General features: G+C 41.9%; 56 protein-coding genes (2 of these 56 only partly in view). 35 read left to right on the top strand and 21 right to left on the bottom strand.

Going from position 1 to position 57,671, the window contains the following annotated elements; all coding sequences use genetic code 11:
- From MKY63_RS25330 to MKY63_RS25210, 25 genes are all read left to right on the top strand, one after another.
- On the top strand, positions 1-2,086 hold the final stretch of the coding sequence (locus tag MKY63_RS25330) for a stalk domain-containing protein (protein WP_036677052.1). The gene continues 4,712 nt to the left of window position 1, outside the view; only the last 2,086 of its 6,798 coding nucleotides appear in the window; its start codon lies beyond the left edge, outside the window; it ends in the stop codon at positions 2,084-2,086.
- A gap of 200 nt (positions 2,087-2,286) precedes the next feature.
- On the top strand, positions 2,287-2,964 hold the full coding sequence (locus tag MKY63_RS25325; protein WP_036677049.1) for a response regulator transcription factor: 678 nt from the start codon (positions 2,287-2,289) through the stop codon (positions 2,962-2,964).
- A complete protein-coding gene (locus tag MKY63_RS25320) occupies positions 2,961-3,977 on the top strand; it encodes a HAMP domain-containing sensor histidine kinase (protein WP_036677047.1) in 1,017 nt (338 codons plus the stop codon). Before MKY63_RS25325 ends, MKY63_RS25320 begins: the two co-directional genes overlap by 4 nt.
- A gap of 87 nt (positions 3,978-4,064) precedes the next feature.
- A complete protein-coding gene (locus tag MKY63_RS25315) occupies positions 4,065-4,778 on the top strand; it encodes an ATP-binding cassette domain-containing protein (protein WP_036677045.1) in 714 nt (237 codons plus the stop codon).
- Positions 4,775-5,548 carry an ABC transporter permease gene (locus tag MKY63_RS25310; protein WP_036677043.1) on the top strand — a complete coding sequence of 258 codons (774 nt, stop codon included), beginning with the start codon at positions 4,775-4,777 and terminating at the stop codon, positions 5,546-5,548. The genes MKY63_RS25315 and MKY63_RS25310 overlap by 4 nt, the downstream gene beginning before the upstream one ends.
- Positions 5,545-6,303 (top strand): ABC transporter permease, encoded by a 759-nt coding sequence (locus tag MKY63_RS25305; protein WP_036677041.1) that lies wholly within the window; start codon positions 5,545-5,547, stop codon positions 6,301-6,303. Before MKY63_RS25310 ends, MKY63_RS25305 begins: the two co-directional genes overlap by 4 nt.
- A gap of 295 nt (positions 6,304-6,598) precedes the next feature.
- Complete coding sequence (locus MKY63_RS25300) at positions 6,599-7,183, top strand: TetR/AcrR family transcriptional regulator (RefSeq protein ID WP_232061372.1); 585 nt, start codon at positions 6,599-6,601, stop codon at positions 7,181-7,183.
- Positions 7,184-7,340: 157 nt separating this feature from the next.
- Entirely contained in the window at positions 7,341-8,210 is an 870-nt protein-coding gene (locus tag MKY63_RS25295; protein ID WP_036677038.1) for an NAD(P)-dependent oxidoreductase, read from the top strand.
- A gap of 64 nt (positions 8,211-8,274) precedes the next feature.
- Entirely contained in the window at positions 8,275-9,327 is a 1,053-nt protein-coding gene (locus MKY63_RS25290) for an LLM class flavin-dependent oxidoreductase (RefSeq protein WP_036677037.1), read from the top strand.
- A gap of 60 nt (positions 9,328-9,387) precedes the next feature.
- Complete coding sequence (locus MKY63_RS25285; RefSeq protein ID WP_036677034.1) at positions 9,388-10,329, top strand: alpha/beta hydrolase; 942 nt, start codon at positions 9,388-9,390, stop codon at positions 10,327-10,329.
- A gap of 304 nt (positions 10,330-10,633) precedes the next feature.
- Positions 10,634-11,560, top strand: coding sequence for an ADP-ribosylglycohydrolase family protein (locus MKY63_RS25280; protein ID WP_036677031.1), 927 nt, complete (start codon positions 10,634-10,636; stop codon positions 11,558-11,560).
- 44 nt (positions 11,561-11,604) lie between these two features.
- The gene (locus MKY63_RS25275) at positions 11,605-13,257 is read left to right on the top strand and encodes a DUF6138 family protein (protein ID WP_036677029.1); all 1,653 of its coding nucleotides are present in this window, start codon (positions 11,605-11,607) and stop codon (positions 13,255-13,257) included.
- Positions 13,258-13,319: 62 nt separating this feature from the next.
- Positions 13,320-13,628, top strand: a complete 309-nt coding sequence (locus MKY63_RS25270) for a hypothetical protein (protein ID WP_036677026.1) — start codon at positions 13,320-13,322, stop codon at positions 13,626-13,628.
- 81 nt (positions 13,629-13,709) lie between these two features.
- On the top strand, positions 13,710-14,114 hold the full coding sequence (locus MKY63_RS25265; protein ID WP_051490973.1) for an NUDIX domain-containing protein: 405 nt from the start codon (positions 13,710-13,712) through the stop codon (positions 14,112-14,114).
- Positions 14,115-14,499: 385 nt separating this feature from the next.
- Positions 14,500-15,180, top strand: coding sequence for a nicotinamide riboside transporter PnuC (gene pnuC / locus MKY63_RS25260; RefSeq protein ID WP_076213808.1), 681 nt, complete (start codon positions 14,500-14,502; stop codon positions 15,178-15,180).
- On the top strand, positions 15,177-16,385 hold the full coding sequence (locus tag MKY63_RS25255) for an AAA family ATPase (protein ID WP_339810198.1): 1,209 nt from the start codon (positions 15,177-15,179) through the stop codon (positions 16,383-16,385). The genes pnuC and MKY63_RS25255 overlap by 4 nt, the downstream gene beginning before the upstream one ends.
- A gap of 26 nt (positions 16,386-16,411) precedes the next feature.
- On the top strand, positions 16,412-17,299 hold the full coding sequence (locus MKY63_RS25250; RefSeq protein WP_076106699.1) for an NUDIX domain-containing protein: 888 nt from the start codon (positions 16,412-16,414) through the stop codon (positions 17,297-17,299).
- Between the two features lie 2 nt (positions 17,300-17,301).
- Positions 17,302-17,877, top strand: coding sequence for an NADAR family protein (locus tag MKY63_RS25245; RefSeq protein WP_076143617.1), 576 nt, complete (start codon positions 17,302-17,304; stop codon positions 17,875-17,877).
- A gap of 35 nt (positions 17,878-17,912) precedes the next feature.
- Entirely contained in the window at positions 17,913-18,188 is a 276-nt protein-coding gene (locus tag MKY63_RS25240; RefSeq protein WP_036677015.1) for a hypothetical protein, read from the top strand.
- Positions 18,189-18,600: 412 nt separating this feature from the next.
- Positions 18,601-20,571 carry an AraC family transcriptional regulator gene (locus MKY63_RS25235; protein ID WP_339810196.1) on the top strand — a complete coding sequence of 657 codons (1,971 nt, stop codon included), beginning with the start codon at positions 18,601-18,603 and terminating at the stop codon, positions 20,569-20,571.
- Between the two features lie 194 nt (positions 20,572-20,765).
- On the top strand, positions 20,766-21,671 hold the full coding sequence (locus MKY63_RS25230) for an iron ABC transporter permease (protein WP_339810193.1): 906 nt from the start codon (positions 20,766-20,768) through the stop codon (positions 21,669-21,671).
- Complete coding sequence (locus MKY63_RS25225; RefSeq protein ID WP_076143611.1) at positions 21,668-22,681, top strand: iron ABC transporter permease; 1,014 nt, start codon at positions 21,668-21,670, stop codon at positions 22,679-22,681. Before MKY63_RS25230 ends, MKY63_RS25225 begins: the two co-directional genes overlap by 4 nt.
- A 9-nt stretch (positions 22,682-22,690) precedes the next feature.
- Positions 22,691-23,548: an ABC transporter ATP-binding protein gene (locus MKY63_RS25220; RefSeq protein WP_038571345.1), complete on the top strand. Its 858-nt coding sequence runs from the start codon at positions 22,691-22,693 to the stop codon at positions 23,546-23,548.
- Between the two features lie 768 nt (positions 23,549-24,316).
- Entirely contained in the window at positions 24,317-25,810 is a 1,494-nt protein-coding gene (locus tag MKY63_RS25215; RefSeq protein WP_076274563.1) for an SMI1/KNR4 family protein, read from the top strand.
- Positions 25,811-26,185: 375 nt separating this feature from the next.
- Complete coding sequence (locus MKY63_RS25210; RefSeq protein WP_339810189.1) at positions 26,186-27,664, top strand: serine hydrolase domain-containing protein; 1,479 nt, start codon at positions 26,186-26,188, stop codon at positions 27,662-27,664.
- 211 nt (positions 27,665-27,875) lie between these two features.
- Here the strand turns inward: MKY63_RS25210 and MKY63_RS25205 are convergent, their stop codons facing one another.
- From MKY63_RS25205 to MKY63_RS25195, 3 genes are all read right to left on the bottom strand, one after another.
- Positions 27,876-28,226 (bottom strand): DUF2178 domain-containing protein, encoded by a 351-nt coding sequence (locus MKY63_RS25205; RefSeq protein ID WP_076274565.1) that lies wholly within the window; start codon positions 28,224-28,226, stop codon positions 27,876-27,878.
- Positions 28,216-28,455 carry a helix-turn-helix transcriptional regulator gene (locus MKY63_RS25200; protein ID WP_036677000.1) on the bottom strand — a complete coding sequence of 80 codons (240 nt, stop codon included), beginning with the start codon at positions 28,453-28,455 and terminating at the stop codon, positions 28,216-28,218. Before MKY63_RS25200 ends, MKY63_RS25205 begins: the two co-directional genes overlap by 11 nt.
- 294 nt (positions 28,456-28,749) lie before the next feature.
- A complete protein-coding gene (locus MKY63_RS25195) occupies positions 28,750-29,928 on the bottom strand; it encodes an MFS transporter (protein ID WP_076274566.1) in 1,179 nt (392 codons plus the stop codon).
- A gap of 143 nt (positions 29,929-30,071) precedes the next feature.
- On the opposite strand from MKY63_RS25195, the gene MKY63_RS25190 reads away from it, so the two are divergent.
- Entirely contained in the window at positions 30,072-30,683 is a 612-nt protein-coding gene (locus tag MKY63_RS25190; protein WP_038571358.1) for a TetR/AcrR family transcriptional regulator, read from the top strand.
- Positions 30,684-31,234: 551 nt separating this feature from the next.
- Here MKY63_RS25190 and MKY63_RS25185 read toward each other — a convergent pair.
- Positions 31,235-32,158, bottom strand: a complete 924-nt coding sequence (locus MKY63_RS25185; RefSeq protein WP_076099107.1) for a 2-dehydropantoate 2-reductase N-terminal domain-containing protein — start codon at positions 32,156-32,158, stop codon at positions 31,235-31,237.
- Positions 32,159-32,306: 148 nt separating this feature from the next.
- Between MKY63_RS25185 and MKY63_RS25180 the strand changes: the two genes are divergently transcribed.
- The 6 genes from MKY63_RS25180 to MKY63_RS25155 all read left to right on the top strand — a co-directional run bounded on the left by MKY63_RS25180 (position 32,307) and on the right by MKY63_RS25155 (position 37,849).
- Positions 32,307-32,858: a TetR/AcrR family transcriptional regulator gene (locus tag MKY63_RS25180; protein ID WP_036676995.1), complete on the top strand. Its 552-nt coding sequence runs from the start codon at positions 32,307-32,309 to the stop codon at positions 32,856-32,858.
- A 413-nt stretch (positions 32,859-33,271) separates the two neighbouring features.
- Positions 33,272-34,198: a DUF2268 domain-containing protein gene (locus MKY63_RS25175; RefSeq protein ID WP_036676993.1), complete on the top strand. Its 927-nt coding sequence runs from the start codon at positions 33,272-33,274 to the stop codon at positions 34,196-34,198.
- Complete coding sequence (locus tag MKY63_RS25170; protein ID WP_036676991.1) at positions 34,173-34,922, top strand: MerR family transcriptional regulator; 750 nt, start codon at positions 34,173-34,175, stop codon at positions 34,920-34,922. Before MKY63_RS25175 ends, MKY63_RS25170 begins: the two co-directional genes overlap by 26 nt.
- A 386-nt stretch (positions 34,923-35,308) precedes the next feature.
- The gene (locus MKY63_RS25165; protein WP_076106729.1) at positions 35,309-35,542 is read left to right on the top strand and encodes a transcriptional regulator; all 234 of its coding nucleotides are present in this window, start codon (positions 35,309-35,311) and stop codon (positions 35,540-35,542) included.
- Between the two features lie 271 nt (positions 35,543-35,813).
- Positions 35,814-37,313: a dienelactone hydrolase gene (locus MKY63_RS25160; RefSeq protein WP_339810184.1), complete on the top strand. Its 1,500-nt coding sequence runs from the start codon at positions 35,814-35,816 to the stop codon at positions 37,311-37,313.
- A gap of 182 nt (positions 37,314-37,495) precedes the next feature.
- Positions 37,496-37,849, top strand: coding sequence for a hypothetical protein (locus tag MKY63_RS25155; protein WP_076213835.1), 354 nt, complete (start codon positions 37,496-37,498; stop codon positions 37,847-37,849).
- A gap of 1,079 nt (positions 37,850-38,928) precedes the next feature.
- Here MKY63_RS25155 and MKY63_RS25150 read toward each other — a convergent pair.
- The 12 genes from MKY63_RS25150 to MKY63_RS25095 form a co-directional block, all read right to left on the bottom strand.
- Positions 38,929-39,456 carry a putative immunity protein gene (locus MKY63_RS25150; protein ID WP_339810182.1) on the bottom strand — a complete coding sequence of 176 codons (528 nt, stop codon included), beginning with the start codon at positions 39,454-39,456 and terminating at the stop codon, positions 38,929-38,931.
- 15 nt (positions 39,457-39,471) lie between these two features.
- Complete coding sequence (gene asnB / locus MKY63_RS25145) at positions 39,472-41,349, bottom strand: asparagine synthase (glutamine-hydrolyzing) (protein ID WP_339810181.1); 1,878 nt, start codon at positions 41,347-41,349, stop codon at positions 39,472-39,474.
- A 147-nt stretch (positions 41,350-41,496) separates the two neighbouring features.
- Positions 41,497-42,435: an alpha/beta hydrolase gene (locus MKY63_RS25140; RefSeq protein WP_339810180.1), complete on the bottom strand. Its 939-nt coding sequence runs from the start codon at positions 42,433-42,435 to the stop codon at positions 41,497-41,499.
- A 279-nt stretch (positions 42,436-42,714) separates the two neighbouring features.
- Positions 42,715-42,927: a DUF896 domain-containing protein gene (locus MKY63_RS25135; protein WP_036676956.1), complete on the bottom strand. Its 213-nt coding sequence runs from the start codon at positions 42,925-42,927 to the stop codon at positions 42,715-42,717.
- A 62-nt stretch (positions 42,928-42,989) separates the two neighbouring features.
- The gene (locus MKY63_RS25130) at positions 42,990-43,406 is read right to left on the bottom strand and encodes a MarR family transcriptional regulator (protein WP_254848917.1); all 417 of its coding nucleotides are present in this window, start codon (positions 43,404-43,406) and stop codon (positions 42,990-42,992) included.
- A gap of 190 nt (positions 43,407-43,596) precedes the next feature.
- Positions 43,597-44,691, bottom strand: a complete 1,095-nt coding sequence (locus MKY63_RS25125; protein ID WP_339810178.1) for a HAMP domain-containing sensor histidine kinase — start codon at positions 44,689-44,691, stop codon at positions 43,597-43,599.
- Between the two features lie 81 nt (positions 44,692-44,772).
- Positions 44,773-45,411, bottom strand: a complete 639-nt coding sequence (locus tag MKY63_RS25120) for an ABC-2 transporter permease (RefSeq protein WP_036676948.1) — start codon at positions 45,409-45,411, stop codon at positions 44,773-44,775.
- Positions 45,412-45,428: 17 nt separating this feature from the next.
- Positions 45,429-46,064: an ABC-2 transporter permease gene (locus MKY63_RS25115; RefSeq protein ID WP_339810175.1), complete on the bottom strand. Its 636-nt coding sequence runs from the start codon at positions 46,062-46,064 to the stop codon at positions 45,429-45,431.
- A complete protein-coding gene (locus MKY63_RS25110; protein ID WP_339810173.1) occupies positions 46,057-46,926 on the bottom strand; it encodes an ABC transporter ATP-binding protein in 870 nt (289 codons plus the stop codon). Before MKY63_RS25110 ends, MKY63_RS25115 begins: the two co-directional genes overlap by 8 nt.
- A complete protein-coding gene (locus MKY63_RS25105) occupies positions 46,923-47,303 on the bottom strand; it encodes a GntR family transcriptional regulator (RefSeq protein WP_042188506.1) in 381 nt (126 codons plus the stop codon). The genes MKY63_RS25110 and MKY63_RS25105 overlap by 4 nt, the downstream gene beginning before the upstream one ends.
- Positions 47,304-47,459: 156 nt before the next feature.
- Positions 47,460-48,137, bottom strand: a complete 678-nt coding sequence (locus MKY63_RS25100) for a succinylglutamate desuccinylase/aspartoacylase family protein (RefSeq protein ID WP_339810171.1) — start codon at positions 48,135-48,137, stop codon at positions 47,460-47,462.
- A 180-nt stretch (positions 48,138-48,317) separates the two neighbouring features.
- The gene (locus MKY63_RS25095) at positions 48,318-49,616 is read right to left on the bottom strand and encodes an alpha-glucosidase/alpha-galactosidase (RefSeq protein ID WP_036676934.1); all 1,299 of its coding nucleotides are present in this window, start codon (positions 49,614-49,616) and stop codon (positions 48,318-48,320) included.
- 257 nt (positions 49,617-49,873) lie between these two features.
- Between MKY63_RS25095 and MKY63_RS25090 the strand changes: the two genes are divergently transcribed.
- Complete coding sequence (locus tag MKY63_RS25090; protein ID WP_339810169.1) at positions 49,874-50,737, top strand: AraC family transcriptional regulator; 864 nt, start codon at positions 49,874-49,876, stop codon at positions 50,735-50,737.
- A 10-nt stretch (positions 50,738-50,747) separates the two neighbouring features.
- Here MKY63_RS25090 and MKY63_RS25085 read toward each other — a convergent pair whose 3' ends face one another.
- Positions 50,748-51,278 (bottom strand): GrpB family protein, encoded by a 531-nt coding sequence (locus tag MKY63_RS25085; protein ID WP_339810167.1) that lies wholly within the window; start codon positions 51,276-51,278, stop codon positions 50,748-50,750.
- Positions 51,279-51,317: 39 nt separating this feature from the next.
- A complete protein-coding gene (locus MKY63_RS25080) occupies positions 51,318-52,538 on the bottom strand; it encodes an MFS transporter (RefSeq protein ID WP_339810165.1) in 1,221 nt (406 codons plus the stop codon).
- A 188-nt stretch (positions 52,539-52,726) separates the two neighbouring features.
- Between MKY63_RS25080 and MKY63_RS25075 the strand changes: the two genes are divergently transcribed.
- Both MKY63_RS25075 and MKY63_RS25070 read left to right on the top strand, forming a co-directional pair.
- Complete coding sequence (locus tag MKY63_RS25075) at positions 52,727-53,506, top strand: GNAT family N-acetyltransferase (RefSeq protein ID WP_076316472.1); 780 nt, start codon at positions 52,727-52,729, stop codon at positions 53,504-53,506.
- 24 nt (positions 53,507-53,530) lie between these two features.
- Positions 53,531-53,839: a DUF4190 domain-containing protein gene (locus tag MKY63_RS25070; RefSeq protein WP_036676925.1), complete on the top strand. Its 309-nt coding sequence runs from the start codon at positions 53,531-53,533 to the stop codon at positions 53,837-53,839.
- Between the two features lie 76 nt (positions 53,840-53,915).
- On the opposite strand, the gene MKY63_RS25065 is transcribed toward MKY63_RS25070, so the two are convergent.
- The 3 genes in view from MKY63_RS25065 to MKY63_RS25055 are tightly spaced (at most 37 nt apart) and all read right to left on the bottom strand, a layout consistent with a single transcriptional unit that may run on beyond the window.
- Positions 53,916-55,106 carry a Ger(x)C family spore germination protein gene (locus MKY63_RS25065; RefSeq protein ID WP_076273240.1) on the bottom strand — a complete coding sequence of 397 codons (1,191 nt, stop codon included), beginning with the start codon at positions 55,104-55,106 and terminating at the stop codon, positions 53,916-53,918.
- Positions 55,099-56,202 (bottom strand): GerAB/ArcD/ProY family transporter, encoded by a 1,104-nt coding sequence (locus tag MKY63_RS25060; protein ID WP_076106749.1) that lies wholly within the window; start codon positions 56,200-56,202, stop codon positions 55,099-55,101. Before MKY63_RS25060 ends, MKY63_RS25065 begins: the two co-directional genes overlap by 8 nt.
- A 37-nt stretch (positions 56,203-56,239) precedes the next feature.
- Positions 56,240-57,671, bottom strand: the 3' portion of a protein-coding gene (locus MKY63_RS25055; protein WP_036677387.1) for a spore germination protein. It continues 239 nt past the right edge of the window; 1,432 of the gene's 1,671 nt are visible here — the last part of the coding sequence; the start codon falls outside the window, past its right edge; it ends in the stop codon at positions 56,240-56,242.

Below are 57,671 nucleotides of genomic sequence, written 5' to 3'. Positions count from 1 at the left end.
TGCTGAGATTGTAAGCCCATATGTGGATCGCGCGAACGCTCTGCCTCATATGACGGAGAGAACAGACTTCTTTGGCAATCCACTTAGCGGCAGAACGCCTTCCATCGGCGCACACAACCCTTATGCGGTAACTTTTGATTCCAATGGTGGCAGCGAAGTTGCGATGAAGTTCGCTGATCTGGGCGAGACAATTACCGAGCCAACAGCGCCGACAAAAGAAGAAACTGTTTTCGGCGGTTGGTATCAAGATGCAGGATTAAACGATGCCTGGGATTTCGTTGCTGATCCTGTTACAAGGGATATTGGATTATATGCGAAATGGGTTGAAGACGCAGGTACGGCACCAACGATTACGACGAATTCGCTTGCGGATGGCAAGGTCGGACAACCTTATTCGGCAGTTCTTACGACTGAAGGCGATAAGCCTATCAAATGGGCCGTTGTAGAGGGACAATTACCATCAGGATTGAGCTTGGATGAAGGTGCAGGTGTTATCTCTGGTACACCGGATCAGTGGGGTCAATTTACGTTCAAAGTTCAAGCAAATAATGACGCAGGCAGTGACACAAAACCGTTCAATATAGTGATCACTAAAGATGTCTCAGTTGACACAGCTCCGGGGATTATCACTAAGAATTTGCCAAGCGGAAAAGTTGGACAACCGTATACGGTAACACTAGCGGTATATGGCAGCGAACCGATTACTTGGAAGGTCCAGGGAGGAGATTTGCCAGTAGATTTGAACCTAGATGAAGCAACAGGCGTTATTTCGGGTACACCTCAAGAGACAGGATATTACGAATTCACGGTTGCAGCAACGAATGACTTTGGTATAGATGAGCGAGTATTGAGCATCGAGATTAAAGAGGATAAGCCAGTTGTTACAGCTCCGGAGATTATCACTAAGAATTTGCCAAACGGCAAAGTTGGACAACCGTATACGGTAACATTAGCAGTATACGGCGACGAACCGATTACTTGGACAGTAAGCGATAATTATTTACCTTTTGGGTTGAATTTAGAAGGAGCTACGGGTGTTATTTCAGGCGTGCCTACTGAAGCGGGAACTTACAAATTCAATATTACGGCTTCCAATCATGCTGGCATGGATACGATAGAGTTAACTATTGTAATTACTACAAATGACAGTGGTGGCAATAATGGCAATAACAATGGCGGCAATTCAAATGGCCACAGCAGTACGCCGACTCCTTCGCCAGAGTTATCAGTAGCGGAGCGTATTGATGCTACAATCAAAGAGAAGCTGAAGAAGGGCAATTCCATTGAATTGACGATGTCAGCCGGAAAAGATGAGCTTGAGATTCAAAGCGATACGATCGGTGCGATTATTAAAGCTGACAAACCGCTAATCGTTACGAATGACACCTTATCTGTTGAATTGTCCGCTGAATTGTTGAAGCAATTGAATACAGGAAAGCGGATGAAGGTTGTTATTAAACCTGTAGATGAAAGAGACGGAGCTATAGGGCGGGGATATGAATTGAAGATCTTCGCGGATGGCCGGGAAGTAACGGATTATACAGGGCTTATACCCGTAATCTTCGATCTGTCAAAAGAGAAGTTGTCGACAAACGATCTTAGCATGTTATGCGGTGTCATGCTTCGATTGAACGGTAATATGGAACGTTTAGGCGGCAACTATGACCATGAGACAGGTAAATTTACCTTCAAGGCAAAAGGACTAGGCTATATCTTCGTTACAACCAAGCCTGAACCTGTGAAATTGGAATTCACTTTAGGGAAGACAGGGTATAAATTAAACGGAATCGAAATGAGTATGGATGTTGCTTCGATGGTAGTTAAAGGCAGAACGTTAGTGCCACTGCGCTTCGTTGCTGAGAGCTTAGGAGCAAATGTAAGCTGGGATAACGTTACGAAAACCGTAATGATTACCTTGAAAGGTCAGACTTTGTCGATTAAGATCGGTGAACTTGCACCAGGAATGGATGTAGCAGCTGAACTTGTAAACGGTCGTACTATGCTCCCATTACGTTTCATTGCTGAGTATTTTGGTGCAAATATATTCTTCGATAATACTTCGAAATCTATTAGTATCATGAAGTAGTATTCCTAAAATTAGCAGCTACGCACGAAACCCTCTAACATGCACTGTATGTTAGAGGGTTTTCTAGTGTGCGCCAGGCATGGACGATAACTTGAAAGTGAAAGTCCGCACGAACTATATAATTGTCTTAACTGGAAACAATTCTTTAGATTGTGTTAATCTGTCTAATAGTGAACTCGATTTAGAGAGAGGGAAGTTACTTGAAAAGAAACGTGTTATATATTGAAGATAATGAGAAGATAGGCAGTTGGGTAAAGGAAGAATTGGAACAACGAGGATTTTCAGTACAATGGCTACTTTCTGGTGAAGGAGCTGAAAAAGAAGTGAATCAGCATGAAATCGTTATTTTGGATATCATGTTACCCGGTTTAGATGGATTTACTGTGGGAAAACGATTAAAAAAGGCAGCTCCTGTTGTTCCAATTTTGTTGTTAACTGCTCGAACATCGATAGATGATAAGGTAGAAGGGTTACAATTTGCTGATGACTATTTAACGAAACCATTCCATACGGATGAATTAGTTGCTAGATTAGAAGTATTAATCCGTCGAAAGGGCGGAACACATTCCGAACGTATTTCATTAGGGAAATATATTGAAGTAGATCCAGAAGTTCAAATGGTATTTGACAAACACACAGGAGAAGAAATTATATTGACAGGGAAACAACATCATATTTTAATGTACTTCTTACGCCATCCTAATCAAGTTTTACCAAAAGAACAAATCTATGAAGCCATCTGGGAAGAAGCTTATATAACAGGTGATAAAACATTAATGGTACATATCCATCGACTGCGTCAAAAGCTGGAACGTCATCCAGACTCCCCAGAGATTATTGAAACGTTGAAGGGAATAGGCTATCGGGTGAAACTATGAAACAGACTAAATCATTATTTCGTCGTTTTCTAAAAGGACATTTTCTATTTATCTTTTTACCTCCGATCATACTTATTTTCTTATCTGCGTTCATTGAGTCTCCTTTTAATGAAGAAGAGCTGAATAAGTTAAATTATTTTTACGTTGTACTTCTTTTGTTTGGTTTTATTATTGTCGCATTTGTGGTAATCTCTTGGATTTTCTTCTTGAGACTTCGTAAACGTCTTAACCGCTTACAGGATGTCATGTCATTTTCCGCTAATCATAATTCATTTCCTAAACCAATAGTTGTTCAAAGTGATCGTATGGATGAAATAGACCAGTTAGGCAGTTCTTTTAATTGGATGATTCAACAGCTTGAAGACAGTCGCAAGCGAGAACATGAAGAGGAATTGTTACGACATCGACTCATCGCGAATTTATCTCACGACTTACGAACACCGCTTACCATTTTGAGAGGACATGTCACCCGATTAAATAAAGAATCATTGAGTCTAGAAGGACAAAACTCATTATCAGAGATGAACCATACGATTACTAGAGTCGGAGATCTAATGGATGATTTACTTTCCTATACATTGCTTACATCAGGAAAACATCCTTTTGAGCCCATTTCAACAGATATTGGACGTTTAGTAAGAGCATCTGTTGCTGCGTGGTATCCTGTATTTGAAGAAAAAGAAATCCAGATCGAGGTTGATTTACCGACAGAGGCGACTTTTTATTGGGAAGTAGATCCTAAATGGATGACACGGGTTCTTGATAATTTATTTCAGAATATTCTTCGACATGCAGCAGAGGGGAAATATGTAAGCATTGGGGTTGATGTAGAAAAAGAACAGATCATTGTTGCAGACAGAGGTCCAGGTATGGATAACTCTTCCTATGAGCGTGGGGCGGGGATTGGTTTATCGACTTCAAATTATATGTTAAAAAAAATGAAACTGAAAGCTGACTTTACATCAAATGAAGATGGCACAAGAGTAGCTATTGGTAGAGAGAGCTTAACCTAAAGTTAACCCAGAAGTAAATAGCAGGATAACCGAGATGTAACTTTGCTTCTTTATAATTAGAACCATAACAGAAGGGAAGTGTTATGGTTGCTTACAATTAATAACTTAGTCAAACATCGCGGAACTGTGGAAATCTTATCAGGTATCAGTTTTAAAGCTAGACCTGGTAGAGTAACTGGTTTTTTAGGTCCAAATGGGGCAGGTAAAAGCTCTACGCTTCGTATCCTGCTTGGGTTAGATCGTGCCACCTCAGGGAGTGCCCTAATCAATGGAAAGCCATTCGCAGAACTACATAATCCTCTAGCAACAGTAGGTGCTGCACTTGATGGATTTGGAGCTCATCGTATGCGAACAGGACGGGCACACTTGCGTTGGATTGCTCGTGCCGCAGGATTGTCTAACTCACGTGTCGAGGAAGTTTTGGAAATAGTAGGTCTTACTAATGCCGCTGGAAAAAGAGTTGGGAAGTATTCTCTTGGTATGGGGAGAAGACTTGGAATTGCAGCTGCGCTGCTTGGTGATCCAAAAATATTGATTTTAGATGAGCCTGTAAACGGGCTCGACCCAGAAGGAATTCGTTGGATTCGGACATTTTTACGTGAACGTGCTAAGTCTGGAAATACGGTGTTATTATCCAGTCATCTAATGGGAGAGCTTGCAGAGACCGTTGATGATGTGGTGATTATTAAGCATGGAACCATCGTTGCAGATGGAACTTTGGAAGAAGTAATAGGTAACTATTCCACGCTGGAGGAAGCCTTTTTTGCCCTGACATCTGAAAATGCAGGTGATGTTGTATGAGGGCATTCAACGCGGAACTATCTAAATTGATCTCCCTGCCAGGCATTTGGCTAGCCTTACTTATTGGAGCATTTGCTCCGGCGGCCATTGCTGCTTTGGACAGCATAGCACAAAAAGAGGAGATTATAGCTGGAGTTAGCACACGGCTATCGGAAGTTGGCTATATCGGGTTAGCTCTTGGTGTGCAAGGTGTTATTATTCTTGGTGTGCTAGCTGTTAGCAGTGAGTATTTGACAGAGAGCAGTGAATCTGGTGGAGGACAACAGATTACAACGAGTTTAACTGTTGTTTCATCCCGAATTCATTTTTTGCTGGCAAAAGCAGGTGCTGTGACTGTGATCAGCATACTGCTTTGTATTGCTGCTATTATGACAACTGTGTCAGCAACGCATCTTATTCTTGGTGAATATGCCCCTGCATTTGAATGGTCCAGACTTATCGGTGCAGTTTGTTACTGGACATTTACTGCTCTTCTAGCACTTGGGATTACTTTTCTAACTAAGAATGGCATCATCCCGCTTGCTGTGCTCATAATAAATTCATCCGTTGTATCATTTAGTGTCCTGTTGTATAGGGTTACAAAGTTGGCGTTTTACTTACCAGATAGGGCTGGCGCTGAAATGTTTATGTTTACGGACAACACGTCCACAGGCAGTTTATTCGACGGGTTTCACACCCCCTTCACAGGCGGTTTAGTCATGTTTGCCTGGGTAGTCGTTGTTTTCATTGTTGCAGCTATTGTATTCCATAGGAGGGACGTTGCAGCATGAGTGTCTCATCTAGTAGAAAGATAACACAAATCCTTGGTGCTGAACTGGATAAATTAGTTACATTACCATTGATAGGGCTCACTCTTATGGTTACATTCATACTTAATTTAGGTTTAGCCGCAGCTTTTACTTCTGTTGATCTACAAGAGGCAGCAGGAACGCAAAATATACTGAATACAGGACTTTCTTCTATGGGATATCTTCAAGCAGGGTTTATTATTCTTGGTATATTAACTACTTGTTCGGAGTATACAGGGGGACAGATTCGAACTACTTTAACTACGATACCTTGGCGAGGGTTTCAATTATCCACGAAGTATTTGGCCTTGGCCATTATAACCATTCCTGCGGCGTCTATTACTACTGCATCAGGTGTGCTATATACCTTTATCATGATGAAAGACACAGCAGTAGTGATTGAAATAGACGAAATGATAAAATCATTAGCAGGTGCAACAGGCTATCTAACTTTAACCACACTTCTCAGTGCAGCTATAGGTGCTTTATTAAGACGAACTACTCCTGCTTTAGTGGTACTGCTTGGCTATTACTTCATTGTCAGTCCATTGTCGAAAGATTTTCTACACAATACTAAATATTTTTTTCCAGATACAGCAGGTTATTATATGTTTATGCCGCCTTCCTCCGATGAAATAAATGTCCTTACACCAATGGAAGGGACAGGTATTTCCATGTTATGGACACTGGTCTTTATTACAGCAGCCATTGTATTTTACCGTAAACGAGATGCCTAACTCTGAACTAGCTGATATGATCATTTAACTAGATCAATATGCAACAAACATTAATGTTTGAATAAAAGATGTTTTTGAGCAATTCAATGAATAAGTATTTCATCTAAGAACGGACACCAATATGAGTGTCCGTTTATTTTATAAATCAAAAGAATAGTCTGGATTAATGACATTGCCTAGGAGTTTTAATAATAGAAAATAAACGTACAAATATCGCAAAGAATCATGAGCGAAAGTTCTGCTCACTTTTTTCTGGACTGATCAGTTCAGATATGTTATATTTCAATGACGGGAGGTGTTACTTATCGCTAGGACAAAAGAATTTAACAAAGATCAAGCGCTGCATCAAGCCATGCTGTTGTTTTGGAAAAAAGGATACGAAGCGGCTAGCATACCAGATTTACTAGAAGTGATGGGCATTAGCAGATCCAGCCTTTACGATACGTTTTCCGACAAGCAAACCTTGTATACAGATGCCCTTGAGCATTATAAAAAGGGGAATTTCAATAAGCAGGCTATTCTTGAACAGGCATCAAGCGTTAGAGATGGAATTCTTCAATTTTTTGAGTATCACATTGCTTCAGCATACGATACCAGCCTGCCGGGCGGATGTTTTGTTACGAATGTAGCTACAACATTGGAGTCGCCAGATGAAAAAATTAATGAGTTGATAAAGACTAGTTTTTTGGAATTAGAGCAAGCTTTTTGTGACCTTTTAGAAAAGGGCCAGCAACGGGGAGAAATTGATAAAACGACTGATATCAAAGTGTTATCTTATTTATTGCTGAATTTACATCAAAGCATAAATATTATGGCCAAAGCAGATCAGCACCCGGAACGTGCAAAAGAGATGATTAGCTTTGTAATTGCAGGAATCTAATTTTTTTTAATTATTTTGGAACGATCGTTCCGTCATCATGTTTCCCATATTATGAAGGTGATAATTGAAGAGTATATGTTAGACTATATTTTTTTTGATTATTTCGGAACAATCATTCCGTTATTCAGAATTCCATCAAAATAAGGAGAGGTGTCTAATGAAAGTATCGTTTATTGGGCTTGGAAATATGGGGCTCCCAATGGCCCAAAATCTATTGAAAGCGGGTTATGAATTAGTCATCTTTAATCGGACCCCTGAAAAAGTTGAACCCTTAATGAAACAGGGAGCACGATATGCCAAAACACCGCTAGAGGCAGTGAAAGAAAGCAATCTTGTAATTACCATGCTTTCTGATGATGCTGCTTTGAAGGAGGTCGTCGAGGGACCGAATGGTGTACTGAATGGATTATCGGAAAATGGAATTCACATATCTGCCAGTACAATCAGCGTAGATCTGGCTCGAAAATTATCCGTCTCGCATGCGGAGCGAAAGCAACACTTTGTGTCTGCCACGGTGATGGGGCGCCCAGATGCCGCTAAAGAAGCTAAATTGCGTATTATTTTAGCTGGTCCGGAACAAGCAAGACAACGGGTACTTCCCGTTTTAACAGCAATGAGTCAAGAGATAGTAGAGATTGGGGATCACGGCGAAGAAGGGAACGTTGTAAAAATTGGCGTTAACTTTCTAATTGCTTCAATGCTGGAAGCTTTGTCGGAAGTGCAGCTAATGGTAGAAAAGCACGGTATTGATTCGTCCCAATTTATGAATGTTGTAAATGCTCTTTTTCAGTCTCCAATATATCAGAACTATGGAGCGATCATGAGCGAACAGCGCTTTGAACCGGCCGGTTTTAAAATGAAGCTTGGGTTAAAAGATGTTGCATTGGCTATTGAGGCAGCGAAGTCCGTTCAAACTCCTCTACCTTTAGGTCAGCTTATCCACCATCACTTGTCTGAAGGAATTGCCAATGGTTATGGTGAGTTGGATTGGACGGCTTTAATCCGTTGTCTTGAGCATTCTTCTTAAGAAATTGGGTTGTCACCGATGATGTCGGACAAATTGCAAGAGAAAATATAAGGAGAGATTAACTATGGAAATAGGTGTTACTTCGTTCATAGAAACAAAGCCAGATACTGAGACCGGAGTTGTGATGAGTCACGCACAACGATTACGTGAAGTCGTCGAAGAAATCGTCCTTGCGGATCAGGTAGGACTAGATGTGTTTGGCATAGGTGAACATCATCGTGAAGATTATGCAGCTTCATCACCAGCAGTGGTGTTATCTGCTGCGGCCCCCCTAACAAAGCGGATTCGATTGACGAGTGCTGTGACGGTCCTTTCATCAGCTGATCCTGTCCGTGTGTTTCAGGATTTTGCCACGCTGGACGGCTTATCCAATGGACGTGCCGAGATTATAGCGGGCCGGGGTTCCTTTGTTGAATCTTTTCCGCTTTTTGGTTATGACCTGCATGACTATGAGGATTTATTTAATGAAAACATTGAGCTGCTTCTGAAAATACGGGAATCTGAGAAAGTAACATGGAGTGGAGGACATCGATCAGCGATAAATAATCTGGGTGTATACCCGCGCCCTGTTCAGCACTCTTTACCCGTATGGATTGGTAGCGGCGGTACTCAGGAGTCTGCCGTACGTGCAGGACTTCTGGGTCTGCCATTAGTCCTGGCGATTATCGGTGGAAACCCAACCAATTTTGCGCCGCTTGTACAACTGTATAAAAAGGCGGCAGCTCATGCCGGACATGATGTTTCGCGGCTTCAGGTAGGTTCACATTCCATTGGATTTGTTGCAGAAGATACGGAACAGGCGGCAGAACTCTTTTTTCCGTCTACCCAGTACGGTATGAATAAGCTCGGTAAAGAACGGGGGTGGGCGTACTATGATCGTTCCAGCTATGATGCTGCCCGACGCTTTGATGGTGCGCTGTATGTAGGGGATCCGGAAACAGTCGCCCAAAAAATTATCCATCTGCGTAAGCATGTAGGGATTACACGATTCATGATGTATGTTCCCTTAAGTACGATGCCGCATGAGTTGGTTATGCGGGCTATAGAACTGCTCGGTACAGAGGTTGCGCCGCGAGTACGAGAGGAAATTGCCAAGTGGGAAGCTCAAATGGGATAAGGATTATCTATGAATAAAACGTAAACGAACGAATTCATTATTTTATTTGGAGGGATTATCATGAGTAATGAAACACGTATACTACCAGAATTAAGAGAGGTTTATTCACAATTTCCTGGGTTTGAATTGGAGAAGAATTTAGAGTGGAGCAGGAGCTTAGTGTCAGCTGCATCCGTGAAAGGATCAGAGCATGTAAACACAACCAGTCGCAAAATCCCGAGGGATGGAGGCGAGATGCTGGTGAAAATTTATGAACCTGCCGGGCGAACGAATGACTTGTTACCTGCCATGCTATGGATTCACGGGGGCGGATACGTGTTAGGACATCCGGATATGGACGACGAATTATGCGAACGTTTTGTTCAGACAGCTGAATGTATTGTCGTATCGGTTGATTATAGGCTTGCTCCCGAGCATCCTTATCCGGCGGCGATCGAAGATTGTTATGCTGGATTGGTATGGATGACGGAGGAGGCAGCCTTGCTTGGCATTGATGTGAATCGGGTTGCAATTGCCGGTGCTAGCGGTGGCGGCGGACTGACAGCAGCGCTCGCGCTGATGGCGCGTGATAAAGGAGGACCATCTCTTATTTTCCAAATGCCATTATATCCGATGCTTGACAACCGTAACATCACACCGTCCAGTCATGAGATCACAGAAGCAGGCGCAATCTGGAACCGAACAGACAACATAGCAGCTTGGAACATGTACCTGGGCGAGGAGAGCGTTGGCAGAGGAGAATCTACTTATGCAGTACCCTCGAGAGCGGAGAACTTGGCAGGTTTGCCGCCAGCCTATACTTGTATAGGTCAGCTCGATCTATTCCGAGACGAGACAATGGAGTATGTGGCACGACTTGCACAAGCAGGTGTAGATGTTGAATTCCACCTGTATCCTGGTTGTTTTCACCTTTTCGAAATTTTCGCTCCAGAAACAGAAGTGAGTCAGCGCGCTGTTCAGGGCTATATGGATGCGATGGCCCGGGCACTTCACCCTAACTAATTACTGGGACTAAAGTAAATTGCGAATACGCAGAAAAACTTGATTGGTTATTTAAGTAGAGACACGTAATTATTCGGGAAAGATTCATAAAAAAGATGAGGTTGTTGATTTTTAAAAACAGCCTCATCTTTTGTTATGTATTGATTTCAAAATAGGCTTAGATTACTATCGTATTGTTCATTGGAAGCTTATTTTTTCAATTTTTATTTAGATGATGCAAAACAGTTTAAATATTGATAGGGTAGGCTTATATATTTGTAGGCAACTTGATCCAAATTATATCTAGTGATAAGGAGAATACAACATGTGGGATAAAATTAAGGGTGGGCTTTACGGCTTATTGATTGGAGATGCTCTTGGTGTCCCCTATGAATTCAGATCAGCGGAGCAGCTCCCACCTCTGAAGCATATTGAGTTTACTCCTCCTGTGGGCTTTCAGCCCACCTACCGAGATGTCCCTGCAGGCACCTGGTCGGATGATGGTGCGCAGGCACTATGTCTGCTGGAGAGTCTGATCGATAAAGGTACACTGGAGCTAACTGATTTTGCAGACAAATTGGTCGATTGGTATCACGAAGGTAGATGGGCAGTAGCCCAACAAGTTTTTGATATTGGGATACAAACCAGTCGTACGCTGACTACTTATTACCATGGAATGTCCCCTTACGAGAGTGGCAATACGGTTCCTGATGGGAAAGGGAATGGAGCGCTGATGCGCGTGCTACCACTTGCCTTGTGGCATAAAGGAACAGACGAGCAGCTCGTTCAAAACGCACATACTCAATGCCTTGTAACTCATGGACATATCTGTAATCAGGTATGTTGTGCCTTGTATGTGTTAATTGCACGTGAACTGTTGCAAAAGCAAGACTTCAATCTGTGCTACCGAACTGCTCTTAGCAAGCTTCGAAAGATCTACCAGCAGATGCCTGAGCATGAACGGGAGCTTGAAGAGAACATTCAGCCTGATAAAGTATTCTATGGCGAAGGATCTGGTTATGTCGTGGATTCCTTGTTCAGTGCATGTATGATCCTCCAAACCTGCACTTCCTACGAAAATGCCGTCAAACGAGCAGTTGCCTTAGGCAACGACACGGATACAACGGCCTGTATCACAGGCGGTCTTGCCGGAATCCGATATGGCTATGAGCATATCCCTCAGCGCTGGATCAACCAGCTGCGAGAGACAGATCTGGTTGATCAACTGCTGCTCCGTCTTCAATCTGCATGAGGAGTACTAAGTTCTATTAGCATTAACTATGAGGAGGAGTGGGAATGAACGCAGCAGTACAGAGGTTTTTAAACGATGTGTGGAGCGAGATGATGACCATATATAACAAAGAGACTATAAGAATAAATGAATTCATAGGCAATCGTCAGCTTCAGGCTGGGATAAAGGATTATCTCCAAGTAGCTTGGCGTGAAGGAAAAATACATATTGATGTTGAAGAACCGCTTGATTGGACGGACAGCTCTTATGAAATCGAAGCAGGTCCTTATATCGCCGAGCTCACGGATGAATTAATTAGATCTGAACTTTACCCGGCATTATGCAAGAGAGTGGAGGAGCTTTTTTTATCAGATAAACTAGGTCCTCGTTTTTTTGATTACCGATTCCAGATCGTACTTTCCTTTGAAATGGAGGACGAAGACTTAACGCTTTGCGTGCATCTGGTAAACGAAGAGAAGCTGAACGAACTCCGCAAATCATTACAGAAGTTTATAACATCCAAAATCATGTCTGATCTTCCGGTATTGCCGAGTGTTGATGACCAGTTTTTCTTTTCTCATCACTTGATGAATCCTGATCTTTTGAAGCAGGAAGAGAATGCGGTTGGCCCATTAATAGAGCGTTTGTCCGACAAGCTCAGAAGTAATAGGGGACGCTTAGACGAATGGACTGGCCAGTATACTTCGGCTATGGATGATTGGATTCAGAATGTTTTTCTTCCTCGCCATTTTGTGCGTACAGGCAGCTTTAGAATGGATTGGATACCTAAAGAGAATATGGCGCTTATGGATCCGAATGCAGATCAACTTTCCTTTTTTGTATATACCGCTCTGCAAATTGGAAAAACGAAACCGGACATCCGGGAACAATATTTGAAACTTGCTGTCCAGCTTGGTTCAAAACGCGCAGCGGAGTATATTCAGGGGGGAAGCGGGAAATTCACTCCAGTATATAAAGGAACCCGTGTTGAAGTTGATAATAATGATGTAACCCAGAGCATTGAAATCCGGATTTTGACCGAGGAGGAAACAGCTTATGGAGAAGCATTAGATCACATTACCGAATTGCTGCAGCAAGGATTTCCGAAGGAATATTACCTGAAGCTTAAAAGCAAACAAAAGAACTATCTTCCTCTAAAAAAAATGGCTAAATCAGGTCTTCATCAGTTTTTTGCTGGTGCACTCGCATATCCGGCTCTATATCCTAAGCTAGCTGCGTATGCGAATATTGCTATGGAGCCCTTTGCGTGGTACAAGGACACAAATCCGGGTGAAAAGTCGGTCATGCCTGGTACCTATGCTGTACTCGGATTAGGATTGTATAGCAAGGAATATTTTTCACTCATCTCTCGTTATATGGAGATGGTAGATACGGAGCACCAAATGATACAAGACGGCTATGCGGAGGCCTTTATTGATGCGCACGGTGTAGAGGCTGAGCTTATACCAGTCCTAGTAGACATTCTGCTAGCAGGAAATGAGGAAGCAAGATCTGTCAAAAACTTCGTGATCGATCGGGCCGAGCTAGCAGAAGTGTTGCTTCAAGAGGTGTCGCCTAAAGAAATATATGAACGGGAGCAGGTTCTATACCGGATATTCGGAAGTCGAGCAAAGCTGGAAAAAGCCGTGAAGTCAGAGCAGACGGAGCATGAGCTTAGAGTTATTCTATCAGAGCTGCTGACTCTTATAAGTTGCTGATGCTATATAGAGATAAGTGAAGCTAGGATCTGAAATAGATCTTGGCTAAAGGAGGGACACAAATGAGTAACCTAACCTCTCAAAATTGCAATCTAAATATATGGTATTACCTATCAGATGAAGTCTGGGATAAAGTAACTAATATATATGAGAGTATGCCAGGTTGGATAGGATATAAAAATGGAATTCCTTATTGGTTCGGGCAGGAAGATGATGATATTTTTATTGTGGCCTCAGTAGAGCCAAGTGGATTATCATTTTATGCACAGATGAGTAATGGTGATTGGAATTCTTGGATAGAGAGATTTAAATTGGAAGCGACAAAAGTATTAGGATTTGATGTTGGTGAACCCGAAGACGGGTTTATCTGATGTAGTGCACAATTTAATTGTGGAGATGATTTCGTGTTTCAATATAATGTGTGTTTTTTAAAGAGTGACGACCGTATCTTAATGTTGAATCGTGAAAAACCACCAATTATGGGCGTGTGGAACGGTGTTGGCGGTAAAAATGAAGTAGGCGAAAATGCTGATGATGGTGCAAAACGTGAAGTATTAGAAGAAACGGGTATTAAAGTAAGCAAATACTATTCAAAAGGTATCATTACCTGGGATAAAAATGGCGAGGAAAAAGATGGATTGTATCTGTACTTATTCGAAGTAGATAAGAATTTAGGAAATCAGCCCATACAAATAACGAGAGAAGGTATTCTCGATTGGAAACAAATTGATTGGATATTGAACCCAAGTAATTTAGGAATTGCTGAAATGGTAGCTCAATATTTACCTGTTCTCTTAGAAAAAGAGGGTGATTATTTATTTAAGTATAAAGACGGAATAGTAAACCTTATAGAGTGAGAATTATAAAATACATACCTAAAAAAACAGTTCACCTATTGGTACGTTAGTTGAACAAGATTGGAGGAAACCCCTTTTATTAGGGGTTTTCTTTTATTTTCACACAATTAAAGTTAGTTCTGTTGAGAAGCCTTCTGGACTTCCAAACGCATACCTTACTGGCGAGGAGTTCAATTATCCCTAGAGCAAAGGGCTTATGCTTGATCCTATAACGAACCATTACAAATGAATAAGTACCTGTCTGTAGAAATAGGAAGAATTTACTTGCCCTTCGCAGGATTTTCTGTTATTTTTGATAGTAACAATATGTTATTAACAAAATGATACTAAGTAAAACTTATGTTTTTCACTCTATGAATGAGTCGAAAAAGCGGAGGGATGCAAGATGAAAAAGGTGGCGGGTAGCTGGAATCTGTTCGAAATTACGTGGTTGGTACTGTTTACCTCAATCGCTGTCGGGTTTACGGTGATAACAAAGGACTCTTTATTCGGATTTACGGTTTTTATTACTGGGGTGTTATGCGTGGTGCTTGCGGCGAAGGGCAACCTGATGAGCTATGTTTTCGGCATGTACAATACAGTCGGTTACGCTTATTTGGCCTATATTAACGGTTTGTTTGGAGAGGTTATGCTCAATCTGCTATTCTTCGTTCCAATGAATGTCATTGGCTTCTACATGTGGAAAAGTAATCGGCAAGAAGACGGTAGGCTGACCATGAGGCAGATGGATCTTAGAAGACTGCTCCTCGTTGGGATGGTCTGTGTAATCGGCTGCTTGCTCCTCGGATTTGGTCTTTCGTTCATTCCGGGACAGAACTCGCCTTACATCGATGCTACTACGACGGTGCTGTCTGTTGGGGCGACCTTCTTAATGGTTAGAAGATTCAAGGAACAATGGCTGGTCTATATCGTGCTAAATCTCTTTACGGTGCTATTGTGGGTGATTCGTATGCTGGAGGGTAGCGGAGAAGGCCTGCTGATGATCGTGATGTGGAGCGCGTATCTGGTCAACGCAGTATACGGGTACTATATTTGGAATAAAGGGGCTAAGGAGGTGGCGGCATGAAAACGCTTGGACTAACACTGGGGAAGTTTGCCCCGCTGCATAAAGGCCATCAGTTCATGATCGAGACGGCACTACAAGAAGTCGATGAATTGATCTTGGTCATTTACGAAACGACGGTCACCCCGATCCCGCTTCATGTCCGGGCAAATTGGATTCGCAGGCTCTATCCGGAAGTCCGGGTAATCGAGGCTTGGGACGGTCCGGACGGGTATTCGGATGACAGGGAGCATGAGATTCGGGAAGAACAGTATATACTCGGTTTGCTGAATGGAGAGCAAGTAACTGAATTGATCTTGGTCATTTACGAAACGACGGTCACCCCGATCCCGCTTCATGTCCGGGCAAATTGGATTCGCAGGCTCTATCCGGAAGTCCGGGTAATCGAGGCTTGGGACGGTCCGGACGGGTATTCGGATGACAGGGAGCATGAGATTCGGGAAGAACAGTATATACTCGGTTTGCTGAATGGAGAGCAAGTAACGCATTTTTACTCGAGCGAGTTCTACGGCAAACATATGAGTCTCTCTTTGGGTGCAATAGACCGGCGGGTGGATGAAGCCCGAGAGCGGGTTCCGATCTCAGCGACGATGGTCCGTTCCAATCCATATAAGTACAGGGAGTTCGTAAGTGATATCGTGTACCGGGATTTGATCACGAAAGTGGTGTTCGTTGGAGCGATGTCGACGGGGAAGTCGACGATCACCGAAGCGCTGGCACGGCGATATTGCACGACGTTCGCGAACGAATACGGACGCGATTATTGGACCGAACATCAGGTGGACCGCCGAATCGGCTTGGAAGCGTTCGATGAAATCGCGGTGGGTCATATCGAGCGCGAAGAACAGGCAATACTTGAGGCGAACCGGGTTCTGTTCGTCGATACCAATGCGATCACGACGTATATGTTCGCCCTGGATTACCACGGCCGGGCCCCTGAGCTGTTAACCCGGATCGCTCTTGAGAACGCGCAACGTTATGATCTGTTCTTCCTATGCGCTGACGATATTCCTTACGACGATACGTGGGACCGCAGTGGGGATCAGAAGCGGCATGTGTTTCATAAACAGATTATCGCGGATTTGAAGGAGCGGCGGATCCCCTATATTACGCTGCGGGGGAGCCTGGAGGAACGTATTCGCAAGGTTGATGAAGTGTTGGCAAAGTTCGAGCCCTACGGAAACTATTTCGGAGAGCTGAACGGTTAAATCAAATATAAAGGAGGCGTACCCACTTGGATTTGTTGGATAAGGATGGACTTATGGAACGCGAATTTTTGGAGCAATACAGAGCAGGGGATTACGAGCGGCCTTCAGTGACAACGGATATGGTTATTTTCACTGTGACGGAAGAGGATGCTGACAGTTATCGCAAACTGCCGGAAAAAGAGCTACGCGTCCTCCTTATTCGCCGGGGGGCTCACCCCTTCTTGGGCAAATGGGCTCTGCCTGGCGGTTTTGTCCGGCCGAATGAGACGACTGAGCAGGCAGCAGTAAGGGAACTATGCGAGGAAACCGGTGTGGAAGACATTTATCTGGAACAGCTTTATACGTTCAGTGATATCGGGCGCGACCCACGAACCTGGGTGATAAGCTGCAGCTATATGGCTCTGATCAACAGCGACAAGTTGGAGCTTAAGGCAGGAGATGATGCAGCAGACGCCGCCTGGTTCAAGGTATCCTATCGGCCGCTGCGGGAGCAAAAAGAGCTGATTGAGGACGGATACATCAAGACGCTGGAGTACGAACTCAAACTAAGCAGTGAAGAAGAAGAACTTTCGGCGGTCGTGGCAAGGACTATGACAGCGAAGACTACATCGACTGGCACGGATTATGAGATCGTATCGAATGACGGATTAGCCTTCGACCATGCGAAGATCATAGCATGCGCGATTGATCGGTTGCGGGGAAAAGTGAATTATACCGATATTGCACTGCACTTGATGCCGATGCTTTTTACCTTGACGGAACTGCAGCAGGTGTATGAGGTAATTATGGATAAAGAGCTGTTGAAGGCGGCCTTCCGGCGTAAAGTTGCAGATCTTGTAGTGGAGACCGATCATTATACCGAAAATGCGGGGCATAGGCCATCCCGCTTATATCGGAGAAATTTGGAGGGTTAACGATGATTTACAATATCGATGAGTTAAGAAAAGTATATAACGAAGGAAAAAAGTTCAAATTCGTATTTTTTTGGGGACATACACCGCCTAAGGGCGGGAGCGTCGATAAAAGCTGCTTCAGCCAATGGTGGATGTGCCCGTTCACGGTAGAGGGAACGCAGTACTCATGCGCCGAGCAGTTTATGATGGCCGAAAAGGCAAGGTTGTTCGGCGATGACGAAATGCTGGAGTCCATCCTTAAAGCTAAGCACCCAAAAGAGATGAAGGCTTTTGGACGTGCGGTCCAAAACTTTGACAAAGATATTTGGGATAAGGAATGTTACGGTATCGTCAAAAGAGCCAGCTTGGCTAAATTTTCGCAGAATCCGAAGCTTAACGATTATCTTAACTCGACGAAGAACCGCATCCTTGTGGAGGCTAGCCCGCGGGACCGTATTTGGGGGATCGGCATGGGTCAGTCCAATCCAGATGCAGAGAATCCCGTGAAATGGCGGGGTAGAAATCTGCTGGGGTTCGCACTGACGGAAGCGCGGGACGAGTTGCTGCGGAGTTCGATTTATACAAGATTAAGAAAATAGACATGATGAAATCAATGAAAGGATGAGGGAAGACCGTGAGATATACCGATTATATCCGCCTGAAAACAGGTAGATACCAATCTGTAGGAAAGTTTGGTGACAATATTTATGCATATGAGGTCCTAACGGGGGTAACCGACTCCCCGGAGTACCATCAAATATCTATGGCGGAATTCGATTCGTTTGAAACTTGGAGCCAAGAGTACATTTCCGATCTTAAAAAAATGTATGAAATCATTAACCGCCCCGTTATCTGCAGCGGCTACTTGGGGAGAGCGGAGCTTAATACTTCACTGCTTCGTGATATTTAGCTGTAAACTATATCTTCTGCTGAGATTATAGAATCGATTCTTCGGTCAGAGGACAAGAACATAGTCTCAATGGAAGCCGCGCTGGGCGCGGTTTTTTTTATTGGAACAAGTTCTTGTCTTTTGTTCAGGGCAAGAACTTGTGATTGCCGATTCGATGTTCTTCTAAATTTCTCGAAGCGGAAGCCCGCTGAAACGTTCATTTTTACGATATCTGTGTTTAAAGGTGGGGTTGATGCAACGATGACCGTTCATGAAAGCATCCTAGATAAGGATTCTATACATTTATTCGGCCCCTGTCCCCAATGTCACTTAATGATGATATACTTACCTCATGAATTATGATATTGATAATCAATATCAATTGATAGGTGATATATAAAATGGAAAAAGTGAGATGAGGGAGCGCAGATAGATGCAAGACGAAGCAGCAGCAAGCCAGGTATTTACACCGGAGATGATCGATACGATGGCCCACATTTGGACACGTTCGATCATTACATTAATAGACGTGCGTTTTCAGAATGTAGCGTCCCAATACCCGTTGGAGCAGTATAAAATGCCTAGTAGCATGTTTATCTATGCATGTGGAGGAGAAGCACAAATTCAACTGAATGAAACCACATTTGGAATGGAACGCTTTGGTTTAGTTCACGGAGGGAAGGGGAGCCTGCTCAGTATTTCACCTATAGGGGAGAATGTGAAGACCTTTATGGTGTTTTATAAAGCAGAATTACCTCTTTTTTTCAAGAGGCACCTGCAGCAATTACTGGAGGAAGTGAACCCATTTGTTCAACAGTTTGGTTATACACCAAGTAATCCTATCTTGCTACTCGATTGGTTTCAACAGATGATGAATGGCTGGAACCGCGGCAAGGCGATGGATCAGCTGCAGGCCAAAAGTTTTCTATATCAATTGATTCATGGGGTCTACAGAGATTTTGAGAGTGGTGAGATTCGGTATCTCCAGCCAGATCCGGCTTGTTCTGCCAAGATATACCTCGATAAACATTACATGCAGCCGATTATGTTTCAAGAAATTGCCGATATGTTTGGGATCAGTGGCGGGCAATTGACGCGGCTGTTCAAAAAGAAGGAAGGCATGAGCTTACAGGAGTACCTCATTCAGAGAAGGATTGAAGCTGCCTGCCATGACTTGAAGCATACAGAAGCAACCATTAAAGAGATCGCAACAGGATCTGGTTTTGCAGATGAGAAAAATCTGTTTCGGATGTTTAAGAAGTATTACAAGATGACACCAAGTGATTATCGGAATATAAACGCACTATCCATGCAGGTTGATGGTATTGATAATGATTCTCATTTTCTTTACTATGAGAGGGAACTAGCAGGTCTAGTCCAGTCTTATAGAGAAGGGGAATCAACCATGTTTGGAAAAGTTAGAAGTAAAGAAATGATCTTGGCGGCGGCGATGAGCTTGATGCTGTTATTGTCGGCATGTGCGTCGGGAACGCCATCGAATAACGGGGGAACGGTAAATCCAAACCCTGCACAGACACAACAGACGACACAACCGGAAGTATCGGAGACGAAAGCTTCAGAAGCAGTCTCGCAGACGAGAACGATATCCACAGTAAAGGGTGACGTTAAGGTGCCTAACAACCCTCAGCGTGTTGTAGTCGATTACTTAGTGGGTGATGTGGTAGCCCTGGGTGTAACTCCTCTAGGTGTGGCGAGAGCAGCAAGGGACGGGAAAGAGGCTGTTTTTGCTAACCAGATTACAGACTCCATTAAAATAGCTATGGAGCCGGAAGATGTCATGACTCTTGAGCCTGATCTGATCATTTTAGCATGGGGTGATGAAAATTATGAAGATTTATCCAAAATTGCCCCAACAATTTATGTCCCTTATGGTGATATGACTACAGAAGAGCGTATACATTTTATTGGCGATGTTTTGAACAAGCAGGAAGAGGCTAAGGCTGTTTTGAGTGCTTATGCCGGAAAAATCGAAGAAGCGAAGTTAGCCCTTCAGAATGCAGGTCTTTCAGACGTGACGATTACTATGGGGGAATTCAGTGATAAAAGTAACTACATCGCTGGAGCCAAACATGCGGTTGGCGAGCTTGTTTATAATGAACTTAAAATGAAGGCACCATCAAAAGTTCAAACTGATATTATTGACGCAGATAAATATTGGGGAGATATCTCTATGGAGGTATTGGCTGCTTACATAGGGGATTATCTAATCGCTATAGGAGATACGGAAGTTCCTACTAATAATGCGGTCTGGAAATCACTACCTGCTGTGCAACATAACCGGATCATAACGGTGGGTACATCGCTATCTTGGTCCACGGATATAATGACTTCCAGTGCATTGATTGATCATATTATCAAACAATTGCTGGCAATGCCTCAATAAGGGTTTTGACAAGGTATTAAGAAGTACTCCAATTTACAAATATGACTGTCAGTAGGTAAGGAAAGGAAAACGTAATGAAAAACAAGCCTGAACAAAAACGCCGTGGGGCGGTGAACTTCACCATGTACATGGTGGTAGGGCTTGGATTAACGGTTCTCATGTCGGCGGCGTCGATTAGCTTCGGTGCCGCCGACATGAGGTTAGCGACTGCATGGGAGGCTATTTTCCGATTTGATCCAACGCTCACTGAGCATCAAATTATTCAAACCCTACGTCTTCCGCGTACCGTAGCCGATCTGATCGTCGGGTGCAGCCTTGCGGTATGTGGGGCTATTATGCAGGGAACGACGCGCAATCCGCTGGCCGACTCCGGGCTGATGGGGATCAGCTCTGGGGCAGCATTCGCGATTGCTCTTTGCCTGGCCTTTCTGCCGGGTTATTCGTATGGGCAGATGATGCTGTTTGCTTGTCTGGGAGCAGCGCTCGCGACCGGGATCACTTATTTCATCGCGTCACTGGGCAAGCGCGGGATGACGCCTCAGCGGCTGGTACTGGCAGGACTGTCCATCTCCATGCTATTTGGCGCACTCAGTCAGTATTTAGCGATCAATTATAACCTGGGTCGAGCATTGGCATTTTGGACGGCAGGCAGTACAGCGGGGGTCAAGTGGGGGGAATTGCTAATTATCTCACCGCTATTTGTTGGAGGTGTGCTGCTGGCGCTGATGCTATCTCCTTCTGTTACACTGCTCAGTTTGGGGGATGATGTGGCAAGTGGACTCGGTATTCGTAGCGGACTTGTCAAGGGGTTATCGACGATTATCGTGCTCGTGCTGACTGGATTGGCTGTTGTCTTAGTTGGCCCCATCGGTTTTGTTGGTCTGATTACCCCACATATTGTGCGATACATGATCGGTGTCGACTATCGTTACATTATTCCGGCAGCTGCGCTATATGGTGCGTTGCTGACCTTGTCGGCCGATCTGGCTGGACGCTTGATCAATAAGCCGTTCGAAACACCGATTGGCATTATATTTTCTATCATTGGTGTGCCGTACTTTCTCTTCCTGGCTCGCAAGCAAAGGAGGGAAGCTGAATGATCAAGCAGCGTTATACGGTGCAAAGGGGCATAATCGTCAATATAGTGCTTATGGTGCTCATCCTTATGTTTGCTGTCATTAGCATGAATTCTGGCAAAATGAATCTTTCACCGCTAGAAGTTCTGAATGTTCTCCTGGGAAACGGTACAGACAAGCAAAATCTGATCGTGTTCGATTTTCGCCTGCCACGAATCACACTGTCGATCTTGGTAGGTCTGGGAATGGGAGCGTCTGGGGTCGTGATGCAGAGTTTGCTGCGCAATGACATGGCTAGTCCGGGGACGCTGGGGATTAGTTCGGGATCAGGTTTGTTTGTCCTGTTCTTTGTCGTATTCATCGCATCAACAGGAAAGGGCTCCTTTATTGCTCTGCCACTACTGGCCTTTGTTGGCGGATTGTTGGCGGCGGGATTAATCTTCTTATTATCGTATCGCCGTGGGCGAGATATCTCACCAATCGGTTTGATCTTAACCGGGGTCGCACTCGGAAGCGGGTATGAAGCGCTGACCACCTTCCTGACACTCAAGCTGAATGATTCGCAGATGGATTTCATGCTGCACTGGCTGGCAGGAAGCTTATGGGGCGCTGATTGGCGCTATATCTCCGTACTGGGACCATGGGTCTTGATTTTACTCGGCTATATTTTCTACAAGTCTCGCATACTCAACACCCTCCATCTGGGCAATCAGACGGCAGTAGGGCTGGGTCTTGCCGTGAAGCGGCAGTTTTTGGGGTTGTCGATCGCTGCGGTTGCTTTATCCTCTGGCAGTGTGGCCGTGGGTGGAAGCTTCTTTTTCGTTGGCTTGATCGCTCCGCATATGGCAAGAAAACTGGTCGGGCCCGATCACAAATTGCTCGTTCCCGCTGCCAGCCTGACCGGGGGATTAGTCGTGGTACTTGCTGACACGATTACGCGCACGGTTAGCCTGGGGGGAGATGTGCCGACGGGAATTGTCATTACGGTCATCAGTGTTCCGTACTTTCTTTATTTACTATCGAAGGCCAATTAGGAGGACGTCATGGAAAGTATTACAGCGCAACAAATCGATATTGCCTATAATGACACGCTTATCGTACAAGAACTGGACTTGCAGATTCCGCGTGGACAGATTACCTCGATTATTGGTCCCAATGGATGCGGCAAATCAACCGTACTAAAGGCAGTTGGTCGGCTGCTTAAGACGAATAATGGTACGGTTTATCTGAATGGTGCAGATATCCGCACGCTGTCCACCAAGGAAGTGGCCAAGCAGATGGCGATTCTGCCGCAGACGCCGACCGCACCAAGCGGTTTGACGGTCGGTCAATTAGTCGCCTATGGGCGTTTTCCACATCAACGGGGCTTCGGCAAGCTCTCCAAAGAGGATAAGCAAGTAGTAGCCTGGGCCCTATCGGTTACACAGCTTACAGCGTTTGAGCATCGTGAGGTCGATACGCTATCTGGCGGTCAGCGTCAGCGCGTATGGATTGCGATGGCTCTCGCCCAGCAAACCGATCTGATCCTGCTGGATGAACCCACCACCTATCTGGACCTGGCGCATCAGCTTGAAGTGCTGGAACTGCTCTATGAACTGAATCGCAGTCAACAGGTGACGATTGTGATGGTGCTGCATGACCTGAATCTGGCAGCACGCTTCTCCGACTATATGGTGGCGATTCGTGAGGGCCAGGTGGTGGAGCATGGTTCGCCAGAGCGTGTAATGACGGTACGAACGCTGCGTGAGGTGTTTGCCATTGATGCCGAGATTATGCTGGAACCACGAACAGGGCGACCGGTGTATGTGACGTACGAGCTCTTGCGTGATAGTCGTAGAGAACAAGGAGTAGATCAAGGATTCCCAAAAGCTAAGGAACAGAAAGAGGCGATTGCCACTTGAAAATCGCATAGCGTGTCCTCCTAGGCGCACGGAAATACTGGTGCAGTTAGGCATTGGATTTGCCGGGGTCGTGATAGCCACGATTCAACGCGTATAGCCTTTGCTGTAGCTTCCACAAGCAACTCCATAAAAGGGGGCTATGGCTTTGTTGGGGAGGGGAGAGATAATAATAAATTACAACATATCCTAAATAAAATTCAAAGCCGCAGGTACCTAGCTTGCGGGCTTTTTTTATTATTCGGAGCACTAGATTACGTGATTAATTTGAGAAAACCAGTATATATAACACTAAATGAAGCAAGGAGGACTATTGAAGGTATCAGAGGAATGCGCAACAAGCAGATTGCCCGGAAACTGCAGATGGGGACCGCAACACAGCAGTTGAGAAGATCAGCTGGTTCAGACTCAGGGCGCACAATCACAATAGAATCTAAACGTGGCTGAAAGCTTGGAACAGATGTATCCCGCGGTGAGGACAAATCGGGCTGAACCGTACCATAAATAGGGTAAAAAATTAGTTGTGAATGAAGTTTATATAGAGATAAAATTAACCCCTAAGATGACTCTTAGGTTTTTGTATATGACTTAATACAACAATATTTACAAATTCATGATACGATATTGCTAAATTGGGAAATAGATGCTCCATATGTAAGATAGAATTAATTATTGATAGAACTGTTGAAGATGAATCATAACAAAATGATTGATGATCAACCAAGGATGTTTACTGAAACTATTATGACTCTGTAGAATGGGGGCCACTATATGTCATTAGCTAATAAAAAAGAAGAGTGTTTAATTATTGAGACATTAAAATCGCATATACCAAATGTAGAGGAATTATTGAATCCAGCAGTTGAGGAATCAGAAATAGATCTTTTCGAGAGCATGATGAACTGCAAATTTCCAGAAGATTTCAGAAAGTTATACATGAATTATAATGGAGAAGGAGAGCAGATTTTTGGCGTTATGGCTGGTCTTGGTTGGATGAACATTGAATCGATAGTAAGCAACTGGAAGTCCCTTTTGGAATCAGCTTACGATATTATATCCAGCAAATCAGATGTAATAAAAGATGGGAACTACAGAGAAGGCTGGATTCCTTTTGCTGAAGATGGTGGTGGCTCATTTTTGGCAATAGATTTAGACCCCGGAAATAAAGGCGTTTATGGGCAAATTATTACGATTGATCATAATTCTAATTTTTCCTATGTTATTGCTGAAAGTTTGGGGCATTTCTTTGAATTTATTGATTCGAGCCTCAGAAATAGTAGTATTGGTATTCGTGAAGAAGATGATGTAATCATATTATCTCGTGAAAATGGAAGTTTGTTAGATGATATTTTGGCTTTGACTAATTGGAATATCGAAGAGAAAAGCCTTATCCCTGTAAGCGGATTTTGGGAAGAGTATTTTAAAGACGATGTTGAGAGTGGTTTTGTATCTTCAAAAACATTGAAAAAAAAGAGAATGGTATTTATTAGAGCTGATCAAGCTCAAAAATACGGAGCAATATCTTTGGATATTTTAACCCATATGGTTAATCTTAAAGAACTTATTATACATGCGGATGAAATTACTAATTTTGATGTACTTCAACGGTTGACTTCTTTAGCAGAACTTGTGATAGGATCAGAAGCTTTTAAAGAGTCTGATTTGAAGTACTTGGTTTCTTTAGAGGGGTTAAGGAAGCTAACATTAATAGGACTTCCATTAAAAAATATACATAAACTGAAAGATATAAAGAAATTAAAGAGTTTGAGATTATGTAGAATGAACTCAATTGAAATGGAATTAATAGGAACTATAAAAAATTTGAAGGAACTAAGTTTAGAAGAAATGGAGGTTGGCGACCTGCTTTATATTTCAAACCTTAGTAAGTTAATAAAACTAGAGCTCAAACAAGTGACAATACCACATTTATCATTCTTAAAAGCTTTAAAGAATCTAACGGTTTTTGAGACAGATAGCTGTGCAATAGATGAATCACACATAGAGGTTATAGGAGAATTGAAGAAATTAAAGCAGTTCACTTATCCGGTTGGAGATTTAACAATACTCAAAAATTGTATGAGTCTAAAGCAGATTGGAGTAGATGCATCAAGACTTAAAGGTTTGGAGGAAATTTCAGACTGTAATATAGTCGATATAACTATATTTCATGCAACATCGAAAGAGAATGCGAAGTCCGTAGTCGCGGAGTTTAGTAAATACTTTAAACTTCAGTCATATGGATGGCAGGTAACATGGAAAGATTAATGAAACTTGCCTACGCTGAGCTTTATCATAATAGGGTGGAATTTTTATAAAAGAAAGGAGACTAGCCATATTGGTTAGTCTCCTTTCTTTTTGCCGTTAGACCAACGCTGATACCTAATAAAATAGTAGTGGTGAAGCAGAAAAATTGTAGACATGAGATTTAAGCCATTGACCTTTCCGCTAAGCAATCAGGGGGGGCTTTTTTGCGAAACAAGAAATAATATACATGGGTCTGTGAAGTTTACAATAGTAATCTAATTATTGAACGTTTAGCATTAAGTAAAATGGAACGACGCATTAGGCGGATAAGGCGGATAAGGCGTACTACGGGTTGTTTATATTATCCTCGCATAATTTTTTCGATATGGAGAGTTTATGAAAAAGACTATTGTTTGTGTGATAACGATACTTATATTAATCTCAGGATTCGCAACACAAAGTTATGCGTCGTTGTCAGATACGCAATCTGCGGCAATACACGCGTTGCTGGATGATGCCCGTCGTATATCAGGTGTGCCGGGAATGTCAATCTCGATACTTGCTGCTGATGAAATGTTCTACTTTTCTTCCGGGTATGCAGACCGTGAAAGTGGGTTGTCTGCAAGTGAAAATACACTATATGAGTTGGCCTCGGTCAGTAAAGCTTTTACCGGCATGGGCATTCTGCTGTTGGAGGAGCAAGGGCTGCTGTCAATGACTGACACTGTCCAAAAATATTTACCTTGGTTTACGTTAAAGTATCAAGGGAAACCTGTTGATATGACAAGCCTTACACTCAATAACTTTCTTCACCATACTAGCGGCCTAACAAATGGTAGGCATTCTCAAAATATTCCACAAGGCAATACACCAGATTTGTTGCAAAAGACTGTGGAAATGCTGGTAGATGCTGAGTTGGCGTTCCCTCCCGGTGAACAGTATAGCTATGGAACCGTTAATTATGACGTATTGGGTTTGGTTATTGAGATTGTGTCGGGACAAAGCTATGAAGACTTTATGAGGGAACAGGTATTTCAGCCGTTAGGTCTTCACCAGACGTATGTTTTTAAAGAAGCTGCTCAAGCCACCGGACAGTTGGCACAGGGCTACCGTTCTTCCTTTTTTATGACAACTCCATATAACGCGCCGGATTATTCCGGGAATAAACCCGCAGGCTACATCATTTCTTGTACAAAAGATATGGCGCGTTGGATGGGCATACAGATGGGTATTGTGAAGGACATACCCGAAATATTCCATACGGTTATCGAAAAATCACATCAGGGTGATATGTCTGTTCCGGCTGTCAACGAAATGTATTATGCGGCGGGCTGGACGGTAAACGCCAACCAAACGATTATAGAGCACCCCGGGGGAAATCCCAATTTTGGAACCGAAGTGATCATACTGCCAAATGAACGAACAGCCGTCTGCTTGCTGACCAACGGCGCAAATATCAATAGAAGCATTGTACTAAAAGTTAAAGATATATTAGACGGCAATCTAACGCAGTCATATGAAATAAGCGGCACACAGCTTTTGGACATCATTTTATCGTCTACCACAATTATTTTTTGCTTATTGGCCGTTCTGTTCTTTCTCTTAGGATTACGCAGAAGGAAGACGAATGAGCGGCAGCCAATGACAAAAAAGCGAATAATCGTAACAGCTATTTTGCTGATTGCTACGATTGTCCTGTGTATAATGTGCTGTGCATTAGATTGGTCAACGATACTTATTTGGCAAACATATAGTGTTATTACAGCCTTGATTGCGTCAGCATTATTAACAGCAAGCATTACATGGTTTGTATACACTCACCGATATAATAGTCCCATAAGAGGCGGGGCAGAGCGCGTTTTTTTTGATTTATAAATACATGTTCTTGTCGCGATCAAAGGACAAGAACATGTAACCATTGCCGCTAGAAGCAGAAGGGGGAAGGAACATAAAAGGATATTTTTGATTTTAGCAATTTATTTTACAACCCGATTGCACCTATTGAACTTCCATATCACTTAGTTAGTATATTTATCAACATTGTCTAATCCCCATCCTTAGCTGGCCCTCGCTCTGCGACTCTTCCTTACGACAAATCCTTTTTATACTGGATGGCCATGTGAATTCCACCAGCTAAAAATGCTAGCGCATATTTGAACAAGAAAAAGATGTTCCACATATACTCTTTAGGAAAAATCATGTCACATAGAATAATTGTCAACAGCATAAAGTAACTGCTTTTCAAAAAGATTTTATTTGTCCGTTCATCGTCTTGCCCAATCTTCTTATAAAATACATAGGTAAAAATCGCACTACCCATGAGCAGTAAAAAACCAACTCCAATGAGAATATTCCAATTTCCTATAGATTGCTCAGCCCAGGACTTTAAAGGGTGAAAAATTGCGTTATGGATATCAGAAATAGACTTAATTTTCATTTTGATCATTTCCTTTCAAATAAGTAAAAACATCGTTTACATCAACATTAAAAAAATCAGCAATCCGAAAAGCCAATAGCAGAGTCGGAACATAATTCCCTTTTTCCATTACGAAAATGGTTTGTTTGGAAACCCCGACTTTCTCTGCTAATTCTTGCTGAGACATTCTGGCAAGTACACGATATTCATAAACCTTATTGGATATCGAATCACCAAAATCTTTCTTCATGACCATCACCTCTTGAAGCAAATTATAAACTTATTTTTAACAAAAGTAAAGTATACTTATACTAAGTAATATAAAACCTTTATGTTTACTTAGATTGCTTTGATTTACAAGACTAGACTACAAAAAGAACCTGACGAAATTCATGATTCCGTCAGGTTCACATATCGATCTGATATAATTTATGGTTTTTGGTGGTGCATTTTATGATTTTCAGTGGCGCAAATCGATGAATGATTGCCACAATCGTGCAAGAACAATTCACAGTCAATAGCAGACGGATGGCAATCGGATTACTTAACGGCTCTGGGATGGGCGAAATCCATACCTTTTAGCACGCCAGGCAACAAACAGAGCAAGAAGCAAGAGAAGCAGGAGTGCCCAAGGAAAGGAGGTTGTACCCCATTGATTCAGAAGGACTCCTCCCAATATCCCACCGCCGGCGATAGCCAGATTCCAAACCGTTGTATTGATAGGCATCACGATATCCACACCTTGCTTCCCGGCAGCCTGGGCAAGTGCCGTCTGCAACAATGTTGCCGCACCACCGAATGTCAGCCCCCACAGCGCAACAGAAATGAAGATAATAGTACCATGCTCACTCCAAAGTCCTAGTACAAGAGATATCAGAGCAAATCCGGTAAGACTGATGAGAACCAACGGACGCAACCAACGATCAATGAAAATCCCAATCACCCAGATTCCCACCAGTGCCATAATCCCAAAAATAAGTAGAATCTGTCCGAGATAGGGTTCTAGCCCCATATCATCCAGGAAAGGAGACATATAGGTGTACAAAATATTATGTGCCAGCATCCAGGTAAGAACCACAGCCAAGATAGGAATCACCCCAGGTGTGAGTAAAACTTTGAATACTGAAATGCGTTTATCAGCCGACTGTCCCGGATAATCGGGAACTTTCCAGAGCACCCAGAAAATTAGCAAGAACGCCAACAACGACATCAACCAGAACACCGAGCGCCAGCCCATTAAGGTTCCTATCAGCGTACCGGCAGGAACTCCAAGGGATAAAGCAATGGGTGTTCCAATCATGGCTACAGCCATGCCCCTTCCCTTTAGATGATCAGGCACCATACGTAGAGCATAACTGGCAATCAAGCCCCATAAAACACCGGCAGCTACTCCGGCAAAGAAGCGAGCGACAAGTGTTAGTACATAGTTCAATGAGAGAGCTGTAATAGTGTTGAAGATAAGAAATCCGATAATCGATAGAAGCAAAAGCGGACGCCGCCGCCACCCCCCAGTCAGTACTGCCACGGGTATGGCGGCAACCATCGAACCAATGGCGTACAATGTGACAAGTTGTCCAGCCAATGCTTCCGACACCTGTAGCCCTTCTTTGATTTGCGGCAACAACCCCGCGGGAAGGGTTTCAGTCATAATTGCAATAAAACCAGCCACAGCTAAGGCTAACAACCCCAACCATGGGAAACGATTAGAAGATAAATCAGACATCTATGAGCCTCCTTCTAGGCAGATATGAAAAGTTAATCGACTTGTGGATCGATCATTCCTTATGTTATTCAACCTTTCACACCTTGTCAATAACTTTTGGATCGATTAGTATATAATTAAGAAAAACAAGGGGGGGATCTCTTATGGCAAGAACTGGACGTCCACGCATTTTTGATCGGGATGAAGCGCTTTTAAAGGCGATGATGCTCTTTTGGGAACAAGGATACGAAGCAACCTCGTTGCTACAACTTCGAGCGGACATGGGGAATATTTCAGCAGCCAGTTTCTATGCGGCCTTTGAGTCAAAAGAAGCCCTGTTTAAAGAAGCTGTTGAACAATATATGGGGACTTTTGGACGAGTCACGGAAAGTCTTGCGGATCACACGCTTACTCCTCGGGAAGCAATTGAAACAACTTTAAGACGTACCGCAAAAATGCAAACGGATAGCGATCATCCGAATGGCTGTTTGATTGTGCTGTCAGCTAGCACATGCTCCTCCAAAAACAATCATATTCGTGAAATTGTTGCTGAAAAAAGAAAGCAGATTCGTAGCCACCTGCAAGATTGCATCCAGCGTGCCATAGATGTTGGTGAAATTCCTTCGTCCATAGATGTCTCGATGATGACTACCGTCTTTGATACCTTCATGCATGGCATATCTACACAAGCAAGGGACGGAGTCCCTTTTGCAACGATTGATCGCGCCATCACGGAGGTAATGGGCATCTGGGAGCTATTTAAACATTCAGCCTGACTTTAAAGCGATAGAAAAACCAAAATAGAGCACTCGGCCATAACGTGAGTCAAATCAAAACACCTTTAAGAAAGTTCTTCCCAGTCGTAAGATAGGGGGATCATTTGAGAGGTGTTTTTGTGTTGGTAACCAAAGTGGGCTACTCCGTAGAAGTGAAGATGAAAGCCACAGAAATGAGATTGGCGGGCGTTTCGGGGAGAGATTATCATGGGGCGTTTTGGACTTAATGGATTGCAAGTTAGGAAAAGTGGGAGGGGAACGTTTATGAGTTTTGATTATTTCTGGGGATTCTTTAGTGCGATATGTGGATATGTATGGTGTTCTGTGAAAAAAAGTCTTAGACTGGGTCCAGTAAATAAAGCAGCGACAGAAAAAGACTTGATAAATAAAGTCTTAGACTGCCGCTGTTGTTGTTCAATTATCGTTTCCCGTTAGTTTAGTCAAGGATGTTACGAAAAAACTATATATTTCGATTTTCATATTTAGATTAACCCCAATTGAAGGATTTAATGAAAATAAATTAAAAATCACCATACTATTTTAACAAAAAATTACTGAACATGTATTTCCGATTTGATATCATTTTGACTTAAAAATTTCATTAAATCATTACTCAACTGCACAATCTCATTGTTAGCATTATTCGCATAATCCGGCAACATCATATCCCTAACCATTTTAGTTCTTAGCCATGTCATAAAGAAAAGATCCAAAAATAAGTTTGGAAATTTCAGCACCATTTTAAGCATTGATGGATCAATTGAAACGCCAGCTTTTTGTATTGCCCTTAGATAGGTTTTTAAAGTGACTGTTATTTTGCGTGCCGTCTTTCTGGTTCTGGCTGTTTTTTTGTCAATTATCTTATTCTCAGAATGCAAAAAACTCAACATGGCAATATCTGATACGGAATGTGTGATTAAATACGCTTGCATATCCTTTTTAATAACGTAGGGAAGCTTTGCTGTCTTAAATAATTTTGCGAGGTTTTCTATGCGTTCTGTCACTACACTATTAATTTCTCCAAATGCAGTTGCCGCTATGAACTTTGGTAGAAATCGAGCATGCAATACTCCATCTTTAATCTGTCCGCCGAAGCCAGGAAAAGCTGGTAAAAGTCTATCTCCTATGATATCCAGCCACGAAGAAAATCCAATTGAATTACTAATCATCGTAACTATATTTTTGCTTTGATTATCTTTTAGCGCTAACAATGCTGATTCGGACCGATCATAACGAACGGTAACGAAAATAAAATCGTATACATCGTCATTTTCGAGCGTATCAATGACATTCACTTGTATCGATCTAATTGTACCTTTTTCTATATACTGCAGGCCATTTTCTCTTAATGATTTATATCTATTCGAATGTGCAAACAGGCTAACGTCAAACCCTGCTTCAAAAAGCTTAATTGCGTACATGCTCCCGATGACACCTGCACCAAAAATTAAAATTCTATCTTGTTTTGCTGACAATTAAACCACCCCTACTTATTAGCATTTTCTTTTAATTATCCGACAACATGTTGTATGATGTGATTATAAATCTTCATTATTCCTTGATCAACCATCAGTTTTTTATGATTTGTCGGATGATATTCTTATTCACTAGTAGGAGGGTAACATGAAAAAGCAACCCCAAATAACGGAGAAAACAAGACAAAAGTTTGTAGAAGTTTTTTGTGAGTTATATAGCCAAAAGCCGATTGAAAAAATTTCGATTCAGGAAATTTCGAATAAGTCAGGATATAACCGCAGCACCTTTTATCAATACTTTACTGACATTTACGAATTGTTAGACTCTGTTGAAAATGACTTATTGAATGACATAAAAAAAGAATTGGCGAATAAAGAGCTATCGAAGGATACGGTTCAAGATACGCTCAATTGTCTGGATAAAAAAGAACATCTCCTGGTTCTTAATGCCCTTTTGGGTGATTATGGAAGTGCCCGTTTTTTAAAACGCTTAAAGAAAGAAATCACTTTGGATCAATTAGAATTAAACGTTCCGCAAAACCAATCCTTAACGCCATACTTCATTGAGTTTTACCTGACAACTGCTCTTTCTTTGTTTCGTCTTTGGCTCCAGCGTCAAAAGGATTTGTCGTCTGAAGAATTTTTCAAGTTAGTGGAGAACCTATATTCAAAAGGGATTACGCCCTATTTTAACGAATGAGTCTGTCATTCAAACCAAATCCATATGTTCTATAACAATAAATAAGCGCGCATAAGCTTGTTTACACAATATACTCCATAAAAACTGACCTAACTTACTCTTAAGGTGGACGATGTTATAGAGCACGAGATAGGGCGTTATTGCTTATATATGTACGGAGCGACATTCCATACGATCAGTTTCTGTTATATTGAAATATCAACGAAATTGTTTGTAACCTTTTGCAAATTCGTATCTAACAATTGATTCAACGGTGTAATCATAATTATTAGGGCAAAGGAGAATCATCTGGGAAGAAACTTATATAACTGGCGATAAAAGTACCTAATTATCAGTATTTGATCCAAATCCCTTGACTATGACGTTAGGTCATAGTGCATAATTCTCACTATAGACGACTAGGAGTGAGAGATATGAACATAAAAACATTGCGTTCAGACCACATTTATCAAAAAGTTGCCCAAGCTTCGCCCGAGGAAAAACTTGAATTATTCAGAAATGAAATGATGGCTCCCTTTATGAAACAATGGCAAATTCAACAGATCCCTTTTAGAGCTGAAGAGGGGAATGGTTTTGACGTTGTTACGTTTAATAGTATAATGCATCGATCCCCTGATCAGATTACCCAGCAGATTTCATCTGAGGTAGAGTTGATTTCATCAGATTCTTTTTGGTTAGAGTGTGAGCACGCGGTAAGGAAAAGCCTCCGTCTATTTATAGAGCATGAAATAAGTCTCCCCGTATCCGAATATTTGTTTACCATTCAACTAGGGAATCCTGAAAGCAGTGCCTTAACAATAAACGAAGGATATAGTGGCTTTGGGGGCATTCCCGGGTTTATCTGGGGTACACTCTTGCCAAATGAGTACACGATTTCTCGAATGAAGGCTGCGCTGGCGCACGAATGCAACCATAATGTGCGATATCAATTTATTCAGTGGGATCACACCGTTAATTTGGGCGAGCTCATTGTAAGTGAAGGATTAGCTGAAAACTATGCTATGTTCATGTTTGGCGAAGAATTGCTCGGCCCTTGGGTAACGAAAACAAACGCAGACACACTTAACAGGCGCATAAAGCCTGTCCTTAGAGAGCAATTGCAATTAACAGGGTTTGATAAATTTGCTCCGTATCTTTACGGTGACGAGATCGCCAAACTTCAAAACTTTGAACCGGTCAATATGCCTTATAGTGCTGGCTACGCTTGCGGATATTATTTAATCCAATATTATTTAAGAAAAACAGGAAGAACAATCTTTGAGGCCACAATAACACCTGCTGCTCAAATACTAGACGAAGTAAAAGGATTTTGGGATGAAGAAACCATTATTAGCTGTTAAAGATATTGTTCAGATTACAGGCATTACTAGCCGGACCTTGCATTATTACGATAGGATTGATTTATTTAAACCGACACATCTGACGGAAAAAGGGTATCGCTTATATGATCGAAGCAGTTTGGAAAAACTTCAAACTATTTTGTTCTTAAAGGAATTGGATTTTTCCTTGAAAGAAATTGCGGACATTTTAAAGCTGACCAGGCAAGAACAGAATCAAATATTAAAGAAGCAGAGACAAACCTTATTTTCGAGAAAACAAAGACTAGAAACCATCATGGTTGCTCTCGAAGAATACGTTTCGGGGAATGATATTAGTAATTTGCAAATTTTCAACAATTCTTCCGTTTTGCCATTAAAAGAACAATATGCAAATGAGGCGAGATTCATCTATGGTGAAACAGAAGCGTATAATGTGTTTAATGAAACGTTGGATAAACTATCACAAGATGAAATAGATGAACGTTTTCAATCGATGGAGGAAGTATTCAAGCAAATTGCGTCTTGTGTCGATCAGCATCCTTCCTCCGATGAAGTTCAGCGATTAATCAAGGAGTGGAAAAAAAATCTAATGCAATTCATGCCATGTGATAAAGAGCTACTGGCTTGCATTGCCGATACTTATAAATTCGATGTACGATTCAATAACTACTTTAATCAATATAGCAATGAGGATTTTGCAGATTTTCTACACAGTGCTATTATGCATCATATATCTCAATCGTGAACAGGAAAATTCGTTTGAAACTTCGGTTGATAAGCGGAGTGTGCAGATAGAAGAGAGGAACAATATAGAAAAGACAGCCAAGATAAATAATTTGAAAGCCACAGATAATGCAGTTTTTATAATAAAAAATGAGGAACAGATAGAGAACGCCATACCATATAAATCGAAAACATTTTGGTATGAGTCTTGGCTGAAGATAAAAGAGTTTTTCGGAGTCTAACACGGTTGAACTAACGGGAAACGAAGGCCCGCGATGGAACTCGCCCAACAATTGGGCAGAGGCATGGGGAACTTCATCGTTATAGGACTCTTTATGAAGTATATTCATGCTGGCAATGGACAACGCTTAAGGTTAAGTATTATCTTATACGGGAGGTCATCGCTTCTTGAAATTTGAACTAGGACGTTGCTTACTGAATGAACGATTGATGGAATCCGGAAAGTCAGCGGAATGGCTGGCAAAAGACTTGCTTTTTAAACCGGAACGAGTTTACGACTTTATTGAAAACAAAAGAGTGATGCCACTCAAAATTGCCATATCGATCGCCGATTCCATCGGTTGTGATGTTCGTGCCTTGTATGAATTAATTCCGAACGATAATGAAGTAAAGGGAGATTAAGGGAATAAGTGGTAGGTTGCATTAAAACTACAAATGTGATCCATTAAGCTAGTTAATGATAAACGATAGCTCAATCAAAATGAAAAGGCAGCCGGTCAAATGATCGGCTGCCTTTTCATTAGCTAATAAGCAGTTTACAGTAACGAAACTGATACATTTTGGATTGAGAAACCGTCTTTATACTGAAGCAGCAAAAGGAGGGGAGGTTAGGCTAGCTAGGCAGGAATGATTGGAACAAATGAAAATGAATTTTTTTTAAAGGAGACTTGAGATGAGATTGTTTGAATTATTGCTATATTTGTCAAACATCAGTTTGTTTGTATTAACAGTTGTATTAAAAAAAGGTCAGCGTATAATTCCAGTATTCGTTGCAAGCGGGATCGCCGCAGTTTTACTGGTCATTCATTGGACGGTGGAAGGATACCGAGTGCAGCTGTTTTTATCATATTGCATAACGGTCTTTTTTTTAGCCATTTCAAGTTATAGTTATTTAAAAAAAATCAGTTTCCAAAAAATCCCTCGATTCCTGTTGGGTTCAGCTTATACCGCTATAGCGATCATGCTGGTCGGAACAGCGGTCCTCATGTATGCTTTTCCTGTATTTAAACTCCCTGAACTGACAGGCAAATTTAAGGTAGGAACGCAAACGTTTCATTTTGTGGATACCAATAGGGAAGAGATTTTTGATAAAGCAAGAGAGGGTAAAAGAGAATTGATGGTTCAGGTATGGTATCCGACTCAAGCTGGTAGTGGCAAGCGAACTGCTTTTATTCCCGATACGCGGATTTTAAGTTATATGGCCGCGAACTATGGTCTTCCCGGGTTTACTTTTCAACACCTGAAGTACGTATCCAGTCATGCATATTCGGAGGCGGAAATCTCTACGGCACAGACTTCATACCCACTGATCCTTGGGAATCCCGGCAACGGCTCTTCTAGGTTCCTCCACACGTCGCAAGCCGAATATCTCGCGAGTCACGGATATATCGTGGCAATGATAGACCACACCTACAACACATCTGCAACCGAGTTTCCGGACGGTCGAATCACGACCAGCACAACCAACGACTTATTCTCGCCTGACCATGATTATCGGACGGAAAGCGGAAATCGCGACAAGTTAGGGAAAGTTTTAACCGACGATGTGGTGTTTGTGCTGGACCAATTCGAACTTATCCAATCGGGGCAGATTCCAAGTCATCTAAAAGGCTGGATTGATCTCGACCATGTCGGGGTGTTCGGTCATTCTATCGGTGGAGCAACGGCTTATGACGCTTCTTACGATCCGCGAATCGCGGTTGGCATAGACCTGGATGGAGGGCTTTATCGTCTGCGTGAAAGAGAGGGACTGCAAAAGCCGTTTTTATTCCTCAACTCGGAAAGCTATTTTGAAAAATTAAAAATGGTGATGGATAACCGGGTCTACACGGATGCAGAAATTAACCGTATGGGCTCAACCAGAGAGTGGGAGGATCAAGTAACGGAAGATAAAAAGTTAGAGCTAGAACGGATGCGCAAAGCGGTCGACGAAGGGGGACAAGTCCTCTATATCGAAAATACGGAGCATTTGAATTTTACCGACGTACAGTTCATTTCTCCGATTTTCAAAATGCTGGGCATTACAGGAAAGATTAAGCCCGATAGAGCGGACTCCGTTACCAATACCTATATGCTGAATTTCTTCGATATGTATCTGAAAAATCAAGACGGAATCTTAATGAAAGGACCGGATAGCCGTTTTCCGGAGGTGAAGTTCGTAACCTCGCTATAAATTACGGAGCAGGTTAATATGATTGCAGTTATTTTAGACTGAAGCAACATCATTACGCTTACGGGGAATGATCGATCAATCCATACACGATAGCAGCCGTCTAGATGATCGGCTGTCTTTTTATTAAGCTAACGGCCACCCGTTAACTTTACCCTTTTAAGTACCGTAGCCGAAGTAGAATATTGTTACGCCATCCCGATCATACGATCGAGGAAGAAAGTGCTCCAATTTCAGCCATTCTGAAAGAAACCAAAAGAATGAGCAACATGGTAGACGGCCTACTTCTTCTGGCAAGAGGCGATTCACATGAGGAAGTTATCTCATGCACACCTGTTCGTATTGACGGGATCATTAAAGAGATCGCCAAAAAAATGGAGCCAATAATGGATTACAGGCAGTTGCGGGTACAGCTTCATGTCGAAGGCTCGGAATTGCTCATGAATGGAGATGAGAATCGTCTCATACAGTTGTTCATGATTTTGTTGGACAATGCCATTAAATTTACGCAGGCGGATGGGCAAATCGATCTTGAGTGAGGCAGGGGAAATCAGTTCTTGTAACCGTCAAGGATAACGGAGTGGGTATTTCGGAACATGAATTACCACTCGTATTTAATCGCTTTTATAAGGGAGATTCCTCTAGAAGTAGAGGGGATCATGGAGCAGGTCTAGGGCTATCGATCGCATGTTGGATCGTCGATCAACATCAAGGTACTGTCCACATTAGCAGCGGGGTAGGGTGTGGTACGACAGTTATGATTCGTTTTCCGGTGATTAGTTAAATAATAATAGTACTCTTCAAAAGAGACTTACAATTGTTGTCGGGACTTTTGGGGATATCTATAGAACGCAGCAAAGTTCTTTATTATCTAATCTTTTCAAAAAAGAAGAAATTAGTACATACTGTGTGCAATAAGCGAAGAAGATTATCTGGCTTCGCTACCGGTTATTAGCGCATATAAACAAAGGGTGATTATCGCTCAATGTTTAACTTGGATGTGATGCCTTGTAGGAATTTCAAAAAAACCGTTGAATCAGCTCAACGGTTTTTTTGAATGCATTTGTGTGTCGTCCTATAAGTGGTTGATGAAACTCTGAGCAATTGATATGGCCAGTCGAAATCGCAAGGCTCTAATTAATGATGTGGTTATTGCTCGGAACTCGAAAGAGGAAGTGATAAATAGATCAAATAATATAAACCCCTAGATTGTGACACAAAATCCATATAGATCTATGTATAGTCTAAGTAGAATGCATCTTAGTGACATATGTACAAAATACGGGTTTTGTGAGGAAGTAGTATATAAATTAAAGGAACCAACCAATTTGATGCAAATTATTGCCAATTTACTGTCTATTAATGATTATCTAATCAATGTTCAAACCTGTTCAAAATAACTGCCCTTTCATAAGCAATTGATTCTTATTTAGTAATCGATTTATCTTAAACGAGTATTAAGCTTTAAAGCCCATCAAGTCTCGCATAAAACTTTAAGTGCTGATAATGTTTTTATTGTTGCATTAGATTACATAACTCTTGATTATATAAATTTACTATTACCATTATTTAACTTTTATAATCATCCTCATACATGTTCATCTTTAAAGCTTTAATTTCAAAGCAACTCTTCAGCTATCCTTAATTGTCTTTCCCGTTCTTTAGTAGCTGCCTCTGCAACTGAAGAATGATCTGATATGTAATTCACCAGTTTTACTGCATAGTCACTGCAAACCATAGCGTGTCCTCGCATATGTCCAGTTGCTATGGCTTGTGCAAAAGAACGGGCAGCATACTTACTAGCCTCGGTTGTGGACTCTTTGGCCAATTCATTGACTATGAATCCAACTTTTCTTAAATCAAAGGCTCTAATCTCACCAGTTATACGCTTTTCTAGCGTTTCTATACCTAAATCAATCCGCGGGTCATTTACAAGCTGCTGGTCCAGATGATCCAGGTGCTCAACTGCTACTTTCAAAGCCCATTTGGCCAGAAACTTCTGCGGCAGCTCTTCAAGCGTTTCTTCAAGCCGATTTCTTAATTCATGGTTATCTACAATCTTTATCTTTGGACTACTATAAGTAAACATGTTAGTTTCTCTTAATTGCTGTTCATGTTTATTCCATGCATATTCCTCAATATTCAACGAATCACTCCCCCATTACAAAACGGCACTATTTAATTGCTTCAGATCTTCTTTTATAAAAAGAGTGTACCATACTGAAAAAATGTAAATTAGCCATATTCTACGCGAATAGTCGCCTTTATTACTCCGATGCTGGGTAAACATCTCTTCGATGATATTCATATTGAATATTTCTTCAATGCCACTATATCGTATTTGTTCGAACATTATATCTGAAATTGGAGTTTTGAGCCAATCACGAATGGGTACGGGAAATCCTAGTTTCGGGCGATTCACAATAGCTTCCGGAACGATTCCTTCCATAGCTTTACGCAAAGCAAGTTTTGTTGTTTTTTGCCCAATCCGATTGGACACAGGTATTTTACTAGCCGTTTCGAAAACCTCTTTATCTAAAAATGGGACTCTTAATTCTAATGAATGTGCCATGGATAGCTTATCTGCTTTTGATAAAATGTCTCCAGGTAACCAAAAATTCATATCAATAAACTGCATTCTTGTCGTAGGGTCTAGGTGAGCTGTCTTATCATAAAAAGGCTTAACGATATCCGCGGGATGTAAAAAGCTATGCTGAGCGTGTACCGATTCGTGGAGCAAATTCATCTTGCCGGTTTTGTTAAAGATGTTCGCATTACCGAAAAAACGTTCTTCTAAAGGTGTCAGACCCCGAAGCAAATAATTTTTTCCATAAAAATGATAGGGATATACGGATAATGATTTTCGTAACGAATCCTTTATAAAGTTAGGCATCCAGGTTATCGGTCTTAAAGCATTTGGCTCTCTATAGATTCTGTATCCTCCGAATAATTCGTCAGCACCTTCCCCTGATAAGACAACCGTAACATGTTCTTTGGCAAGCTGGTTTAGATGATAGAGTGCAATGGCAGAAGGATCCGCTACAGGTTCATCTAGATGCCAGACCGTTTTCGGGATACTTTCAAAAAAGTCTTTTTGCGATAAGATGTGAAAATAATGATCTGTCCCCAGTTTGGCTGCTGTTTGATTTGCAATGATTGTTTCATTGTTCAACCCTTCAAATCCAATTGAAAAGGTTTTGGTGGATTCTTCTGTTCTCATCATTGCAGCTATAGCTGTAGAGTCAATTCCACTGGACAAAAAACATCCTCTATTCACATCACTTTGTAAATGAAGGTTTACAGACTCTTTCAATTTCCACTGAATTTCTTCTGCGTAGTCTGCTAAAGATCGTACTACCGGTTGAAAATGGGGTTCCCAATATTTCTCGATCTTCATTTCACCTTCCGAGTTAACAAATACTCGCTCTGCAGGTCCTAATTTATGAATGTGTTCAAACATCGTATCAGGATGCGGGACATACTGAAAAGTTAAGTAGCTGAATAAACTTTGATACTGAAGCTTTCTGGGTACCCCTTGCACTGCAAGTATGCTTTTAATTTCCGAAGCAAATAAAAGATTATTTTCGTCTTTGTAATAATAAAAAGGCTTGATCCCGAAATGATCTCTAGCAGCAAAAAGAGATTGTTCCTTAAGATCCCAAATCGCAAAACTAAACATTCCACGTAAATGATGGACACAGTCCTTGCCGTATTCCTCAAATAAATGCACAATGACCTCTGTATCTGATTGCGTCTGAAAGTGATGTCCCTTTAGCTTAAGTTGATCTCGTAGTGTTTTATAATTATAGATTTCACCATTAAAAATAATCCAAAGAGTACGATCTTCATTCGTCATCGGTTGATTGCCATCACGTAAATCAATTACAGACAATCTGCGAAAACCAAGTCCAATGCGAGAATCGAGCCATACTCCCTCATGATTGGGACCTCGGTGATTCATAACCCCTGTCATTTGTTTTAAGATTTCTTCATGTGGTGGCTGTCCATTATATTTTAATATTCCTGCTATTCCACACATACTCTGGCAGTCCTTCCTATTATAAAGATTAGGATATAGAGTGCCCATAATTGCTTTGATAAATTTATCATTTTTTTCTAAAGGATTCACTTATTTGAAAATATAAAAAAAGAAAAGCCTGTATTAGCAGGCTTTTCTCATTCATTTTTACTTTATCTCTCCCAGAAAGCTTCTAAAGTTCTCGACAATGTCTTTAGATCGGGTATGGTGCAAATAATGCTCCCCATCAAGCAACATCAATTTCCCGTGTAAGGAGTCTTTAATCTGTTCTTTATGCAGGGATTCCCAGCCTGGAACATCCGTATTGTCTTTCACTAGGAAGAAAATAACAGGAAGATCTTTAGGGAAATTTAATGTTTCCGTGGCTTTGAAATTGCTTTTAAAATGCTCTGCTTCGCTGATGATATTAGGATTCATCATGTTTTTAAGTGAAATCATTCTATTTTGTTCTTTAGTTTCCTCATCATCACTTGGTGTAACGATTTGGGCCGGGTTGAGTTTTACCAGCAATCGCATAAATCCTGATTTTTTAAGCAGCTTATAGGTTCCTGATGGAAATTCTTCATCGTTGCCCCCTTGTGTGGGTACGCTGCTGTCGATGCCTACGAATGCACTAACTTCGTTTTCGTATTTGTTCACATAGTCCAGTCCGTAAATTCCTGCTATAGAGTGTCCCATCAGAATATAACGATCTATCTTTAATTCTTGTAAAGCTTCATGAAGCTCACTCACTATATTGTCGACCGTTCGTTCTTTTGTGGTGACATCACTTAGTCCATAACCAAACGGCTCAACTACTACAACTTTATAGAAAGGAGTCAGTTCATCTACAAGTGGTTTGAAATCAATTACGGGTGATGCGGTTCCAAACCCTGGGAGTAACACGACCGTTTCCTTGCCTTGCCCTTGTATGGTTACATTCATCTTTTTCCCGTCGACAGGTACAAGCTGACCATAGGGTTCTATTTTTCCTTTCTCCACTTTATTGCTGATCACATTGACTGTAAAAACGATGACCAGAAAAAGTGCTAGGAGGATGACTATAGCGACTATTACTTTAAGTAAAATTAATAATGTTTTCTTCATACTTTCATTTCCTTCCTTGATGTTTCTTTTAGTTTCTCCAACTTCTGCACCCCTTCTTGTTATCCCTTATCTTTTGTCTATTCCATTCTATCAATCCAGTCTTAGATCCTGTGTAACGCAAGTTTAATTGATTCTTAACTTTCAACAGCCCCTAATGATAACGATTTAAGCTTCTGTTAAGATTGGAATAACAAAAAAACACCTTTAGTTATCCGTCGATTAACCATAGGCCAATTCAACGTTTTCTAAAGGTGTAGTTTCCACTTATTAGTTCATTGATTATTTACGCGCTGCACGAAGCTTCTCAGGAGTTACATCGTTTCCATCCGGATCTAAAATTGTCACTCCAGAAAGACTGTTACGAACTTGTCCACGAATTTCACGCAGGTAGTCTTCACGCAATGCGATCTGTTCAACCCATTCGCCTTGTGTCAGACCTACTTCACGTTCTTTCTTAGCTAATTCATTGATGCGAGTCAAACTTGTAATCATCTATGTTCCTCTTTTCTTAGTTTTAATTAGCTTACTAACGGTTATGGCGATTAGTTCCAGATTCAAGCTAAATTATCAGCCATTTGTTTCATAAGTCTTCTTAATAATAAACGTTCTTCAGGTATAATTCCGGCTAGTAATTTATCCAGCTGTTTGTTCCAGATCTGTTCCACAGGTTCGCAGAGATTACGTCCGGCTGGGGTTAGATACACTCGGCTAACTCTGCCATCTTCAGGATCTCTTTTTCGAACAACAAACCCATGATTTTCAAGAGATTTCACCATATTTGTTATGGTTGGAGGCTCACAATTCAAGCGTTCACTTAGCTGTATCTGTGTCATTCCATCTGTTCTCCATAACCGGCATAATAACTGTTCTTGACCCACATGAAGATTAAGTTCTCTAAGCAGCTCTGCATAATCTCTACGCATTTCCGCTGATATTCTATCCAGTAGTTCCCTTATCTCATCTTCTATCACAGATATTTCCTCCGTACTGCCTTACAAATTACTTAGCAAGCTAATAATATCACGATTTATTAAAAATTTCAAATAAATGTCCGTAACGTTCATCCTGTTTGCTGACCAAACCATTAAAAAAGGAGTAAAACCACAAGATCACGTAGATCTTGTGGTTTTACTCCTGCCCAGTCAACACTTGACTTCGTTCTCAATTATTTTGTGGAAGCCGCACTTCAAACATCGTCCGCACTACACTGCTTTGTGCAGAAACTGTTCCAGCATGTTGTTCCACAACGTTTTTAGTGATAAATAAGCCCAGTCCCGTACTCCCTGTGGGATGCGTTCGCGCTCGATCCCCGGTGTAGAACATATCAAAAATACGCGGCAGCTCTTCCGGATCAATACAATCTCCATAGTTAATAATCTCAATAACGACTTCGTTTTCTTCTAAATACCCATGAATATCAATAAATTGACCGTCGCTTCCGTATCGCGCTGCGTTAGTGAGAAGATTCTCAAATACACGTGCCAGCAGCTCACCGTCACCCTCTATCTTCAGAGGTTGGGTTACATCCAAGCGGGAAGTAAGACCATTTTTCTCAAAAACGGGATATAACTCTTCATTTAATTGTAAAAGAAGCTCACTAAGGTCGATCGAGGTTTTCTCAAGCGTAAGCTTACCGTAGTTCATTCTTGTAATTTCAAATAGCTCATCAATTAATTTTTCCAAACGTTGAGATTTAGTATAAGCAATCGTTGTGTAATGTCTGGTCTGTTCTGGCGTTAATTCATTGTCCTTAAGGATAAAATCCAAATAACCTATAACTGAGGTAAGTGGAGTACGCAGATCATGTGCCAGATTTAACACAAGTTGATCTTTACTGCTCTCCGCAAAGTCTCCCCGCTCAATAGCTTCCTGAAGATGATCAATAGCCAGATTGATATCATGGCCAATAAGGCCGAATTCATCTTTAGAAGGGATATCCACCCGCTCCGAGAAATCACCCGACGCCAGCTGATGGATCCCTTTCGAGATTTCCTTGAAATAATTTGCATATGGTTTAGTAAATATAAAAAAGAATAAGATGGCCAAAGGAATGAAGATAATCAAAAACGCATTAACATCACCGATATCCCGCATCAAGTAGCGAACTTTAGTCAATGGATTTTCTAATAAGACCTCTGATCGATAATATCTCTGCAGAATTTTATAGATTGAAAAGGTAATTCCACCGGATACAAGCATACTGGCCATCAGCAGCATAATCATTTTTGTACGAAAGCTATAAATCATTTTAGGCATTGGTTGTATACCCTTCCCCTACTATTTATCTTTGTAGTGACAATGGTATATGAATTCATTCAAAATCTCAAATCCTTCGAATCAAAGATCTTTCCGCACAAAAATCCGCAGAGAAATGATATATGAACAGCTAAGCAAGAATATATAAGCCAGCCCTAGGATTATAAAGGGAATGACCGTACCTTTCACTCCAAAACTTAGCCATCTGTTCACATCAGGTATCCACTGGATCAAAAAGCTAAACACGTTCGGGCCAAACATAACAATCATCATAAATACAAGATTAACCACTTGTGCCCCCTTTGCCCCTAACCAGTAATGAATCGGTAAATAAAGCATCGCAAGGAGAGGGAAAATAGATATCGTAATACCAACCTCTTGCCAAAAATGAGGGGTTACGGCTTTACCTGTCACAACAATCAGGAGATAGGTAAAGGCCGTTGCTGCCAGCCCGACAAGAGCAAACGGAAGGATCGAAAAATATTTGGCCCGGACAAGCTCTTGTCTCCGTACAGGGAGATTAACGAGAAACCGTTGCGTCATCTGCTGAGTATCCATTGAACAGGAGCTTATCAATAACAGCATAGGTGGCATTACCGTAAATAAACTGAAGCTATGATAGTTTGAGTATGCTATGAAAATAAAGAAAGGGATTAGCAGCATCAGAAATTTACGCAAAAGAATGAAGTCTTTTTGAATTAAAAAAAATGATTTATACACTTTACGTCCTCCTTAGCTTATAACTCTTCCTTGCTAAACAATCGTAGTGAAATCCTATAAGAGCAGTACAATATGAATAGATAAACAATCCCTGTCAAACCAATCGGCACCAGATGATCCTGCAGCTTTAAATGGGTAATTGTTAAGAAAAAGGATGAATTTGAGAGTGAAGATCCAGTGTTTAGGGTGGTAATCGTTATTACTACATTAAAAAGGATATTGAAGTAATAGTTTTTGGAACCAAGCCAATAATGAATCGGCAGATAAATAGACGCAGTCAAAGGAATCAACAGTAATGTTAAAGATACCCCTATCCAATAAAACGGGCTAATGGAATATCCAAATGAAAAGGAAATTAGTAACAAAGCTAAAGAGCAAACCAAACCGATGAAACAATAAGGAACAAGTGATAAGTATTTAGCCAAGATAATCTCTTGCCGTCTTACTGGCAACCCTATAACAAACTTTGTGTTGTTATTCTGTGCATCCATAGAACAGGAGTATACGAGCAACAGTAAAGATTGAAATGTAGCAAACATGCTGGAGTTATCCAGTTGAACATATGCAATAAACAAGATACTCAAGAGAAATATAGGGATAAAATTCCGCAGTAGGATAAAATCTTTTCGAATCAGCAAAAAGAGGTTAAACATACAAAGCGTTTCCCTTTACCGTAAAATACATGATTTCTTCCAGGGTAGGTGTTTCGCATATGGCATGATCTCTAAAGAAGTGTTCCCCCTCAGAGCGATTGTTCAGAAGCCCCTCGAAACCAACTTCCGTCTCTCTAAGCCCGATGAACCATTTTCGCACATCCCGATCAAGCAACTCTTTGTTGCCTTTAACCATCATATATTTGTTGGCTAGTGATTCCTTCATTTCATTAAATACTAGGCGCCCTTCGTTCACAAAAACAATATAGTCCGCGATCCGATCCAAATCAGTCGTATTATGCGTTGAAAAAAGAATAGACTTCTTTTCATCCTGGATATGCTCACTAAGCAAATCAAGCAACTCTCTTCGGAATATAGGATCAAGTCCTGCAGTAGGTTCATCCATAATGAGCAGATCTGCACCATGTGATAAGGCAATGGCGAGTGAATACTTCATTTTCATTCCTTTGGAGAGCTCCTTAATCTTTTTCCGCGGGGAAAGCTTGAACATCTCTATGTATTTCCTATACGTTTCTTGATCCCAACGACTATAAAAAGGAGCAATAATCTTACTCATCTGATCGATGGTTAATTGATCGTAAAAGTAATTCTCATCGGAGACATAGCCAATCCGATCCTTATTCTCTGCTTCATGGATAGACATCTCTTGATCAAAAATCTTGACGCTGCCGTGATCAGGAAACACCATCCCCATCATCATTTTAATTAATGTTGTTTTCCCTGCCCCATTCGGTCCAATTAACCCCGTGATATACCCTTCCTTGATACCGAACGTAAGTTCGCATAGGCTAAAATGGCCATATTTTTTAGAAATTTGGTCCAATTGAATGACTTCTTTCATTCTGTCTCCTCCTCATAAAGCAATTTCAACATCTCACTAAACTCAGCAAAATCAATCCCCAGCATTTTACTCTCGTCGATAATCTCCTTCATTTTGTTCTCCATAATCCGTAGCCGTTGTTCCCGAATAAACTCCTGATCTGCACCAGAAACAAAGGAACCTTTCCCCACAATTGAATTGATAAGCCCTTCTCTCTCCAGTTCTTCATAGGCTCGTTTCGTTGTAATTACGCTAATCTGCAGCTCTTTGGCTAATAGCCGGATAGAAGGTAATGGGGTGCCAGACACTAACTCTCCTTGCAGAATCATCTGGCGGATCTGGCTGACAATCTGTGCATAGATGGGTTCACCGGAAGTGTTGGATATCAATATGTTCATGGAATCGTGCCCTCACTCCTAGTTTATGTGTTATCAATGTATATATGTAATATATACACTATACTCAATGTTGTCAATTACCTTTCTTGTATCGGCAAAAAAGCTGATTCCTAGGATCTAAGAACCAGCTTACACAGTTATCAGATATTTTCTCCATCACAATAATCCAGCACTTTTTAAAAAACGGCTAACAATATCTATCTGATAGCGAATCCGTAGCTCACGATCAAGGCTCCAGCAGGTTTCCACAGTAAATGCTTTAGCCCCTAATATACGGGTAACGGCTGCCCTTGAGGAGCCGGGGCGCTCCCGTAAACGGATATTAAAATGATAAGCGGTTTTGGGAATCGTTCGATTAATGCCTTTGATGACACGTTTTGCTGTACCTATTCCTCGGCTTCCCGGAGTGACGATGATCGACTGGCCAAGTCGCTTCGGATTTTTTTGTGACAACCCATTTGCTTCATGAAGATCCAGAAACCAGGTGGGACGATATCTTAGTACTAGCTGTAGCAAAGCTGAAGCTAATGGATGTTTTGCCACTACTTTGTTAGAACGTGGAAAGGTGCGATTTAAATCGGGTACACCTCTGATCCGTTTGCGGTAAGCTTTTTGATTCATTAGAGGTACTACAATGATCGTGCCCCGGTGTATATACAACCTTCTCTGGTTAAAACGTTCTACAATGAGTTGTGCGGCACGAATACTTCCTGTCTCATTCCCATGTATCCCCGACACCACCATAAAGACAGGACCAGGAAGCTCACCTCTAATCACATAATAAGGGGTAGCATAAGCTGTGGACGATGCTAAGGTATAGCTTTCAACGATCATAAAGGATCACCTCCACATTTAGATAATCCATATATGTGTATTCCGATGTCCCCCAGTTGTCCTAGACAGATAAGCAAGAAGAAACGACGTTGTCTTTTTTAAAGATAACATTCGTTTTTCGTAGAAATACAATCAAAAAAAGCCTGATTTCTCAGGCTTCCTTAGTCCTAACTAGTTAATTTATTTATACGCTGGGAGCCAGTCTCCATGGGCTGTGATCAGCTCGTCGCACATATTTGTAATGTCATCCATCGACAATTCAGCAGCTGTATGTGGATCGAGCATTGCGGCGTGATAGATATGCTCTTTCTTATGGGTAATCGCTGCTTCGATCGTTAACAATTGTGTATTAATGTTTGTACGATTCAGTGCGGCGCACTGTGGAGGCAGATCTCCCACGTAGGTCGGAGTTACTCCGCTTCTATCTACTAAACAAGGGACCTCTACACATGCTTCATTTGGCAAATTGGTGATAAGACCTGTGTTCATAACATTGCCACCTATTTTGAAAGGCACATTAGTTTCGATGGCTTCCATGATATAAGACGCATATTCATGCGAACGTTCATGTTTAAGTTCTTTGTTATTAACCAATTCTTCCCGCATTTGTTGCCAACGTTCAATTTGATCTACACAGCGGCGTGGATACTCGTCGAGTGGAATTTGAAACCGTTCGATAAGCTCAGGGTAATTACGTTTGATAAAATAAGGATGATACTCTGCGTTATGTTCCGAAGATTCCGTAATGTAGTAACCGAATTTAAGCATCATTTCATAACGGACCATGTCTCCGTGATGTTCTTTTTGCTTCTCAGCGGCACGGCGTTTAATTTCCGGATACAAATCCTCGCCGTCTTTAGTAACCTCCAATAACCAAGCCATATGGTTAATCCCAGCGATCTTAGCCTGAACACCTGTCTGATCCATACCCAGATGCTCGAACAAGCCCGGAATACAATGCTGCACACTATGACATAATCCCACCGTCTTTACACCGCCATAGGTATTCATCACATTGGTCAGAACTGCCATAGGATTCGTATAGTTCATAAAGAGTGCGTCCGGACAAACCTCCCGTACATCCGCAGCAAAGTCCAGCATCACTGGAATAGTACGCAGGTTACGGAATATCCCACCTATGCCAACTGTGTCCGCAATCGTTTGCCGCAAGCCATATTTCTTCGGAATTTCAAAATCTGTGATGGTGCAAGGATCGTAACCTCCCACTTGGATTGCATTAATGACATATTTAGCTCCACGCAAAGCTTCTTTACGATCCGTATAGGATTTCACAACACAAGTGCTGCCGCTGCTCTCTTTTATATTATTAAGCATATTCTCGGAATCTTTAAGGCGTTGCAGATCAATATCATACAGGGCAAGTTCAAACCCTTGCAGGGCTGGCGTTCTCATACAATCTCCCAACACGTTTTTGGCGAATACGGTGCTACCCGCTCCGATAAATGTAATTTTAGACATGTGAAATATTCCTCCTTATAGGTGAGGTGAACGGTGTTAACATCGCAGTTTTATGGAGTAGAGTAAACTATAATTCCCTTATAAACACTAGGATGTTAGATCATAACCGTCTGCTCTCTTCACTAATCACTATAAATGAGAGCGGTCCCAATGAGTATGGAGAAATACAAGAGAAATATGGACGTTTGTTGCATTTGTATATTCAATCCTATACTCTAAATGTATTATAAAAGCAATCTTGGGGAGGTCCTAAGTGAATGGCTTCAGAGCATTATCATTTTACAGCAGGGTTTAATCTGGCTCCCGATGATCATGACCTATCTGTATTATTCAGCGGAGAAGGCAAGCCTGTTCCTGGCCATAAAATGGGCCCCTCTGTTCATGATTACTATCTCATTCATACAGTAATTGATGGTAAAGGTGTTTTTCAAAGTGGCAGTAATTCACAGGGATGTAGTAAGGGGGATACCTTTGTAATTTTTCCGGGTGCGTTATTTAGCTATCAGGCAGACATGGATCGTCCGTGGACATATGTATGGGTGGCCTTACAAGGGGAAGCGGTTGAACAGCTACTACAGGAAGTGGGAATTACAAGGGACAAGCCAATAATCCACTTAGATAACCTAATAGAGATACATAAAATATATGAACATATTCGTTTATCCTTTCAGCAATCTGCTTATCCTCGACTGGAGAGCTTAGAAGCTTCGGGTTGGCTGCGGCTGCTAGTGCACAAATTCGGTATTGCGAACATAAGTTCGCTTTCCTCTCAATCGATAGAATTACCGGATGTTATCGACCGCCAGATCGATCAAGCGATCCGTTGGATTTCTCTGCAGTTTCATCAACAGATCAGTATCGACCATATGGCATCGTCTCTAGGCTATCATAGAGCGCATCTCTCTAAAGTCTTTAAACAAAAGATCGGCATGTCTCCCAAACAATATTTATTAAAGGTTCGTATGGATAACGCAAAAAAACTGCTAGGAGGAACGCTGACCATCGACCAGATCTCTTCCTCGGTCGGTTTCAATGACGCGTTATACTTCTCCAAGCAGTTTCGTAAGTGGAGCGGCATGTCTCCAAGTGAATTTCGAAATCATCTTCGAACGGGCAAATGATTGATCTTTCTTACGTTTCTTTCATGGCTTTAGATAAAATAGAGGTAACAAACGTTGTCTTTCCTTCACAATAAGCATCAATGTCATAACGATGTTGTTCTGCCAGGCGCTGTTTGACCTCTGCATACGCTTGACGCGCTGCTGTATTCGATCGCAGATAGTCTCTGAAAGCGATATGCTCCAAGTAGCCTTTTCCATCCTTAGGGCAAACATACAGATGATATTTCATAAACCCGTCATCCTGAAGTCTTTGAAACGCTTCTCTGCCCTCTATTCCCAAGTTCCCTTGGTGTTTATAACCACGCTGTTGTAAACGTTCGATGATTTGTGGGAGTACATCGTAGCTTTCCATCACAAGATCTAGGTCGATGATAGGTTTAGCAGCCAGCCCTTCAATGGAAGTACTGCCCACATGCTCGATAGAAATAATAAGATCTCCGACATAAGATAAGAGCTGTTCTTTTAATCTATTGAATTCTGCCTTCCACTCTGGGTTATACGGGACAACCTCTATAACTTTCGTCTTCTCAGCGATGATCAAACACCTCCCGGGTATAATAAAAGGTAATATAATACGTTTCTAGCTAATCTCCGGTATATCCTCTTTCTCGATCACTCTATAGACTATCCATATACATAGAGCGGTTACAACAAGCGTTCCCCCCATTAAGCAGACGCCACTCCAGCCCCAATGCTGCCATGCAAAACTTCCCAGCGTGGATCCAATCGCTCCACCTGTAAAAGTGCTGACCATAAAAACAGTATTTATACGACTTCGAGCCGCTGGTTCAAGTGCATATATCCGTGTTTGGTTACTGACCTGTGATCCCTGTACCCCAAGATCCAGAATAATAACTCCTGCAATCAAACTCCAGATTGTAAATCCGGCTAAACCAAAAAATCCGTAAGCAATCAATGTAATTAACAGTAGGATTCCTACAATCTTTTTGGGAGCAATTCTGTCTGCTAACCTCCCGATAAATGGAGCACCAGCAGCACCTGCTACACCAATAAGACCAAACAATCCTGTGATTGAGCTACTGTAGTGATAAGGTTCTCCTTCCAGAAAGAAAGCTAGAGAAGTCCAGAACACACTGAAGCCGCCAAACATGCAAGCCCCAATTAAAGATGACTCACGAAGCGTCGAATATCTGCGAATCAGTTGCCCCATTGATTTCAGCAGATCGGAGTACGAAGAATTATTGTCTGGTTTCGTTGCCGGGATTAGCCGATAAAGAATAAGGGATAGCAATAACATAACTACTGCGGCAATCCAGTACATCGCCCTCCAGCCAAACATATCCCCTATAATTCCGGATATTGTTCTTGCTAGCAGAATACCAAAAAACAATCCGCTCATTACTGTACCTATAACCTTCCCCCGCTCCTCCGGTAAAGCTAACTCAGCCGAGAGAGGAATGATGACCTGCGGCACCACCGTAGTTATGCCGATAGCAAAGCTCGCGATATACATCCAAGTGAGGTTTTGTGCGGTAGCGAAACCAATTAGGGACAGTGATACAGCAATAAGAAGTCCGGATATCAGTGTTCTGCGTTCACGAATGTCACCTAGTGGAACAAAAAATAACATTCCCAGCGCGTAGCCGATTTGAGTAAGCATCGATACATATCCCACTGCGTTAGAGGAAGCATTAAATGTGCGTCCTATCTCAGCTAGGAGCGGCTGATTATAATACATATTTGCCACGCTTAGTCCTGATGCAATGGCTAGAATTAGGATGAATTGCTTAGATAGACCTTCTCCTACACGAACAGCAGCGTCTGTGATAGATTGTGTCATGAAATTATGTGCCTCCGTTCACGTATGCTGCTTCAAACAGCGAGCTTTATTTTCCCTAATATATTATATCAGTCACTGTCAACCTTCTTTTTTCAATAGATTAATGATTAGTAAAAGCAAAAATATAAATATCTGCATAAGTACAATTTATAGTAAAATATATAAATCTGAGCTAGGAGTGGATGGGTGTGCACCAGAACGAACAAATCATAAACAAACTACAAAAGAACCCCTTAAAGAATGTAAGCTTGTTAAAAATGTTAACCTCCTTCTACGAAGTCATGGAAACACATCTAGTTGAGCATGGTGATCAGTGGGGTATTGTATTACTTCTTCCAGCCACAGCATACGCATATGATCATAGGGTATATCCTCAAGCGGATTACATCGTATTTTTGGATTACAGTTGCCCCGATATATTTCCAGCATTACTAACGCTGCTCCCCACAGAGGCGAAGCTTGTTTTTAAACTGCAGGATGTGAAGTACCAAGAGGCACTGTCTGCGCATTTTTCTTTAGAAAAAGTTCGGGGGTTTTTCTCTTACAGCACAACTGAGGGGTTAAGGTATGTTAAGGACAAAGAGGTAACAATCAATCATTCATTTGACGACAGACTACTTCCACTTTGGGCTGCTAACCATTACAATAAGGAAGAAATTGAGGAATATTTCCAAAAAGGAGCGTTTTCCGTTTCAATCTTTCAGGGCGACAATCCGGTTAGTACCTGCCTAGCGTTCCGCAATGAAGAGCAGATCTGGGAAATCGGCGCTGTACATACTTTAGAAGCATTTCAAAGATACGGATACGCGAAAATCGTAGTTCGCACAGCCATACAAGAAACGTTAGAACGAGGCTTTATTCCACGCTATCACGTCCTTGAAAGAAATCAAGCGTCCATTCGTCTAGCTGAATCTATTGGACTTGTCCCTTGTGTGCAGCTAGAGCACTGGATTAACTACATTCAATAACAATTTCTATTGGAGGTGATTTTAATGAGCTATCCACCAAATGACAATTTGAACTATTATCAGCCTCCACCCCCTCCGGCACCAACGAATGGCAAATCAATCGCTGGTTTTGTCTTGGGAATCCTCTCCATTGTTGTGCCTTATATTGGTTTTCTGTTAGGAATTATTGCGATTATTCTATCCGCCTTATCGCTGAAGGAAATCCGTAATCGTTATGAACAAGGCAAAGGCTTAGCGATTGCAGGTCTGGTATGTGGAATTGTGGGCACGCTGATGTACGCAATTATTATATTATTCGTGGTTGTGTTTGTTTTTGCAGCTTCTACTTACTAACCATGAAAAGGATCTCAATAGCCATCATCGGCTGCTGAGATCCTTTTTGAGTTAACACGTTTATCAAGTGAACCCTTCATTCAGTCGTGGAACCAAAATCGGTGATTTTAAGCTTTACATCAAAGGTTAATGGCATCCGAATAAATTCCTCGTCCCAATGATCCTTGACCTTTTTCCAAACCTGCGGTTTTTCTATGCTGAACCAATTTCCGAACCCTGCCACATCTACTTTATAGGTGGAATGCATTTTGTGAATAAGAGCATTAATTTTTTCGGTCAATCTCTCCTCGAATATCTTCTCCAATTCTTTGAAATAGGCAACTTCCGCGGAATGCTCATTATCATCCCAATGCTCAATAAGACGTCCATCAGACTCAATCGCAACATGAAAGGAAAACTTCTCATCAGCAGTCTCCTTCAGTGTAATTTTGCTCTTGACTGATTTAATCTCATAAGTAATTGCTTCGTTTGACTGATCATATGTTTTGATGCTCCCGCCTTTAACATCGCCTTTGATCCAGGCAATACTCTCCACATCCTGTTGGTTCAGATTGCCGATCCAATATCCTGTGTCTCCCTTGATAATACCGGCGCCGGAAAACTCCACCTCACCATTTGCCTCAATAACGTTCTGCAAAACAAAGCTTTGCTTCGAATACATCAATGCATCTAGATTCGACAATGTTATGCCCTTCATAACTTTACTAGTCCTGAAGTGGTTATGGACCATGTCCTCCAGACGAAAAGAAGGAACCTCCTCTGCTGTCGTGTTTAGCGTATCAGACGCACGTCCTTGGCTAAGAAAGATGAGGCAGCTAGGGCGAATATCGTTATCACGCAACAGAAAGTCCATTAGCCGTCGGATTTTCTCTTGTTGTATCAATTTCTCGGATATGACAACAACCTTGAGGTGATGGCCTATAATCGGACGGTTCTTGCGGATCGAAATCTGGCGGAATACTTCAAGCAGGGAATCTCCAGACTCTGAAATATTATGGAAATGAGTTTTGGGTGTTTCACCTTCTTTGCCGGAGTTTCCAATTACATTTTCAGGCACAATTTGTACCGTAGCCGTCAATTTATTATGCTTAAGGTAACTTCCTCCGAGTTCCTCAAATTTCTTTTCGACTGTTTGAGGTTCCCCCTTGTCAAGCGCCAATCCCGTATAAACACTCAAGTCTTCAATTTCCTTACTGCTCCAGCAGCCGGACTGCGTAAGCAGAATCATAAATACCAATAGTAAGCGAATAACCTGCTGTCTAAACATTCTGCTTGAGTCCTTTCTTCCTAATGATTAATACAATCGACAATAACAGTGGCAGCAATATAAAGATCAGCACACCCATATAGCCAATCGCATCACCAAGACTGAAGACATCATTGATGCGTTGAGGGATCATCGTGCAGATGAAGATGATGGGCATTAAAGCGAACATAACCGGATGGATCTTTAGGTGAAACACCTGGGAGATTCCGAGTGACGCATTAAAGAAAAAGCTGCAAAAATTGCAGAACATCTGCATCAGCCAGATAACCAGCAACGGAAATTCAAATCGTTCAAAAAAGAACCCTGAAATTTCAAAGCTCCGCACCAAATCTATCGTCGGCCAGGTGCTGGAGATTACAGAATTAATAGATAAGCCGCCGATAACCATTACAACAGTAACCAAATATAATACAAATGGTATGCTTAAACCAACCAACATTCCCTTGACTGCTTGCTGTGGATGCTCCATAAAGGCCGTCATTGTCATCACAACCTCACAACCGGTAAAGATCAGGATGCTCGATTTCATGCCTCGGATCACCGGGATCATACCTTCACTCAGAAAAGGACGCAAATGCTGGATATCAAATATTCTGGTACTTAAGATATAACAAATTATCAGGATAAAAATACTGATCGGGAATACAATCTGAAACACGCGGGCCATGGAATTAATCCCACCATACACCAAATAAGTGCCCACCCAGATGAACGGCATCACAATCGCCCAGATCGGTGTCCCTTCCAGAAGAAAAAACAATGTTACTTCCGCCAAAACGCGGATTTCGAAACCCGCTATCACAATAAAGTACAGAATCAATATTGTACTCATTACACTGCCTGGAAGATTCCCAACAATTCTTTTAGAATACTGAAAGACAGTCTTCCCTGGAAATTGCTGGCTAAGCTTCACCATAACCAATATCACCAAAGATACGGTGATACCTCCCAGCACTACTGAAATCCAGGCATCGGGAGTCTGTACAGCCTTAACAACATTTCTGGGCAAAGTCAAAATTCCCGCACCTAGCATTGAATTGGTCAAGATTATGGAAGCCTGCGAGGTTGTGATCTTGTCATCAGTTCGTTTGAACACTGTGGTCTCCCCTCTGCTCCTGCTAAGAATACATTCTCTAGGACCTGCGCTTTTTCTTCTGGGTCTTCAGCATCTCCGGTCTTCGCTTCATGATTGATAACGGTGCACGGACGAACAAATCCTTCCAGTCACTTAACCGGAAAGGGGAAATAGGGGTGACGTAAGGAACTCCAAAGCTTGAAAGCCGAGTCAGATGACTGCAAATAAGCAGGAAGAAAAGGATGGTTCCGAACATGCCCAGGACCGCCGCAAATAACATGCCTGCGAATCGTAAGATCCGGAGAGTAATCCCCGCACTGTACATCGGTATGGAAAATGAAGAGATCGCTGTCACGGCTACAACAATTACCAGAAACGGACTCACAATACCAGCCTGTACCGCGGCATCTCCAATGATCAGACCTCCGACAATCCCCATTGCCGGACCTATGGGCTTCGGCAGCCGGATTCCAGCTTCACGCAAGATTTCAATGGAAATTTCCAGAATCAACACTTCAATTAATGCAGGAAAGGGTACACCTTGGCGTGTTTCGATAATGGAGATCGCCAGTTGTGTAGGAATCAGTCCCGGATGAAAGGAGATAAAGGAAATATACAGCGCCGGAGCCAACAGAGCCAGAAATGATGCGCAAAACCGGAGTATCCGCAAAAGTGTACCCGGAATCCAGCGCTCATAATAATCCTCAGGAGACTGCAAAAGCATACTGAACGTCACTGGAACAACGAGTGCAAACGGTGTGCCATCCAGCAAAATAGCGACTCTTCCCTCTAACAAGGAAGCAATTACCCGATCGGGTCTTTCCGTATTCTGTGTCTGCTGAAACGGGCTTAAATAATCATCCTCGATCAACTGTTCCACATAGCCGGATTCCAGAATAAAGTCCATATCAATTTTGGAGATACGTTCCTTCACTTCCTGGAGCAGATCAGGATTTACAATGTTTTTCATATAAGCGATAACCAGGTTCTTCTTGATTTCGCTGCCTACTTCAACCATTTTCATTTCCAGATTCTTATTAAGCCCTTGGCGCCGCAGCATAGAGGTATTCTCACTGAGCACTTCGGTAAAGCCAATCCGAGGCCCCCGCAGCAAAGCCTCTGAGGTCGGCTCAGTAATCGAGCGCACTGCTCCATGCGGAGAACCCACCAGCAACATCTCACACATGCCTTCGACAATCAGCGCAGTGTATCCGAATAGGACAAACTCCTGCAGCTGGTCTAAATCCTTGGCTTCACTGAGCTGAGCTAGCGGGAGCATATTCTGTTTCAAGTAGTTGTATATTCCTTCTGAAGCCTGCGTTTCGCCGGCAAACATCAAATTCTGCAGCACCTGCTGATTGATCAGTTCTTCGTGCTGCATCCCCTCTACATAGACTAATGCGGCACGTGCCTGAATACCTTTAACTGAGAATTCACGAAAATGTACATCACTGTTCTCCCCCAATGCCGTTTTTATCGCTGTCAGATCG

Origin of the sequence: Paenibacillus sp. FSL R7-0189, assembly GCF_037969925.1 — a bacterium.
Lineage (GTDB): Bacteria > Bacillota > Bacilli > Paenibacillales > Paenibacillaceae > Paenibacillus_AQ > Paenibacillus_AQ odorifer.
Note: the sequence above shows the minus strand (reverse complement) of the source record. Positions and strands in the feature narration are given on the sequence as shown.

Excerpts from the sequence above, each read along its gene's own strand:
- MKY63_RS25320 (WP_036677047.1), top strand. The coding sequence starts at position 2,961 with ATGAAACAGACTAAATCATTATTTCGTCGTTTTCTAAAAGGACATTTT.
- MKY63_RS25310 (WP_036677043.1), top strand. The coding sequence starts at position 4,775 with ATGAGGGCATTCAACGCGGAACTATCTAAATTGATCTCCCTGCCAGGC.
- MKY63_RS25305 (WP_036677041.1), top strand. The coding sequence starts at position 5,545 with ATGAGTGTCTCATCTAGTAGAAAGATAACACAAATCCTTGGTGCTGAA.
- MKY63_RS25295 (WP_036677038.1), top strand. The coding sequence starts at position 7,341 with ATGAAAGTATCGTTTATTGGGCTTGGAAATATGGGGCTCCCAATGGCC.
- MKY63_RS25290 (WP_036677037.1), top strand. The coding sequence starts at position 8,275 with ATGGAAATAGGTGTTACTTCGTTCATAGAAACAAAGCCAGATACTGAG.
- MKY63_RS25285 (WP_036677034.1), top strand. The coding sequence starts at position 9,388 with ATGAGTAATGAAACACGTATACTACCAGAATTAAGAGAGGTTTATTCA.
- MKY63_RS25280 (WP_036677031.1), top strand. The coding sequence starts at position 10,634 with ATGTGGGATAAAATTAAGGGTGGGCTTTACGGCTTATTGATTGGAGAT.
- MKY63_RS25275 (WP_036677029.1), top strand. The coding sequence starts at position 11,605 with ATGAACGCAGCAGTACAGAGGTTTTTAAACGATGTGTGGAGCGAGATG.
- MKY63_RS25270 (WP_036677026.1), top strand. The coding sequence starts at position 13,320 with ATGAGTAACCTAACCTCTCAAAATTGCAATCTAAATATATGGTATTAC.
- MKY63_RS25265 (WP_051490973.1), top strand. The coding sequence starts at position 13,710 with ATGTTGAATCGTGAAAAACCACCAATTATGGGCGTGTGGAACGGTGTT.
- pnuC (WP_076213808.1), top strand. The coding sequence starts at position 14,500 with ATGAAAAAGGTGGCGGGTAGCTGGAATCTGTTCGAAATTACGTGGTTG.
- MKY63_RS25255 (WP_339810198.1), top strand. The coding sequence starts at position 15,177 with ATGAAAACGCTTGGACTAACACTGGGGAAGTTTGCCCCGCTGCATAAA.
- MKY63_RS25245 (WP_076143617.1), top strand. The coding sequence starts at position 17,302 with ATGATTTACAATATCGATGAGTTAAGAAAAGTATATAACGAAGGAAAA.
- MKY63_RS25235 (WP_339810196.1), top strand. The coding sequence starts at position 18,601 with ATGCAAGACGAAGCAGCAGCAAGCCAGGTATTTACACCGGAGATGATC.
- MKY63_RS25230 (WP_339810193.1), top strand. The coding sequence starts at position 20,766 with ATGAGGTTAGCGACTGCATGGGAGGCTATTTTCCGATTTGATCCAACG.
- MKY63_RS25225 (WP_076143611.1), top strand. The coding sequence starts at position 21,668 with ATGATCAAGCAGCGTTATACGGTGCAAAGGGGCATAATCGTCAATATA.
- MKY63_RS25220 (WP_038571345.1), top strand. The coding sequence starts at position 22,691 with ATGGAAAGTATTACAGCGCAACAAATCGATATTGCCTATAATGACACG.
- MKY63_RS25215 (WP_076274563.1), top strand. The coding sequence starts at position 24,317 with ATGTCATTAGCTAATAAAAAAGAAGAGTGTTTAATTATTGAGACATTA.
- MKY63_RS25210 (WP_339810189.1), top strand. The coding sequence starts at position 26,186 with ATGAAAAAGACTATTGTTTGTGTGATAACGATACTTATATTAATCTCA.
- MKY63_RS25205 (WP_076274565.1), bottom strand. The coding sequence starts at position 28,226 with ATGAAAATTAAGTCTATTTCTGATATCCATAACGCAATTTTTCACCCT.
- MKY63_RS25200 (WP_036677000.1), bottom strand. The coding sequence starts at position 28,455 with ATGAAGAAAGATTTTGGTGATTCGATATCCAATAAGGTTTATGAATAT.
- MKY63_RS25195 (WP_076274566.1), bottom strand. The coding sequence starts at position 29,928 with ATGTCTGATTTATCTTCTAATCGTTTCCCATGGTTGGGGTTGTTAGCC.
- MKY63_RS25190 (WP_038571358.1), top strand. The coding sequence starts at position 30,072 with ATGGCAAGAACTGGACGTCCACGCATTTTTGATCGGGATGAAGCGCTT.
- MKY63_RS25180 (WP_036676995.1), top strand. The coding sequence starts at position 32,307 with ATGAAAAAGCAACCCCAAATAACGGAGAAAACAAGACAAAAGTTTGTA.
- MKY63_RS25175 (WP_036676993.1), top strand. The coding sequence starts at position 33,272 with ATGAACATAAAAACATTGCGTTCAGACCACATTTATCAAAAAGTTGCC.
- MKY63_RS25170 (WP_036676991.1), top strand. The coding sequence starts at position 34,173 with ATGAAGAAACCATTATTAGCTGTTAAAGATATTGTTCAGATTACAGGC.
- MKY63_RS25160 (WP_339810184.1), top strand. The coding sequence starts at position 35,814 with ATGAGATTGTTTGAATTATTGCTATATTTGTCAAACATCAGTTTGTTT.
- asnB (WP_339810181.1), bottom strand. The coding sequence starts at position 41,349 with ATGTGTGGAATAGCAGGAATATTAAAATATAATGGACAGCCACCACAT.
- MKY63_RS25140 (WP_339810180.1), bottom strand. The coding sequence starts at position 42,435 with ATGAAGAAAACATTATTAATTTTACTTAAAGTAATAGTCGCTATAGTC.
- MKY63_RS25135 (WP_036676956.1), bottom strand. The coding sequence starts at position 42,927 with ATGATTACAAGTTTGACTCGCATCAATGAATTAGCTAAGAAAGAACGT.
- MKY63_RS25125 (WP_339810178.1), bottom strand. The coding sequence starts at position 44,691 with ATGCCTAAAATGATTTATAGCTTTCGTACAAAAATGATTATGCTGCTG.
- MKY63_RS25115 (WP_339810175.1), bottom strand. The coding sequence starts at position 46,064 with ATGTTTAACCTCTTTTTGCTGATTCGAAAAGATTTTATCCTACTGCGG.
- MKY63_RS25110 (WP_339810173.1), bottom strand. The coding sequence starts at position 46,926 with ATGAAAGAAGTCATTCAATTGGACCAAATTTCTAAAAAATATGGCCAT.
- MKY63_RS25105 (WP_042188506.1), bottom strand. The coding sequence starts at position 47,303 with ATGAACATATTGATATCCAACACTTCCGGTGAACCCATCTATGCACAG.
- MKY63_RS25100 (WP_339810171.1), bottom strand. The coding sequence starts at position 48,137 with ATGATCGTTGAAAGCTATACCTTAGCATCGTCCACAGCTTATGCTACC.
- MKY63_RS25095 (WP_036676934.1), bottom strand. The coding sequence starts at position 49,616 with ATGTCTAAAATTACATTTATCGGAGCGGGTAGCACCGTATTCGCCAAA.
- MKY63_RS25090 (WP_339810169.1), top strand. The coding sequence starts at position 49,874 with ATGGCTTCAGAGCATTATCATTTTACAGCAGGGTTTAATCTGGCTCCC.
- MKY63_RS25080 (WP_339810165.1), bottom strand. The coding sequence starts at position 52,538 with ATGACACAATCTATCACAGACGCTGCTGTTCGTGTAGGAGAAGGTCTA.
- MKY63_RS25070 (WP_036676925.1), top strand. The coding sequence starts at position 53,531 with ATGAGCTATCCACCAAATGACAATTTGAACTATTATCAGCCTCCACCC.
- MKY63_RS25065 (WP_076273240.1), bottom strand. The coding sequence starts at position 55,106 with ATGTTTAGACAGCAGGTTATTCGCTTACTATTGGTATTTATGATTCTG.